This window comes from Ureibacillus galli (assembly GCF_014836845.1).
GTDB classification, from domain to species: domain Bacteria; phylum Bacillota; class Bacilli; order Bacillales_A; family Planococcaceae; genus Ureibacillus; species Ureibacillus galli.
In genome coordinates, this window is sequence record NZ_JACSQA010000019.1 from 1 (window position 1) to 57,437 (window position 57,437).

Annotated in this window: 65 protein-coding genes, 1 pseudogene, 1 riboswitch and 2 other annotated features (1 of these 69 running past the window's edge); of the genes and pseudogenes, 10 read left to right on the plus strand and 56 right to left on the minus strand. The window is 36.0% G+C overall.

The window, feature by feature from the left end:
- Positions 1-86: 86 nt before the first annotated feature.
- From H9636_RS12275 to H9636_RS12305, 7 genes are all read right to left on the minus strand, one after another.
- Entirely contained in the window at positions 87-569 is a 483-nt protein-coding gene (locus H9636_RS12275) for a tetratricopeptide repeat protein (protein WP_122970722.1), read from the minus strand.
- Positions 570-611: 42 nt separating this feature from the next.
- Positions 612-1,133 (minus strand): GNAT family N-acetyltransferase, encoded by a 522-nt coding sequence (locus H9636_RS12280; protein WP_191707874.1) that lies wholly within the window; start codon positions 1,131-1,133, stop codon positions 612-614.
- A 122-nt stretch (positions 1,134-1,255) separates the two neighbouring features.
- On the minus strand, positions 1,256-1,432 hold the full coding sequence (locus H9636_RS12285) for a hypothetical protein (protein ID WP_174232635.1): 177 nt from the start codon (positions 1,430-1,432) through the stop codon (positions 1,256-1,258).
- A gap of 53 nt (positions 1,433-1,485) precedes the next feature.
- Positions 1,486-2,160, minus strand: coding sequence for a DUF5700 domain-containing putative Zn-dependent protease (locus tag H9636_RS12290; protein ID WP_148037791.1), 675 nt, complete (start codon positions 2,158-2,160; stop codon positions 1,486-1,488).
- A 146-nt stretch (positions 2,161-2,306) separates the two neighbouring features.
- On the minus strand, positions 2,307-3,731 hold the full coding sequence (locus tag H9636_RS12295; protein WP_191707875.1) for an amidohydrolase: 1,425 nt from the start codon (positions 3,729-3,731) through the stop codon (positions 2,307-2,309).
- Positions 3,732-3,808: 77 nt separating this feature from the next.
- On the minus strand, positions 3,809-4,531 hold the full coding sequence (locus tag H9636_RS12300) for a small-conductance mechanosensitive channel (protein WP_122970726.1): 723 nt from the start codon (positions 4,529-4,531) through the stop codon (positions 3,809-3,811).
- A gap of 15 nt (positions 4,532-4,546) precedes the next feature.
- Positions 4,547-5,260: a DUF5058 family protein gene (locus H9636_RS12305; RefSeq protein ID WP_122970727.1), complete on the minus strand. Its 714-nt coding sequence runs from the start codon at positions 5,258-5,260 to the stop codon at positions 4,547-4,549.
- Between the two features lie 196 nt (positions 5,261-5,456).
- Here H9636_RS12305 and H9636_RS12310 point away from each other — a divergent pair, with 196 nt between their 5' ends.
- A complete protein-coding gene (locus H9636_RS12310) occupies positions 5,457-6,266 on the plus strand; it encodes a helix-turn-helix transcriptional regulator (protein ID WP_122970728.1) in 810 nt (269 codons plus the stop codon).
- 104 nt (positions 6,267-6,370) lie between these two features.
- Here the strand turns inward: H9636_RS12310 and H9636_RS12315 are convergent, their stop codons facing one another.
- The 26 genes from H9636_RS12315 to H9636_RS12435 all read right to left on the minus strand — a co-directional run bounded on the left by H9636_RS12315 (position 6,371) and on the right by H9636_RS12435 (position 25,848).
- Positions 6,371-7,495, minus strand: coding sequence for an NADH-dependent flavin oxidoreductase (locus H9636_RS12315; RefSeq protein ID WP_122970729.1), 1,125 nt, complete (start codon positions 7,493-7,495; stop codon positions 6,371-6,373).
- 73 nt (positions 7,496-7,568) lie between these two features.
- The gene (locus H9636_RS12320) at positions 7,569-7,832 is read right to left on the minus strand and encodes a metal-sensitive transcriptional regulator (RefSeq protein WP_122970730.1); all 264 of its coding nucleotides are present in this window, start codon (positions 7,830-7,832) and stop codon (positions 7,569-7,571) included.
- Between the two features lie 185 nt (positions 7,833-8,017).
- Complete coding sequence (locus H9636_RS12325) at positions 8,018-8,416, minus strand: hotdog fold thioesterase (protein ID WP_122970793.1); 399 nt, start codon at positions 8,414-8,416, stop codon at positions 8,018-8,020.
- A 68-nt stretch (positions 8,417-8,484) separates the two neighbouring features.
- Positions 8,485-9,477: an NADPH:quinone oxidoreductase family protein gene (locus H9636_RS12330; RefSeq protein WP_191707876.1), complete on the minus strand. Its 993-nt coding sequence runs from the start codon at positions 9,475-9,477 to the stop codon at positions 8,485-8,487.
- 185 nt (positions 9,478-9,662) lie between these two features.
- Positions 9,663-9,878, minus strand: a complete 216-nt coding sequence (locus H9636_RS12335; protein ID WP_122970732.1) for a hypothetical protein — start codon at positions 9,876-9,878, stop codon at positions 9,663-9,665.
- Positions 9,879-10,150: 272 nt separating this feature from the next.
- Positions 10,151-11,305, minus strand: a complete 1,155-nt coding sequence (locus tag H9636_RS12340) for an RHS repeat-associated core domain-containing protein (RefSeq protein ID WP_191707877.1) — start codon at positions 11,303-11,305, stop codon at positions 10,151-10,153.
- Between the two features lie 160 nt (positions 11,306-11,465).
- Complete coding sequence (locus H9636_RS19390; protein WP_191707878.1) at positions 11,466-11,705, minus strand: DUF6531 domain-containing protein; 240 nt, start codon at positions 11,703-11,705, stop codon at positions 11,466-11,468.
- Positions 11,705-11,971, minus strand: coding sequence for a hypothetical protein (locus H9636_RS12350; RefSeq protein WP_191707879.1), 267 nt, complete (start codon positions 11,969-11,971; stop codon positions 11,705-11,707). The genes H9636_RS19390 and H9636_RS12350 overlap by 1 nt, the downstream gene beginning before the upstream one ends.
- A 78-nt stretch (positions 11,972-12,049) precedes the next feature.
- Positions 12,050-12,142: riboswitch (cyclic di-GMP riboswitch) on the minus strand.
- Between the two features lie 394 nt (positions 12,143-12,536).
- Entirely contained in the window at positions 12,537-12,905 is a 369-nt protein-coding gene (locus tag H9636_RS12355; RefSeq protein ID WP_122970735.1) for a DUF1801 domain-containing protein, read from the minus strand.
- Between the two features lie 32 nt (positions 12,906-12,937).
- Entirely contained in the window at positions 12,938-13,438 is a 501-nt protein-coding gene (locus tag H9636_RS12360; protein WP_122970736.1) for a GNAT family N-acetyltransferase, read from the minus strand.
- Between the two features lie 124 nt (positions 13,439-13,562).
- Positions 13,563-14,066, minus strand: coding sequence for a GNAT family N-acetyltransferase (locus H9636_RS12365; protein WP_122970737.1), 504 nt, complete (start codon positions 14,064-14,066; stop codon positions 13,563-13,565).
- A 124-nt stretch (positions 14,067-14,190) separates the two neighbouring features.
- Complete coding sequence (locus tag H9636_RS12370; protein ID WP_122970738.1) at positions 14,191-14,469, minus strand: hypothetical protein; 279 nt, start codon at positions 14,467-14,469, stop codon at positions 14,191-14,193.
- A gap of 41 nt (positions 14,470-14,510) precedes the next feature.
- A complete protein-coding gene (locus H9636_RS12375) occupies positions 14,511-14,951 on the minus strand; it encodes an NUDIX hydrolase (RefSeq protein WP_122970739.1) in 441 nt (146 codons plus the stop codon).
- A complete protein-coding gene (locus H9636_RS19100) occupies positions 14,941-15,264 on the minus strand; it encodes a hypothetical protein (protein WP_225230204.1) in 324 nt (107 codons plus the stop codon). Before H9636_RS19100 ends, H9636_RS12375 begins: the two co-directional genes overlap by 11 nt.
- A 79-nt stretch (positions 15,265-15,343) precedes the next feature.
- The gene (locus H9636_RS19105; protein WP_225230205.1) at positions 15,344-15,529 is read right to left on the minus strand and encodes a hypothetical protein; all 186 of its coding nucleotides are present in this window, start codon (positions 15,527-15,529) and stop codon (positions 15,344-15,346) included.
- A 66-nt stretch (positions 15,530-15,595) separates the two neighbouring features.
- Positions 15,596-15,823 (minus strand): hypothetical protein, encoded by a 228-nt coding sequence (locus H9636_RS12385; RefSeq protein WP_122970740.1) that lies wholly within the window; start codon positions 15,821-15,823, stop codon positions 15,596-15,598.
- A gap of 134 nt (positions 15,824-15,957) precedes the next feature.
- Positions 15,958-16,317, minus strand: a complete 360-nt coding sequence (locus H9636_RS12390; protein ID WP_318241020.1) for a DUF4275 family protein — start codon at positions 16,315-16,317, stop codon at positions 15,958-15,960.
- Positions 16,318-16,504: 187 nt separating this feature from the next.
- A complete protein-coding gene (locus H9636_RS12395) occupies positions 16,505-17,275 on the minus strand; it encodes an IclR family transcriptional regulator (RefSeq protein ID WP_122970741.1) in 771 nt (256 codons plus the stop codon).
- A gap of 65 nt (positions 17,276-17,340) precedes the next feature.
- On the minus strand, positions 17,341-18,480 hold the full coding sequence (locus tag H9636_RS12400) for a CaiB/BaiF CoA transferase family protein (protein ID WP_122970742.1): 1,140 nt from the start codon (positions 18,478-18,480) through the stop codon (positions 17,341-17,343).
- Positions 18,481-18,492: 12 nt separating this feature from the next.
- Positions 18,493-20,448 (minus strand): TRAP transporter permease, encoded by a 1,956-nt coding sequence (locus H9636_RS12405; protein WP_191707880.1) that lies wholly within the window; start codon positions 20,446-20,448, stop codon positions 18,493-18,495.
- 11 nt (positions 20,449-20,459) lie between these two features.
- Positions 20,460-21,419: a TAXI family TRAP transporter solute-binding subunit gene (locus H9636_RS12410; RefSeq protein ID WP_191707881.1), complete on the minus strand. Its 960-nt coding sequence runs from the start codon at positions 21,417-21,419 to the stop codon at positions 20,460-20,462.
- 21 nt (positions 21,420-21,440) lie between these two features.
- Positions 21,441-22,247, minus strand: coding sequence for an enoyl-CoA hydratase/isomerase family protein (locus tag H9636_RS12415; protein WP_191707882.1), 807 nt, complete (start codon positions 22,245-22,247; stop codon positions 21,441-21,443).
- An 11-nt stretch (positions 22,248-22,258) separates the two neighbouring features.
- Positions 22,259-23,311: an acyl-CoA dehydrogenase family protein gene (locus H9636_RS12420; RefSeq protein ID WP_191707883.1), complete on the minus strand. Its 1,053-nt coding sequence runs from the start codon at positions 23,309-23,311 to the stop codon at positions 22,259-22,261.
- Positions 23,308-24,450 (minus strand): acyl-CoA dehydrogenase family protein, encoded by a 1,143-nt coding sequence (locus tag H9636_RS12425; protein ID WP_191707884.1) that lies wholly within the window; start codon positions 24,448-24,450, stop codon positions 23,308-23,310. Before H9636_RS12425 ends, H9636_RS12420 begins: the two co-directional genes overlap by 4 nt.
- Before the next feature lie 337 nt (positions 24,451-24,787).
- A complete protein-coding gene (locus H9636_RS12430; RefSeq protein ID WP_191707885.1) occupies positions 24,788-25,438 on the minus strand; it encodes a FusB/FusC family EF-G-binding protein in 651 nt (216 codons plus the stop codon).
- Between the two features lie 140 nt (positions 25,439-25,578).
- On the minus strand, positions 25,579-25,848 hold the full coding sequence (locus H9636_RS12435) for a CD3324 family protein (protein WP_191707886.1): 270 nt from the start codon (positions 25,846-25,848) through the stop codon (positions 25,579-25,581).
- A 448-nt stretch (positions 25,849-26,296) separates the two neighbouring features.
- Positions 26,297-26,536 (plus strand) — a binding site (T-box leader).
- Between the two features lie 54 nt (positions 26,537-26,590).
- Between H9636_RS12435 and ileS the strand changes: the two genes are divergently transcribed.
- Entirely contained in the window at positions 26,591-29,674 is a 3,084-nt protein-coding gene (ileS, locus tag H9636_RS12440) for an isoleucine--tRNA ligase (RefSeq protein WP_191707887.1), read from the plus strand.
- A 79-nt stretch (positions 29,675-29,753) separates the two neighbouring features.
- On the opposite strand, the gene H9636_RS12445 is transcribed toward ileS, so the two are convergent.
- The 4 genes from H9636_RS12445 to H9636_RS12460 form a co-directional block, all read right to left on the minus strand.
- Positions 29,754-29,942: a hypothetical protein gene (locus tag H9636_RS12445; RefSeq protein WP_191707888.1), complete on the minus strand. Its 189-nt coding sequence runs from the start codon at positions 29,940-29,942 to the stop codon at positions 29,754-29,756.
- 12 nt (positions 29,943-29,954) lie between these two features.
- Positions 29,955-31,148: a class I SAM-dependent rRNA methyltransferase gene (locus H9636_RS12450; RefSeq protein ID WP_191707889.1), complete on the minus strand. Its 1,194-nt coding sequence runs from the start codon at positions 31,146-31,148 to the stop codon at positions 29,955-29,957.
- A 152-nt stretch (positions 31,149-31,300) separates the two neighbouring features.
- Positions 31,301-31,633: a cupin domain-containing protein gene (locus tag H9636_RS12455; RefSeq protein ID WP_191707890.1), complete on the minus strand. Its 333-nt coding sequence runs from the start codon at positions 31,631-31,633 to the stop codon at positions 31,301-31,303.
- Positions 31,634-31,709: 76 nt separating this feature from the next.
- Positions 31,710-32,594: an AraC family transcriptional regulator gene (locus H9636_RS12460; protein ID WP_191707891.1), complete on the minus strand. Its 885-nt coding sequence runs from the start codon at positions 32,592-32,594 to the stop codon at positions 31,710-31,712.
- Positions 32,595-32,712: 118 nt separating this feature from the next.
- Between H9636_RS12460 and H9636_RS12465 the strand changes: the two genes are divergently transcribed.
- Together H9636_RS12465 and H9636_RS12470 are read left to right on the plus strand one after the other, a co-directional pair.
- The gene (locus H9636_RS12465) at positions 32,713-33,630 is read left to right on the plus strand and encodes an EamA family transporter (protein WP_191707892.1); all 918 of its coding nucleotides are present in this window, start codon (positions 32,713-32,715) and stop codon (positions 33,628-33,630) included.
- A gap of 156 nt (positions 33,631-33,786) precedes the next feature.
- A complete protein-coding gene (locus tag H9636_RS12470) occupies positions 33,787-34,218 on the plus strand; it encodes a GNAT family N-acetyltransferase (RefSeq protein WP_191707893.1) in 432 nt (143 codons plus the stop codon).
- Between the two features lie 154 nt (positions 34,219-34,372).
- On the opposite strand, the gene H9636_RS12475 is transcribed toward H9636_RS12470, so the two are convergent.
- Positions 34,373-34,588 (minus strand): YjcZ family sporulation protein, encoded by a 216-nt coding sequence (locus tag H9636_RS12475; protein ID WP_191707894.1) that lies wholly within the window; start codon positions 34,586-34,588, stop codon positions 34,373-34,375.
- 260 nt (positions 34,589-34,848) lie between these two features.
- Between H9636_RS12475 and H9636_RS12480 the strand changes: the two genes are divergently transcribed.
- On the plus strand, positions 34,849-35,025 hold the full coding sequence (locus H9636_RS12480) for a hypothetical protein (protein ID WP_191707895.1): 177 nt from the start codon (positions 34,849-34,851) through the stop codon (positions 35,023-35,025).
- Positions 35,026-35,121: 96 nt separating this feature from the next.
- Here the strand turns inward: H9636_RS12480 and tyrS are convergent, their stop codons facing one another.
- The 3 genes and pseudogenes from tyrS to H9636_RS12495 form a co-directional block, all read right to left on the minus strand.
- Complete coding sequence (tyrS, locus tag H9636_RS12485) at positions 35,122-36,336, minus strand: tyrosine--tRNA ligase (protein ID WP_191707896.1); 1,215 nt, start codon at positions 36,334-36,336, stop codon at positions 35,122-35,124.
- Positions 36,337-36,420: 84 nt separating this feature from the next.
- Positions 36,421-36,673, minus strand: a binding site (T-box leader).
- A 115-nt stretch (positions 36,674-36,788) separates the two neighbouring features.
- On the minus strand, positions 36,789-37,256 hold the full coding sequence (locus H9636_RS12490; RefSeq protein ID WP_191707897.1) for a GNAT family N-acetyltransferase: 468 nt from the start codon (positions 37,254-37,256) through the stop codon (positions 36,789-36,791).
- Between the two features lie 92 nt (positions 37,257-37,348).
- Positions 37,349-37,826, minus strand: a pseudogene (locus tag H9636_RS12495) (NUDIX hydrolase).
- A 385-nt stretch (positions 37,827-38,211) separates the two neighbouring features.
- Between H9636_RS12495 and H9636_RS12500 the strand changes: the two are divergent.
- On the plus strand, positions 38,212-39,423 hold the full coding sequence (locus tag H9636_RS12500; RefSeq protein WP_225230206.1) for a LysM peptidoglycan-binding and 3D domain-containing protein: 1,212 nt from the start codon (positions 38,212-38,214) through the stop codon (positions 39,421-39,423).
- Positions 39,424-39,559: 136 nt separating this feature from the next.
- On the opposite strand, the gene H9636_RS12505 is transcribed toward H9636_RS12500, so the two are convergent.
- The 3 genes from H9636_RS12505 to H9636_RS12515 all read right to left on the minus strand — a co-directional run bounded on the left by H9636_RS12505 (position 39,560) and on the right by H9636_RS12515 (position 40,774).
- Positions 39,560-39,892 (minus strand): MmcQ/YjbR family DNA-binding protein, encoded by a 333-nt coding sequence (locus H9636_RS12505; RefSeq protein ID WP_191707898.1) that lies wholly within the window; start codon positions 39,890-39,892, stop codon positions 39,560-39,562.
- A 123-nt stretch (positions 39,893-40,015) separates the two neighbouring features.
- A complete protein-coding gene (locus H9636_RS12510; protein WP_225230207.1) occupies positions 40,016-40,294 on the minus strand; it encodes a hypothetical protein in 279 nt (92 codons plus the stop codon).
- A 21-nt stretch (positions 40,295-40,315) separates the two neighbouring features.
- The gene (locus tag H9636_RS12515; protein WP_191707900.1) at positions 40,316-40,774 is read right to left on the minus strand and encodes a GNAT family N-acetyltransferase; all 459 of its coding nucleotides are present in this window, start codon (positions 40,772-40,774) and stop codon (positions 40,316-40,318) included.
- A gap of 312 nt (positions 40,775-41,086) precedes the next feature.
- Here H9636_RS12515 and H9636_RS12520 point away from each other — a divergent pair, with 312 nt between their 5' ends.
- Entirely contained in the window at positions 41,087-43,258 is a 2,172-nt protein-coding gene (locus tag H9636_RS12520) for a YhgE/Pip family protein (protein WP_404817749.1), read from the plus strand.
- Between the two features lie 92 nt (positions 43,259-43,350).
- Here H9636_RS12520 and H9636_RS12525 read toward each other — a convergent pair whose 3' ends face one another.
- Both H9636_RS12525 and H9636_RS19270 read right to left on the minus strand, forming a co-directional pair.
- A complete protein-coding gene (locus H9636_RS12525) occupies positions 43,351-44,133 on the minus strand; it encodes an alpha/beta fold hydrolase (protein WP_191707901.1) in 783 nt (260 codons plus the stop codon).
- A gap of 28 nt (positions 44,134-44,161) precedes the next feature.
- Positions 44,162-44,287: a hypothetical protein gene (locus H9636_RS19270; protein WP_263604247.1), complete on the minus strand. Its 126-nt coding sequence runs from the start codon at positions 44,285-44,287 to the stop codon at positions 44,162-44,164.
- Positions 44,288-44,465: 178 nt separating this feature from the next.
- Here H9636_RS19270 and H9636_RS12535 point away from each other — a divergent pair, with 178 nt between their 5' ends.
- A complete protein-coding gene (locus H9636_RS12535) occupies positions 44,466-45,614 on the plus strand; it encodes a DUF418 domain-containing protein (protein WP_191707903.1) in 1,149 nt (382 codons plus the stop codon).
- Between the two features lie 84 nt (positions 45,615-45,698).
- Here the strand turns inward: H9636_RS12535 and H9636_RS12540 are convergent, their stop codons facing one another.
- The 5 genes from H9636_RS12540 to H9636_RS12560 form a co-directional block, all read right to left on the minus strand.
- The gene (locus H9636_RS12540; protein ID WP_191707904.1) at positions 45,699-46,514 is read right to left on the minus strand and encodes an undecaprenyl-diphosphate phosphatase; all 816 of its coding nucleotides are present in this window, start codon (positions 46,512-46,514) and stop codon (positions 45,699-45,701) included.
- A 159-nt stretch (positions 46,515-46,673) separates the two neighbouring features.
- Positions 46,674-47,738 (minus strand): site-2 protease family protein, encoded by a 1,065-nt coding sequence (locus H9636_RS12545; protein WP_191707905.1) that lies wholly within the window; start codon positions 47,736-47,738, stop codon positions 46,674-46,676.
- Positions 47,739-47,901: 163 nt separating this feature from the next.
- Positions 47,902-48,657: a DUF7683 domain-containing protein gene (locus tag H9636_RS12550; RefSeq protein WP_451923566.1), complete on the minus strand. Its 756-nt coding sequence runs from the start codon at positions 48,655-48,657 to the stop codon at positions 47,902-47,904.
- Between the two features lie 112 nt (positions 48,658-48,769).
- Positions 48,770-49,201, minus strand: coding sequence for a hypothetical protein (locus H9636_RS12555; protein ID WP_191707907.1), 432 nt, complete (start codon positions 49,199-49,201; stop codon positions 48,770-48,772).
- A gap of 83 nt (positions 49,202-49,284) precedes the next feature.
- The gene (locus H9636_RS12560; RefSeq protein WP_191707908.1) at positions 49,285-49,734 is read right to left on the minus strand and encodes a GNAT family N-acetyltransferase; all 450 of its coding nucleotides are present in this window, start codon (positions 49,732-49,734) and stop codon (positions 49,285-49,287) included.
- A 183-nt stretch (positions 49,735-49,917) separates the two neighbouring features.
- Here H9636_RS12560 and H9636_RS12565 point away from each other — a divergent pair, with 183 nt between their 5' ends.
- Positions 49,918-50,679, plus strand: a complete 762-nt coding sequence (locus H9636_RS12565) for a GntR family transcriptional regulator (protein ID WP_191707909.1) — start codon at positions 49,918-49,920, stop codon at positions 50,677-50,679.
- 133 nt (positions 50,680-50,812) lie between these two features.
- On the opposite strand, the gene ttdB is transcribed toward H9636_RS12565, so the two are convergent.
- The gene (gene ttdB / locus H9636_RS12570; RefSeq protein ID WP_191707910.1) at positions 50,813-51,424 is read right to left on the minus strand and encodes a L(+)-tartrate dehydratase subunit beta; all 612 of its coding nucleotides are present in this window, start codon (positions 51,422-51,424) and stop codon (positions 50,813-50,815) included.
- On the minus strand, positions 51,421-52,332 hold the full coding sequence (ttdA, locus tag H9636_RS12575; protein ID WP_191707911.1) for a L(+)-tartrate dehydratase subunit alpha: 912 nt from the start codon (positions 52,330-52,332) through the stop codon (positions 51,421-51,423). The genes ttdB and ttdA overlap by 4 nt, the downstream gene beginning before the upstream one ends.
- A gap of 766 nt (positions 52,333-53,098) precedes the next feature.
- Between ttdA and H9636_RS12580 the strand changes: the two genes are divergently transcribed.
- Positions 53,099-54,463 carry a citrate:proton symporter gene (locus tag H9636_RS12580; protein ID WP_191707912.1) on the plus strand — a complete coding sequence of 455 codons (1,365 nt, stop codon included), beginning with the start codon at positions 53,099-53,101 and terminating at the stop codon, positions 54,461-54,463.
- Between the two features lie 140 nt (positions 54,464-54,603).
- Here the strand turns inward: H9636_RS12580 and H9636_RS12585 are convergent, their stop codons facing one another.
- From H9636_RS12585 to H9636_RS12595, 3 genes are all read right to left on the minus strand, one after another.
- Positions 54,604-55,050: a GyrI-like domain-containing protein gene (locus H9636_RS12585; RefSeq protein ID WP_191707913.1), complete on the minus strand. Its 447-nt coding sequence runs from the start codon at positions 55,048-55,050 to the stop codon at positions 54,604-54,606.
- A gap of 75 nt (positions 55,051-55,125) precedes the next feature.
- Positions 55,126-56,769 (minus strand): hypothetical protein, encoded by a 1,644-nt coding sequence (locus tag H9636_RS12590; protein ID WP_191707914.1) that lies wholly within the window; start codon positions 56,767-56,769, stop codon positions 55,126-55,128.
- 2 nt (positions 56,770-56,771) lie between these two features.
- Positions 56,772-57,437 carry the 3' portion of an ABC transporter ATP-binding protein gene (locus H9636_RS12595; protein ID WP_191707915.1) on the minus strand. It continues 114 nt past the right edge of the window, so only the last 666 of its 780 coding nucleotides appear in the window; its start codon lies off the right edge, out of view; the stop codon is at positions 56,772-56,774.

Consider the following 57,437-nt stretch of genomic DNA (forward strand, 5'->3'; position numbering starts at 1 on the left):
AAGCCGGTGAAATTTTACTTTTCGTAAAATTTCACCGGCTTTTTTTATTTAGAGGAGGGTTTTTGTCCCAGCCTCTTCATTCGTTACTACCACGTTTCATTTAGTTTATTGGCATAAAACCGAATTGCTTTTTCATAGTTTAATAGATCTTCATCCGTCGTTGTGTTAACTAAACAAAGAAGCAATACTTCCATAGCTTGCTGATATTCTTCTAGATTATATAAAGTCATTGAGTAGAAGACTTTTATTGCGTGATTGTTTGGGAATAATTTTAATCCTTTTTGAAAGGTTTCTTTTGATTTTTCATATTCTCCAATTGTTCGATATGTACTGCCTAACCCTATAAGGGCACCTTCCAATTCTTTTTTTGGTAAGCCTAATTTAATTGCTTTTTCATAATAGGGAACGGCTCTTGTTTCCTCTCCTAATACATCGAAACTCCACGCACATTGATAGTTAAGAGAAGCATGGTTAGGAAAGTTTTGTACAAGATCAATCAATATGTTATTCGATTCTTTAAGCTTTCCTTTTCCCCTTAAATCTAATGCTTTTTCTAATATTTGTTCCATTTTTCATCACCACCTTTTTCTCCACATTTCCCCAGTATTGTTTCATTCATTTAACAGAATTGCATCTAAACTTTCCCATCGATAAATTAACAATTCAAGTTCTTTCCCACCAATTTTGATCGTTTCTGATTTGAAAAGTTCAGCACCAAACGCTTCGTAAAAGTAGCGGGTTTTATTGTCTTCTAAAACTTCCACAAACACTGTGTCATAACCTAACTCTTGAAATTGCAAGAACAGTTGCTTCATTAACTTCTTCCCAATCCCTTGACCTTGGTATTCTTCTAAAAGATAGATAGACGTTAAATCCCCTGAATTTGGAATTAGGTTTTCTTTTCTTTTACTACAATCAGCAAACCCTACAATTTCTCCCGTTGGACTTTCAGCAACGAACACGTAATTTCCCGTTTGCGCAATATTTCGTTTCCACAATTCCGTTCTTTGCTCGTATGACAGTTTTGCTAAGAAACTATCCGGTATAATATTTTTATAAGTCGTTCTCCAAGAATCGACGTGTACTCTTGCAATTCCTTCTGCATCAGATATTGTTGCCCTTCGAATGTTCATTCTATCCTCCCCTTCATCTTCCTATATTTGTTAATGAATAGTATTCAATAAAAAAAGCATTTATCCTTCAACGGACGAACGCTTCATTTATTTCCTTATAAAGTTTTAATAATAGTGAATGTTTAATCATCTAAATCATTACTGAAAAAGGATTTTTGTTCTTCTTTCATTCCATGCTTTTTTTCTAAATACCGGCCAATAACGGAACTATCAATTCCTTTTCGAACAGCCGTTTCAATGATGATATAAAATATAATTAAACTAACGATGTATAAAATAATCGAGATAAAAATATTCACAAAGTTTCTTCCTTCCACAGACGTTTTAATTTCATTTTATATCGTTCAAGATTTTAATTTATAAAGTTTATTAAAACTTTCTCTATTTCATGAGAAAATTCTTCTTTTTTCCATAGCATAACCGCCTTATGCTCTCCAAACTTTTCGATTAAAAATTGAAGAATAGAGTAACCAATAAAATAAGCTAGACGAGTATAGCCGAAACGACTACCACCATTTATGGAAAACCATTCCATATATACCTCTTTTGATGATAAATGTTTTACATCCAATTGAAAAGCTTTAATAATTTCCTTTTTGTTGTTATTCGCAAATTGTAGCCACCCTTCCCTATCCTCTTCATATAGAAAATAAATTTCTTCATTTACATCTACAATTTGCTTAGAAAAGTAAGTTGCACAACCTTCTTGTAATAGCCATGTATAAGGATGTTCCCATTGCATATTAGCCCAATTTACCCCTGCTTGTTCTGAAAGAATATTGTGTAGAACGTGACCAAATTCGTGGGCAATGATTACCTTTAAATGGTGCTCTTTCGATGACAATTTTTCTAAACAGAAAGTGATGTCGGGGATGATTTGACGATGGGTAAAGGCATTCGATCCATGCAACCCTATAATTATATGGATATTTATATTAAATTCCACATCGTATTTCCTTTTGTATAAAGTGACAATTTGAGAGATTATTTGTTCAACTACCTCGTTGGACTTTCGAATATCATCCATCTTAGCAGGATACTTTAGAAGCGACAGCTCGATTCTTTTTTCAAAGTTATTTTTAATATGAGATTGAAAGTATTCGGTAAAATGGAAAGAACAATCTCTTAAAAAACAAGAGATTGTTCTTGAAAGCGATCCGAAGAATTTATTCTTTACACTAATGTCGATTCGGCTACTTTTGATGCAAATGGCGGTTTCACTTCCTCTGGGATTCCTGGAACGTATTTTTTCCCTCCCGTTTCCACAAAGAATTCTTGTCTCGCTTGGTCAATCAGTTCTTGATTTGTAAGCAAATCATATAGCGAAAGGGCCATTGTTTTAGCTGCTAAATGCATTCCTTTATAACCTATAGAAGAACCGTAGACAGCAGTTGCCTGCCAAGAATGGGCTTGTACGCCAACCGGTGCACAGGTCGTCATAACCTGTCCAACTGGCGTAATCCAGCTAACATCCCCAACATCGGTTGAACCTCCGATTGAAACACCCTTTAAATTTTTATAGTAGTCAAAGCTAGTTGGTAAAATGTCTTCAATATAAGTACCAAATTGTTTCTTTGACGTTTCAACGATTTTTTCATCCACTGTATTGACCAACTCTTTAGCAAATTCCAATTCACTTTCAGTAAAGAGAGGAGCTCCCACTAGTTTCATATTTTGAAGCATTAATTCATTTAACACATCATTCGGAAGCGTTTCGTAAGCAAAGGCTAGTATTTCAGAACGGACTTCCGTTTCGGTCATCATAGCCGCCCCTTTAGCAATCTTCTCTATTCGTTCAAGCATTTCATCTACTTGTTCCTTTGTTGCTGCCCGCAAATAGTACCATACACTCGCTCGATCTGGAACAACATTTGGAGCCATCCCTCCATTTGTAATGACATAATGAATTCGTGAACCATCAAGCATATGCTCTCGCATATAGTTCGCTCCAACGTTCATTAATTCCACTGCATCTAACGCACTTCTACCAGCATGGGGTGCTCCGGCTGCATGGGCAGTAATGCCTTTAAAATGAAATTTCACTGAAACCATCGCCGTCATACTCATATTTACTACAAAGTTAGATGTACCCGGATGCCATGTTAATGCGCAATCTAAATCATCAAACACCCCTTCTCGTGCCATAAACGTTTTCCCTGATAGCACTTCTTCTGCTGGACATCCATAATAACGAATCGTCCCCACTAATCCTTTGGCTTCCATAACTTCTTTCACTGCCATTACGGCCTCTACTCCCGCTGTTCCTAGTAAATTATGTCCACAGCCATGTCCGGGTCCATTTGCTACCACTTCCGTATGAACAGTACTTACCGTTTGTGATAACCCTGGTAATGCATCATATTCTCCTAAAATACCAATGATAGGATTACCAGAGCCATATTCTGCTACAAAAGCAGTGGAGGCACCGCCAATTTCCCTTGTAATCTTAAAACCTGCCTGTTCTAAAGTTAGCATTTGCAACTCACTTGCGTATTTTTCTTCATAGGCAATTTGGGGATTGTCCCAAATGTTTTGAGCCATTTCTGTAAAAACACTTTGATTATTTTTAATCCATTCTAAAATATTTTCTTTTGTCATTTTCAACAGCTCCTCTTTCTTTTTTATTTAATGAATATTGGAAATACGAAAACTATTAAAACAAACATAGAGATAAATTAAGCGACAGATTTTTTACGAGCTTTTACTTTTTCTAAATAAAGACAAATAGTAATGGTAATTGCAATACAGATAATTCCTCTGAAGAAAGGTATAATCGGGGTTAAATTTATAACGATGCCTGTTATGACAGCGATTAATCCATATAACGGGTTTTTAATAGCGAATTGAGCTAAAATACCTCCAAATATGGCCGGTACGACAAATTGAAAGGTAGCTTGTACAGATGAGGGTATAATCGAAATCAGGTAAGAGCCACTAGCAATAATTATGGCTATCACAACAATATTTACTAACGAAGCGGCTGCAATGGCTAATGCGGCTGTAATCTCTCCTTTTTTCGTTCCCGGCTCAGCTCCAATCGTATTTTGAGCGGCTGCAGCAGCGGGAAGACACATATTTGAAATATTGCCAGTTAAAAAGGCTAAGTAGGTACCTGAAACACCTAATGTTGGATAATAAGAAATTGGTTCAATTACCCATGCATATCCAACCATGGCTGCATAGGCTATAAATGCTGCAACAATCGGGCCCCATCCAGGGTGATAGCCGACAACAAATGAAAGGTAGAGCGGCAACAGAACACTTAAAATAATAACTGCCCACATTGTTAAGCGGCCCCAAAAATGAGATTTTTGATGGAATTGTTCCATCTCTAGACTTTCGACCTTTGGATTTGCGGCAATTTCCTCTGCTACTAAAGCTTTATTACTCATTTCCATCCACTTTCCCCCTACTTATATAATGAAGAATCCGACTGACAATGCTGCCAAAATTGAAAATCCTAATGACCATTCTTTTAACCAATTCAACTTAAACTTATTCGCAATAATCAGTAAAATGAACATGAACAAAGCTGCGGTAATAATAACAACAGCATTGGTAACTCCCTTCAATAACTCAGCACTTCCAAAGTTTCCAAAGACCCCCAGCATAGCAGCACTTGAAATAATTGCCATTAAGCTTCCTCGTTTACTTCCTTGTTGACTGGAGATTTTCTCCTGCATTTTACCTAAGGATTTCGTAAAGAAAACTGTTACTAATAACCATCCTAATCCACCTAAACACAATGTCCAAACGATTGTAGTATAGGCTTGTTCATTAAAACCATCAGAGCCAAGTTCTGTACCAAAGGCAGTAGCAGCTAAATTAGCACCCGCTGATTCAGTAGCTGAAGATCCAATGACAACAGACCTCATGAAAGTCACTGGGTTTCCGAGAAATGTCATTAAAGAAATGGCAATAATTAAGCTGGCCATCGCTGGACCGATTGCATTAATCGCCCCTACTTTAAGTGCGCTCTGGACTTCCTGCTTAGTCATTCCAACATTTTGACTTGTCCTAGTAGCAAGTCTTATAAATACAATCGCTTGAAAAATAACAATCCCTATAACAATTGCGGCAAATATCCAGACCGGATAGCTATTCGCTAATTGTAAAGCCTTTTCCACGTGACCCCTCCTTCATACTTAAACTTTTATAACCTTCTTCCTTTTGACCACATGTAATATCTCCTTTCATTATTTTGTATTTTAAGTTAACAGAATATTTTAAACATTGTAAAAATCGGAAATCCATGTTATATTTTCTAACAATACTAAAAGGTAATATAAAAATAATAGTAAAATTTTTATTTGGGGTGATTCTATGAAGTTAGTAAACAAGTTTAACCCTCTTCAACCTGAATGGAAAAAAAACATACAATCTTTGCAAATGTCGAAAACTTCTCCTCCATTTCAAAATTCCATAGCCTTTGTTTATCAGTTCAAAACGAAAGGAAATATTAACGAGAACATTCTTTTCCCGAGCATACCAAATGGTTGTATCGATCTCCTTTTTCATCTAGACGGCATACAGTCGCAATGTTTACTCGTTCCAAGTCCTAAAAAACGGACATTCCTTCCTTTCAGTGCATACTCTACATACTTTGGAATCCGTCTATTTCCTCTACAAAAATTATTTCCTTTCCAACTATCTTTAAAAGAGATTAATAGTGAAAAGGCTTTCTCGTTATTTGAAGTTGCCCCCTATCTACGCCCTCTTTATGAGTTACTTCTACAAAAGCATACTTTTATCGAACAAATGCAACTTCTTGAGTGTTACTTAAAACATCCTCGTAATTCACAACTTTATTCCACCATCGTTGCAAGTTGTATAAACAAAATCATCTTTCACCATGGTCATTTGCATGTGAAAGATTTAGAACAATTTACTGGCTACTCCGAACGATATTTACGTCTGTTGTTTCAAAAAGAGCTAGGCATTCCACCAAAAACATTCCTTCAACTTGTGAATTTTCAATATATAATCAACGACATTGTAAAAGGTGATTTTCATATAGAAAAACACCTAAATGAAAATCTCTATTATGATTCATCCCATTTCTATAAAACTTTTAAAAAGTTCACGAATATGACGCCAGGGGAGTATCGGAAAATATTAGTTGATGAGGTTTAAACTAAATGTGGAAATGTTAGTTGTTTACCTAAAAGTGAAAATCAAAAAAGCTCCATAAAAAAATCAGACCTCTACTTATTGTAGAGATCTGATTAATCGTTCGTTTATGCAATTGGGAACCAACCTGGAACATTTAAAATTCGATGCCATAATGGATCAGGTACGACAAGTTGTTCTTGATTGTTTTTATCAATTTTCGTTACAATTTCATCTTCTCTTCCTTCGGCAACTTTTTGCACCCAATCTGGGTCAATAATCAGTTCTCTGCCTATAGCGATAAGAGGAACGCCTGTTTCAAAGGCTTTTCGTGCATCTTCTGCAGTATGAATCGAACCTACACCAATTAAAGGAACTCGATTATCGATTTTTTCAAGTAAATAATCGATACGCGTTTTCGTTAAATCTTCTACCCCTCTTCTTGGCGTTGAGAAGAATTCCGATAAAGAAACATGTAAATAATCAAGACCTTTATTAGCTAAAGCATCTACCAACGCTAATGTATCGGCCATTGTAATGCCTGGTGTTTCCGGTTCTTCTGGTGAAAAACGATAACCAACGATAAACGGTGACGTTGCATGTTTTTCCACTACACTTTTCACCTTATCCACAATCGCTAATGGAAATGTCATACGTTTTTCTAAACTGCCTCCAAAGCGGTCTTCTCGACGATTACTATGGGGTGAGAAGAATTGTTGAATTAAATAGCCGTTTGCTCCGTGAATTTCTACACCATCAAATCCAGCTTCAATCGCTCGACGTGTTGTTTCACCAAAGGCTTCAATAATTTCTTCGATTTCCGTTTCTGTTAAAGCTCTTGGTGAAATGGCTCCTGGCTGTTCAGCTGGCACATCGCTAGCACTAACAATCTCTCCATTCGGTACTAATTCTGGAGGGCATAATCGACCACCATGGAAAATTTGTAATACCGCCTTTGCTCCTTCTGCTTTAATCGCTGAAGCAAGTTGTTTGAAACTCGGAATCATTTCATCTCGATCGCCAGCAAATTCACCGTCAAATCCTTTTCCATTCGGTGTGACATATGTACAAGCAGTAATAACCATACCAACACCATTTGAACGACGAACATAGTAGTTAACCTCTGCTTCGGATACAGTTCCATCCGGATTTGCTGAGTAATTCGTCATTGGTGCCATGACGATACGATTTTTTAATTCCACACCATTAGGTAAAGTATAAGACGTAAATAAATCTTGGTACTTACTATTCATAGTAATGTTCCTCCCATAAACTATATTTTATAAAAGCTATCTAAGCTTCATAAGCATGATAAAAAATTATATATTATCGACTTTTAACAAACAAATTAACTGCCTCTTGAACGGAGTCTTGCAATTTTTCTTCGTCACCATTAGCTTGCTGGATACAATCCATTAAGTTATAGCTTACGATTAAACCAATTGTGCGATCCACCCCAGAACGTACTGCTGAAAGTTGTGTAATGATTTCCTTACAATCTTTCCCCTCTTCCATCATTTTCAAAACGCCCCGAAGTTGCCCTTCAATCCGCTTTACCCGATTTTTCAATTTATCTTCGTAGGAATTCAACTGTATCCCTCCCTCTAATGATAACTTTTAGCCACATGGTATACCCCGATAGGTACTTTGTCAAATAAATCCACTTATTCATATATGAATACTTCTATTCCTTTTTTGTCCCAACGAAATCTATTCTTAACACGAATAAAAAGCGTTAATCCTTTTTTCAAAGATTAACGCTTAAGTCATCATGATTATTTTTTGCTAACAACCGCCATCGTACAACGAGACACACAAATTAGTTTCTCATCTTCATCGACAATTTTAATGTCCCAAACCATCGTTGTCCGTCCTTTATGTAAAGGAGTTGCAATCGCCTTGACAACGCCGTCTTTTTTACTGCGGATATGGTTGGCATTGATCTCCATTCCAACAGGATTGTACTTTGTTAAATCAACATTTATAGCCGTAGCAATACTTGCAGCCGTTTCTGCTAAAGCAACGGATGCGCCTCCATGCAAAATCCCTGCAGGTTGTCTCGTTTTTGGCCCGACTGGCATTGTCATAACGACCCGATCTAATGATAATTCTTCATATTGAATATCAAGAGCTTCGATAAGCGTATTCAATGCTTGAGATTGAATTCGCTCCATATACGCATGTTCATCTTTCACACCATACAAATCCAACACTTCTTGAGAAACAATCATGTTCCAACCTCCTAAATTAATTTTACAAGGATTCTTCCTCTTGCTTGAGCTTTTAACAATGTTGGCAAGACTTCTGGAAGTTGGGCAAGAGATACTTCTTGTTGAATAAATTCTTCTAAACTCTCAGATTGGTAAACATTCGCTAAACGCTCCCACACTTTTAGACGTGTTTCCATATCACAATATACGGAATCAATCCCTAATAAATTCACACCTCGAAGAATGAATGGATAAACCGTAGTTGGAACATTTCCTCCTGCCGTTAAGCCACTAACTGCGACTGACCCACCGTATTGAATTTGGCTAAGTAACGCAGCTAATGGTTCTCCACCAACAGGGTCAACTGCGGCAGCCCATTTTTGTTTACCTAGCGCTCGAATTTTACCGTCATATACTTCTTCCCGTGGAACAATAGAAGTAGCGCCGAGACTAGTTAAATAGTCTTGTTCAGATGCTTTCCCTGTACTTGCTTCTACTTCAAAGCCAAGTTTAGAAAGAATCGAAATGGCAAAACTACCAACACCACCAGTTGCTCCCGTCACTAACACTTTTCCTTTTTCAGGAGAAACACCGTTATCTTGTAGTCGCTGTACGGACAAGGCTGCCGTAAATCCTGCTGTACCGATAATCATTGCTTTTTTTAAAGTTAACCCATCTGGAAGAGGCACAACCCATTTAGCTGGAATACGGGCATATTCGCTATAACCTCCAAAATGGGATACCCCGATTTCATAGCTTGTCGCTATAACCTCGTCCCCTTCTTTAAAACGGGGATCTTCTGAAGAAACGACAACTCCTGCTAAATCAATTCCTGGTACAAACGGATAGTTTTTAACAATGTTCCCATTTGGGATTGAGGCTAGACTATCTTTATAGTTCACTCCAGAATAGTGAACTTGAATTAACACTTCCCCTTCTGGTAAATTGTTTATTGTTAGTTTTTGAACATCTACAGAAAATTGTTCTTCTTGTTTATTTACGACAAGCGCATCAAATGTTTGCATATGTAAATACCCCTTTCAATACAACTTTATTAGGCAAAGACTAAATAACCATTTCACCTTTTACAAATTCCACTTTCAGTGGCAAGACTCCTTCTTAACGAACAGTTAAGCTAAGTTATGCTTCTATGGGAGATGAAATATCAAGCCTATTATTATATTATACTTTAAATTAACAAGGACTACCGTTAATCATGTTCTATTACTTTTATAGCCAGTTCAATTGGAAGTAGCACCTTTCTCAGAATAGGTATATTGATTTGGACTCTTTCTGCCGTTTTAAATTGCTCCATTATGTGCCTTTTTACGGCTGATACATATCGCTCAGGTAAAATCGGCTTGCCTGGAAGTATACTTGCATTTGGTGGTGCTCCGTATTTGGCAATTTCTTGTTGGGTTTGCATAGCAATCTCTACAGCACTTATTTGTTTTGTCCAAGAGAGGGTATCTGTTACCTGGAACGTTTGATCTTCTTGTGATGTTACTCTCTCAATATCATTTGTAATTAGGTAATGCTTATATTCATATACCCATGTCGTTGTTCGATCTTGATAATACGTTTGCAGATAGTATCGTTCAAATTGCGTAGTATCTGCAAGTGTTGTTTCACCATAACTTACAGTTGGTGCTTCATATTTTGGAAACCATCCATCATATGTGTTGTCGCTTACTTGTACTACATTCGATTCATAATTCCGTACCCATTCCGGAATAAGCCTTCTGGATATAAGTTTTCCGCCACATGTCCTGTTGGATCCCAGTAGTTTACCGGATTGTTCATGACATAAGAATAACGGTTCAATGATTGGGTTTGCATCATATTACCAGGATACGTATCTTCCGACATGAAGCGACCTATGGATGGGTCGTACCAACGGGCATTCATGTTCACTAATCCGGTTTTCCCATCGTAAGACATTCCCGTAAAGCTATTGAAGTTATACGGTGTTGTCGTACCTGTATAAATTCCACCAAAGGCATCATATCGATACTCTTCAATCATATCTCCGTAACGATCTGTTACAGCGGAAACGTTACGTATACCATCATACTGATAGTATAACAAACCACCCGTTGTTTTTAGGTCCGGATTATGGGATGGATTAGATAACCCGTGCATCCCAAACATTTTTCGGGAAACCGTTTGATTGTCTGGTCCTTGATAGTACTCAGCATAAGGAGAACCACTTTCACTGTATTCTTTATGAAGAACGTTTGATAATCCTTCATATAAATAGGTCGTTTCCTTATGATAAATGTGGTCCATACTGTTTTGACCATTTTCTTCTAACCATTTTTTATATAACCCAAGTTTTTTTCCTTGCCCCGGGTTATTAAATGGACCATTTCCATTACCTGGATTACCTAGATTGCAATTGTTACTATTTTTATTGTTGTTTTTGTTCGCATTTTCGTTTCGTTTTTCTTCGCCTTTTCCGTTATTACCTTTGTTGTTATTGCTAGCTACTTTGTTCCCATCATAATCTTTCCATGACATTTCCTCACGGTATATTTGACGACCTAGTCCATCATAGGAATAGCTAGTATAACTTTCATCTTCAAATTCGGCTAAAGTTAGTTGATTTGCACCATTGTACGTATATTGAACAGTTTTTCCTTCCGATGTTTTGGATATTACATTGCCGTTATCATCATATTGATAATCGGTATTACCATCAGAAAGAAGTTGATTCATCACGTTGTACGTATAATAGATCGTTCCTTGGTCATTTTTCATACTTAATCGATTGCCTGCTGCATCGTACGTATATTGAACGTTGTTTTGAGCAGGTATTACTTGTAAGGGTATCTCCGTTTTCAGTTGTTTCATAATGCCCTTTATCAAGCTCGTAGTTTGTCATTTTATCGTTATCATATTCTGTGATATAAGCTTCTGGGTCATCTTTAATAAATTCATAGCTTTGCGTACTTCCATCTAAAGGTGACTCTCCGATCGAAAACTCCGTGTACATTTGTAATCGAGAGTCTAATTAGATGTTCCAACCTTTTCCAAAATAGCCTAATTCACTATCGTTGCTTGAATAGTTTCTTGTAAGATTCAAGGAAAGAGTCACTTGAGGGACATTTATATCTACTTCTTCCAGTTCTAGATAGCCATTTTCAACATTTACTGGTGGTTCTTCCTTTGTTTCCGCTGAAATAGGTTCTTCGGATATAGCTCTTGGTTGTGACGGGTTGAGATTTGAATTTTCAGTTAAATTTCCCGACACTAAGTTTGAAGCCCTTGCGTAACACTATTCGCTTCACTATTATTTCCTATTGTTTGATTGGACGTGGCGCTTGTCAATGTATTGGCCATAGTATCATTAGTCGTATTTTGTTCAGAGACTAAATCTAGCAAACTATTCGGATTTGTGAATAACTCATTGCTATTACGGCTATCATTTTTTTCCTTTGTCGGGAACACAAAATATGCTCCAACACTACTGAATGCGAGTAAAAAAGATAGTAAAACTAAAAAAGCCTTTTTTTTCAAAAAAAATAAACCCCTTCCATTACTAAGCGAAAAAAGACAGTACAAAACAAGCTACCAGTAAGAGGAGTTTATCGATATTACGGTAACTCAGCCACCTTGATAGGATTTTTTACCCACTTTAGAACTGTAGCTTTGCGTCCCCACCTTTCGATAGGTTTGCCCCTTGCGCCTTAAAATTAAGTATTTTTTACTACAATGCTAAATTGACCAAAAGTAATAAACCTTTTTTCACAAAATTAGTAATATTTACTCATGTCTAATATAACTGATTTTAAACATTTTTTTACATATTTTGCGATGTAAAATTTTGAATTAGGAGTTTAATAGCAATAAAAAAAGCAATCACCATTACTGATTGCTTCTAATCCAAAATTATTATTTTATTAAGCCCACCTTAAGGGATAAGAATCAGTTGTAAATGAGGATGATTGACCACTGTTTCATGAAATTTTTCATCTATTCCATATAACGTTTTGAAGGAATGTTAGCATTGACTACACTGCACAAGTATTCGCTTGGTCAAATAAAAAACGATAATCTAATTAAGATTATCGCCTTACTTATCCTATTTCTCATTTATTGCAACGGCTGCCTGAATAAAGGAAGTAAAAAGATCCGGTTGAATGTCTTCCATTTTTTTAATTTGTATATGCCTCATAGTTTTACCTGAACCTTGTAGTAAGTGATGGACATCCATTTCTTCAAGCTCAATTCCTTGATGGAAACCGAGGTTCACATGTTTTTTCGCCGTTTGTAAATAACATACTAATCCATTGTTTGAATAGTTCGGCATGGACCATTTGTACTCTTCCTTCAGTTTCGGTGACGCATCTAAAATTAGTTTTCTTAAAACGAGGGTCATTTCTTGAATGTTTTCGGGTAGCCCCTCTAACCATTCGTCCACTTCCTTCATTGTTCTTTCTCTATAAGTCATTGTGAATCTCCTTTTTATATGGAAAGGTATCCTTAGGATAAGGAATATAAATAAACATCTTGCCCTTTTAAAACAATTTCCTTTTCTAATGTCATTCCAATCTTTTCTGCAACCTTTTTGGATGCCGTATTAGCAGGTTGAATAAGGGCAATAAACCTTTCTAGTTTTAATTGCGCTTTACCATAATCCAATAACGTTTTAGCTGCTTCAGTTGCGTAGCCTTTTCCCCAATATCGTTTGGCAATCCAATAGCCGATTTCGATCTCTTCTTTGCCGTCTATCGTTTGGGGTACTAATCCAGCATGCCCAATTAAGCTGTTATCCTCTTTATTGACTAACACCATTAAGCCATAATATTCACCGAATTCATATGTTCGATAAATCCAATTTAAGAACTCTTGCCCACCTTCTTTATCTCTTACGTTCCCATTTCCAATGTAGCGAACAACATCCGGGTCAGATAATAATGACATGAGAAAATCAAAATCCTCGTTCGTATACCTGCGGAATCGTAATCTATCGGAAGTAATCAATGTTATCCCCCTTAACTAAAACTAAATTGTGATAAAACCTTTTCTCCCTTTACAACCGAAAATCCTTCATCTTAAAAGAAAAAGGAATTCATGCTTTAAATTCCTTTTTGTTGAATCAATTGATTTACGATACTTTTTTACCTAATATAATTAAATCTCTTTTGATACCGTCTAAAGTAGCAACCTCTGGTAATAACGCCCACTTTTCAAAACCAAAACTAGTAAATAGGCGGAGGCTTGGTTCATTGTGACCGAAAATAAATCCTAGTATCGTCTCCACTCCATAATTTGGAGCGGATTCAATTACTTTCGTTAACACTTTTTTCCCGAGACCATGCCCTCTAAAATTTTCATCTAAATAAATACTTACTTCTACCGTTGCACTATAGGCGGGTCTTCCATAAAAATCTTGAAGGCTAACCCATCCACAAATTTGACCATCTAGCTCTACTACCCATAACGGTCTTTTTGATGGTGAATGTTCGTGGAACCACTTTAATCGATCTTCGACTGTTACAGGTTCTGTATCTGCCGTTACCATTCTACCAGGAATGGTAGAGTTATATATTTCAACAATTCTCGGTAAATCTTCTAGTGTTGCGTCTCGAAAAGCTATTTCTTGTGACATCCAACCACTCCTTTTTAGCCAAGTTTTATTTTCATGTTAATGCTCATTATCTCCAAATACAATAGAAAGTTTTTGCTCACCATCTCTATAAAAAAAACGCCTCTACAAATGGTAGAAACGCCTCTTAAAATTTTGGTCGTTCTCTTTTAAAAATTCCATAATACAGTAAAATAAATCCGATGACCATAAGGAAGACAAATCCATAGACCATCACCGTCATTCCGACGAAGCCGTCCCCTTTATTCATACCGAATAATATCCCTAATATCCATGATAATAACGGTGCGACAAAGACGATGGTTGTAATACCCCAAACAGTAAATTTTCGTTTTGCCGATTTATTCCGACTGAAATATACAGCCAAAATAATTGCTAATACTAAAATACAAATGGCAATAAGCAACTAAAAACGCGCTCCTTTAACATGTCTTGATGACTAAGTTTTTATAACCATTCCAATTGTATCGCTTTTTTATAAGCTAAATCTAGTATTTGAATTCGTTTCTCAAAGTTCGTTTCAAGCTTTGTAATCATTTGTTTTGCCGTGTTAAAGTTCAATAGAACATATCCTGTTTTTTCATTTTCAAATGTATAAGGCAAAAATTGTTGTACTTTTACCAAATACCAAATCGTATATGTGTCAGTCGATTCCCAGTACCATGAGGCAAAAGGAATTTTTTCATTTGATATCGTCATCCCTACTTCTTCCATCGCTTCTCGCTCCAACGCTTCTTCAAAGCTTTCGTTCCCTTCTATTCTTCCACCGATTGTTGTGAGAATCTGTTCTTCCTTGTCCCAAGCCATTACAACTAACCCATCATCTGTTATCGGAACACAATGTACGCCCGCAATCGGTTTATCGTTAGGCAACTCTTCAATGGCCATCTACATTGGCAGAGACCTCCTCCTGATTCCACGAAATGATTTCTACATTCGTCACATCTATTTCCCCTAAACTTAATACATGGGGAATGAAGTGAAACATTCCAAAAGGTTTTCCATTCTTTTTTCCAGCATTATAATATTCCACTGTTTCAGAAGGAATTTTTCTCATTTCTTTATATTCGGCAATATCGAGCAGCAGGAAGTCCTGTTCATCAAATTCTTCTGCTGGCCCTTTAAAATTTTCCTTAGAGTAGAGATAGAGAGCATTTTGATTCGGTTGGAGTCGTTCCACTGGAATTTTGAAGAAAAGCAAATTTTCCTTTTTCTTGATTTCTAACTTAGTGAGTGCATCATACACATGAAAAGGATGCATAGGTAGGAAATGAAGCACATCATTCCATAAAGCAATGTAATTTAGGAACTTGTCTTTTGAGTAGATTTGGTCGGTCAGGATGGTCAAAATATTTTTTTGTATATTGCTCATACAAGTGGGGATAAGTTGTTCCTAACACATTTAATGGAATCAGTCGATCTCCTTGCATATCTTTTGGAACCATATGGTAAACATATTGGGACATACTAGCACCTCCAAAAATGGTAACGCCTTTATTTGATACAATTAAAATGCCGAGCCTTCTAGCTTATTACACCCATGTTTTCTTTTTGATAAACCACATTAATATAGTTAAAATAAGTAATATAATTGGCGTAATCCCTACAAATTTCCAAACATCATTCGCACCCGAAAAATAGTAAGCAATTGGTAAGAAAGTGATTGTGCTAATTAATAGAAGTATCCAAGACTTTTTTTCGATTCCTAATATTAAAGTAACCATTGAAATAAATAGTGAAAGTTGCCATAAAAGTACCAATTTACCCCCTCCATCTATCCAAAATTCCCCTTAACTTTACTTTAATATTCTACAAACATTTCCAAAAAGCCTTGTTTCCCCATGAAATTGATAGAAGAACATAAAGAAGGCTCTCCCCTAAAGTAAGAGAACCTTCATATTTTCGAAATGAAATAAGGTCCGCATAGTTCTTCATGGGTCATCATGAATGTCCAATTTCGTTCCCAATCCATTACGTAAATATCGCCGTAGTCCATATGGTATTGGTCATACGGTAAATCTTGAATAAGTAGACCTTTCCCGTTTTCTACTAAATAAGATTCATCTACAAATTGATAAAAGATTGTACATTTCCTTTTAGCTTCTTTATTAAAAAGTTTAATAGCCTCTTCTTTCATTGCACAATCAACAGCTTCCCAGCTACATAAATGCCATAAGAAACTATTTAAATGAATCTCTTCCTTTTCTTCCTTTGATAAATGGTTGGCAAATTCATTTTCCCATGTCTTGCGCAATATGGACCCCATTTTGGAAGTTCTAAAACTTTTAATTCTTGTTTAAAATGCATATTTTTTAATTCTCCTAAAATCTAATTCACACTACGATTTTACACTGAGTTGTTCAATGGTGTTGAAAAAATTCATTAGAAAAAGCTCGGCATTCGACTTGCCAAGCTTTTTTCAAAACAGTAAAAAATTCCACTTATGAAAGATGCTTTTCAATCTCCCTTTTTGCATTGAAAAGGAAGTCTCTATACATTTCTGTATCCTCATTGTTAAATCGAACATCCGGAACAATAATGGCAATAGATGCGATTGGTCTACTATGAGAAATAATAGGGACACTTACAGAACAAGCCCCTATAATTCGTTCACTTTCAGTTTGGACATAGCCTAGCTTACGAATTGTTACTAAGTCCTCTAAAAGTTTATCGCGATTCGTTATTGTATTATCGGTAATCGGAACCCTTTTTACCCGATTCAAATAATCATCGATTTCATGTTGGGGTAGATAGGCAAGAATGGCCTTTGCTGAAGCCCCAGCATATAAAGGGGATGTATCTCCAACATGGTTTCTCGCTGTTAATTGATGAATACTCTCGTAATTCAAAATGCATCTTCGCTGATCCCCGTCTAGAATGCTCATAGAAACACTTTCGCCTATTTTTTCACTTAATGATTTTAAAATAGGTTCTGCTATAGCGAGAATAGTAGATTCCTGCTCGACTAATTTTCCTAAATAAAATAGAGATAAGCCAAGCTGATATTGTTTGGTTTTTTCATCTTTTATGAGAAACCCTTCATGTACGAGTGTCGCTACAAATCGTTGTAAGCTTGAGAGGCCAATACCTGTTTTTTTATGAAGATCCGTTAATGATAGCTTTGGTTCTTCCCTTGTAAAGGCTCTTAAAATAAGGACCGTTTTTTGAACTGTATTCATTAAATAATTTCTTTCAAAAGTCGTTTGATCCATAAAAGCTCCCCCTTGCACAACCATCATAACAAAACCTATTCCCCATTGTTAAGTGAATTCAAACATTACACTTTCAAAGAATTTAAATATTCCGACGTATGTTCTCCTAATAGTGGAGGAGCTTGATCATAGGAAATGTTTAAACTTGAATGTTGTAATGGATTTTTAACGAATTTCACCTTTCCGTATACCGGATGTTCCAATTCTCCGATTAAGTTCCTTGCTTTTACTTGAGGCTGTTCCAAAGCTTCTTCTATTGTATTAACTCGACCACCAGGAATTTTATGTTGTTGCAATAAGCTTAACCATTCATCCCTCGACTTTGAAACAGTAATTTCTTGTAGAAGTTCCGTCAACTCTTGTTCATTTTGTTTTCTTAATGTATTTGTTTTAAAACGTGGATCTTCTGCCCATTCTTTACGACCGATCATATGACAAAACTTTTTAAATTGGGCATCTGTACCGATACAAAACATTAACGGTCCATCCGCGCAAGGGAATACTTGATATGGTGCAACATTGTTATGTTTATTGCCTAATCGTTTTGAAACAAAATGGGCATTTAAATAAGCACTGGATACATTGGCAAGGCTACTTAATTGAACATCAAGGAGAGCCAAATCAATAAACTGGCCTACATTTGTTTGATCCCGTAAGCGTAACGCTGCTAAAATCCCTATCGCTACATAATTAGAAGTTAAAATATCTGATATAGGTACACCGACTTTTGTCGCTTCCCCTTCCGCATCCCCGGTTACATCCATTAAACCACTCATTGCTTGAATTACTGGATCGAAGCCCGGCTCATTCGCAAGGGGGCCAGTTTGACCAAAACCCGTTACAGCACAATAAATAATTCGAGGGTTCACTTTCTTTAATACTTCGTAACTTAACCCCATTCGTGCCATATCGCCCGTTTTAAAATTTTCTAATACGACATCCGCATCTGCAACGAAAGATAAAAATTTCTCTTTATCTTCTTGTTTTTTTAAATTTAATACAATTGATTTTTTATTTCGATTGGCACAAAGATAGTACGTACTTTGGTCATTCACAAATGGCCCCCAATCCCGCATGCTATCTGAACCATCGGGATGTTCAATTCGGATGACCTCTGCCCCTAAATCTGCCAATAACATAGACCCGGCAGGTGCCGCATAAACCCTTGATAAATCTAACACACGAATTCCGTCTAATGGGCGCATACTTCACCCTCCTTACTCTTCAATTAATGTCGTAACAGGGTTCGCCTTTTCCTTCATTAGAAGTTGGGTAGCTACGATACAGCCTACAGCGACTAAAGCAATGATATTGACGAGTAATGTTGTATCCATCAAACTAATCCCTGCTACGATAAGTAACACTCTTTCGATTAAAAATGTTTTTCTAAACATAAAGCCTTTAAGTCCCGCCGCTAGCACGACTCCACCAACTATTGCTGTAATAGCTGCAAATAAATATTCGGTTACTGTACCACCCGTTAATAATAATGTTGGATTGAATATAAAGAAGAACGGAACGATAAATCCGATTAACCCTAACCGAACAGATTCAACGGACACTTTATTCGCCGATTCCCCTGCAATTCCCGCTGCTGCATAGGATGCTAATGCAACTGGAGGCGTAATACTTGATAGGGCTGCGAAATAGAAGGCAAACATATGGGCAGCAATTGGCGCTACACCTAGTTTCGTTAAAATAGGAACAGAAATCGTCGCAACGATAATATAGGCCGCTGTTGCTGGTACCCCCATACCTAAGACGATACTAATAAATGCTGTCAGTAACGCAGCTAGAAGCACGCTTTCACCTGCAAACCCTAGAATATTATTACCTATTATTAAGCCGGCACTTGTTAACGTAATCGTCGCAATAACAACCCCTACAATGGCGCAGGCAATCCCAACATTAATAACACCTTTTACCCCTTCAACAATCGAATCTAGTACGAGTTGGAAACTCATACGTGTACTTTTTCGAATGGCTGCAGCTGGAACGACAGAAAGCAACGAAAAGATTGCCGCGTACAAAGGAGAAAATCCTGCAAATAACATCACTAGGAGAATGAGTAAAGGGATAAAAAGATGACCGCCTTCTTTTAACACCTTTTTTGCTTCAGGTAAATTTTCTTTGGAAATCCCTGATAAGCCCATCTTCTTCGCTTCAAAATGGACGATCATAAACAACGTTAAATAATAGAGGATAGCTGGGATGATGGCCGCCAGTAAAACAACGGAATACGGTACCCCGAGATATTCCGCCATAATAAAGGCAGCTGCCCCCATAACAGGTGGGGCAATTAAACCTCCTGTTGATGCAACAGCTTCCACCGCCCCGGCAAATTTCTTTGAATAGCCCGCCTTTTTCATCATTGGAATCGTAACCGTACCTGTTGTTACGACGTTACTCACCGCACTACCACTAACGGTTGCCATTAAAGCGCTTGCAAAAACGGCCACCTTCGCAGGACCTCCTGCTGTTCTACCAGCAACGGTCAAAGCTAAATCATTGATGAAATCGGAAAAGCCGCTATTTTTCAGGAAAGCACCGAACAATACAAAAACAAAGATGTATGTGGCTGAAACGCCTAATGCTGTTCCAAATACCCCTTGACCTCCCCAATACATAATATTAATGACACGCTCTAAACTAAATCCGTAGTGCCCTAATATACCGGGTATATAGGCTCCGAAAAAATTGTACGCCAGGAAAAATAGGGCTATAAGCGTCAGTCCCTTTCCTACAACACGGCGGCTTGCTTCAAATAATAGAAGTAACGCGATCCCACCGATATAAATATCCAATGTGGAATTTTCCCCACCACTTCGTACAAAAGCATCATAAGTAAACAAGAAATAGAAAATTACTACAATGGATAAACCAATACATAGAAGGTCAAAGATTGTCGGCAACTTTCGCGAGCCTACACTCTTTTTTGTAGCTGGATAAAAGACAAAACTAAATAATAGAAGAAAACCTAAATGCCAAGCCCGAAACTTCACTGCATCCATAACACCGAAACTACTCATATATAATTGGAATAGCGTCCAAATGATTGCGAGTATCATGATACCCTTTCCAAATATACCGATATACTTTCGTGAGTTTAAATTTTTCTCCTCCAAATCCATTAACTCTTGCATATCATGATTTGTTAGATCCTTCGTAGTCATTTGAATCCCCCCTATTCCAATACGCCAATTTCTTTATAGTATTTTTCAGCCCCTGGATGAAGCGGTACTCCCGCAGTCCCTTCAATCGCTTTCTGAGGATCGAACTGATTAGCAATGCTATAGGATTCTTTTAGTTCATCTACATTTTCCCATAGCAGCTTTGTTAGTCGATAGGCAGCATCCTCTGAAACACTTTCGTCAATTACAATCGTGCTATATTGACCAACCGTAGTAATCGGTTCTGGCTGTTTATCGTACGTATTCGCTTCGATGACATACTTAAAGTTCCAAGGATATTCTTTTACCAATTGATCGATGGCATCGGGTGAAAAACTGAGCACCTTCGAATCAATCGTTGAAATTAATTCAGTCGTGGCTGCTGCAGGCACCCCCGAATAAATATTTACCCCATCGACTTGACCGTTTCTGATTAAATCCGTTGCTTCCGTAAACCCTACATAATTGGCGTTCACATCATCAATGCTTACGCCATGGGCTTCTAAAACAAGCTTCGATTCTAGTTCAGTAGAACTACCAGCAGCTCCAAATACAAAACTTTTCCCCTTCAAATCTTCAATGGATTGAATATCTTCATTATCAACTACTACAATATGACTGACGTTGGGATAAAGATTGCCTAAAATACGAACTCCATCATATTGTTTCCCTTTAAAAGAACCTTCCCCGTTATAGGCATCATAAGCAATATTCACTGTAGTGAAGGCTAAATTGGCTTCCCCTTTGCTCATTAAATTTAAATTTTCCACACTGCCATTCGATGCTTGGGAAGCAACAAGCTGTTCCATCTCTTTTGTCCATAATGTTGAAAGACCTGCCCCTAAAGAATAAAAGACCCCTGTTGTTGTACCTGTAGTGAAAATAAGCGGCTCCCCATACCGTTCCACATTACTCTGACACCCCATTAAAAGACCTAGACATAACAGTACCGTTACGAAAAGGTTACGTTTCATCCCCATTTCCCCTTTGACTGCTTATTTAAAGACAGCTTTGCGTTTTTCCAACACTGCATTAACCCCTTCTTTATGATCTGGTAATTCCGTTACGATTCCCATTTTAGAAGAAATATAGTCTAATGAAGATCGTAGACTCATCGTCTGGCTTTGATAAACTGCCCGTTTAATGATTCGAATCGCTTCTTGCGGACCTTTACTTAACTTTTCTACATAAGATTGCACAAATGTGTCCAGTTCCCCATCTGGTACAACAAAAGTAACCAATCCTTTTTCTTTCGCTTCCTCCGCCGTTAGGACTCGCGCCGTCCATAACATATCCAATGCCTGATCGATTCCGACTAGTTTCGGTAAAAAGTAAGCACCCCCATCTCCTGGCACAATCCCTACATTAATATAACTTTCGGCAAACTTAGCAGACTCCGCAGCGATACGAATGTCACACATTAACGCCATATCCAAGCCAGCTCCCATAGCATAACCGTGCATTTGGCAGATGACCGGTTTATCAATTTCTTCTAAAAGCAATGGAATCCGTTGTATTTTTTTCCAAAGGGAATTCTTTCGAGCAAGGGCTGTAGAAGTCGTATCTTCTTTACTTTCATAGAACCCTTTACCGGCAACCATCGCTTTAACATCCCCGCCAGCACAAAAGGATTTCCCGTTCCCCTTCAGCAGTACAACACGAATTTCATCCCGATCCCTTATTTCTTCTAATGCCGCTATCCAACTTAAAATCATTTCTTCACTGAACGCATTGTAACTTTCAGGTCGATTCAATGTAATCGTGGCAATAGAGTCCTTCACTTCAAATAATAAATCCGGCATATTCATCCCCCTTAAATATGTTCCATATGTTTTTTCGTTGTTAACTGTTCCCAAATGTTTGCTGACGATTGTAACCATCTATTCGCCAGTTCCTTTTTCCAAAAACGCCCTGTATAATCTTCATCACGCCATGCCCATAATCGGCGTGTATAGTGATGTAATCGATGTTCATGGGTAACACCTAACGCTGCATGTACTTGGTGGGCTGAAGTAGCAACGATACGACTGGAATCTTCTATTTTTAATCTGGCAAAGGCTACTTCATCATGGACTTCCCCTTGTTGTAAACGAGCGATGACGTTTTCCATAGCAGCTGCCGTTAATGCCTGTTCCCCAGCTAAAGTAGCTAAATGTTGCTGTACTAATTGGAATCGGTGAATCGGACGACCAAATTGTTCCCGCTCTTTACTAAATTGGACTGATAATTCAAATGCACGATCTATCGCACCAGTCATTTTACAAATGGTAGCAATGGTCTGTAAATTTTGGAGGAATACTAATTGTTCTTGTGAAATGGGCTGACAAGTTACAACCGCTGCGTCGGTAAAGGAAACATGGTCACGCGGTTCTGCTGCAACGTTCGTTTCATGTTTCATTTGAGCATCCTTTAAATCTAGTAATACAATAAACTCTTTTCCTTGGTCAGTAGCTAAAGTTACAAGTTTCTTCGCATATCTCGCCCACGGAACATAGTGTAGGGCTCCAGAAACTTTTGCATTTACGATGGCTAAAGGGTTTGCGTGTAAGTGGACTGTCGTTAATTCTTTCATTGGGTGAATATTGGCATTTTCCAATACGACATTGGCAAAAGTATGCTCAACATAAGGGATAGGAGCTGCATATTTCCCCATTAATCGGTATAAATGAAATAGATCTTCATAATCTCCTCCAGCTCCGCCATGTTCTTCTCGAACAGCTACTTGTTGCAGCTCATTTTCAAACATAATGTCCCATATATGTTGAGGCCACGTATTTTCTTCTAACAGATCAACCGTTTCCTTTTCGACTTTATCATTGAATATTTTTTCAACAACATCGACAATCATGTCTTTCATTTCGCTCATCCTGCAATCACTCCTTTCGCGATAATGCCGTATAGTACTTCTGATGTTCCACCACGGATTGTAAAGCCTGGTGCATGAAGAATAGACTCTGCTAGGAATCTATTCATCTTCTGTTCTGCTTGTAGTTGTGGATAAACATCCAGCAATAGACGAACGACTTCAGGAACTTTTTGTTCAAATTTCGTTCCAATACTTTTAACAAGTGCTGCAGGTACCATTACTTCCCCGCCTTCTTCAAGCACTTTCGCTACTCCGATAGATAAATTACGCAAGCTCCATAATTCAGCTACTAGTTTTGAAGCTTCCGCTAAACCTTCTAGATTGTGCTGTCGTTTTAATTCTTCAATCGCTTCATTTAATAGCGGGAAGGTACTTAATATCCGTTCTGGGCCACTTCGTTCATATGCTAGTTCAGCTAAACCTTGTGCCCATCCATTTCCTAACGTTCCGACAACCATTTCATCCGGCACAAACACGTTATCAAAAAATACATCATTAAAATGATGTTCCCCAGTCAAATAACGAATAGGTGAAATTGTCACTCCTTCAGAATTTAAATCGATAATTAATTGGCTAAGACCGGAATGCTTCTTCTCAGAAACAGGTTCTGTACGAACGAGGGTCACCATATAGTGGGCATGTTGGGCATTACTGCTCCATGTCTTGGCACCATTAACAACCCAGCCACCTTCTACCTTTTCAGCTTTTGTTTTCACAGATGCTAAATCAGAACCACTATTCGGTTCACTAAGCCCAATCGCAAAGAAGCATTCCCCTTTTACAATTTTAGGCAAGAAGAAATTTCTTTGTTCTTCAGTACCGAATCGTAATAAAAGTGGACCCGTTTGGCGATCTGCAAACCAATGGGCTGCAACAGGAGCTCCAAAGGCTAAAAACTCTTCCGTTAAGATATAGCGATCAATCGAACTACGCTCCCCACCCCCATATTTTTTAGGCCACGTCATGCCGATCCAGCCTTTTTCTGCCACTAGCTTCGAAAAATTGGCATCACAGCCACTTAACCAGGAATCGCATTTCGTTTGAAATGTCCCCTTACTCAACTCCTCTTGTAGGAAAGCACGAACCTCTTCCCGAAACATCTCCTGCTCTTTTGTAAATTGAACCGTTGGTAATTTCAAAACAACACACCCCTTTACGCATTTGCGGTAACTGTTACTATATATTAATATTTTATATTTTCTGAATATTATAGTCAAACCGTTTTTTAACAAATAAATTGATTAAAGTAGCATCTTTAATGTAATATGAAGGATTTTTATGTCGAATGAATAAGCAGTTTAATATTTAGATATAATTGTTCCACTCATTATGTTCAAAACTAATACAAACATTGGCGAGATAAATCAATGTAAAAATTAAAATATACTTATATTAAAAAAATGAGAAAAATTTTTATTAACAAATTAAAAAAATGATGCCTGCATTAACAGACATCATTTCAGATTGTGAAAATAGTTATATTCCTAGTGAGTCTTTTAAAAAATCCTCTAAATAGTCTACGTTCGTAATTTTTTTATTGCATTCATTGCTATCAGCACAAATATAGTTGCCAATAGATCGATAATAATCTGGATTTTTAGTTTTCTTCGTTTTCGTTACCGTAGAAATTTGGGAAACTTCACCAAAACAATTACAGAAGGAACAAAGATTTTTTTTAGTAGTCGATGAAAATTCGCATTCAATACCAACCATTTTTCCTTCTAACTCATAGATGATTATTTTCCTATTGGATCTTAGGTCTTTCCAGCTTAAATAAGTCAGATGATGATGATCAATATTGGATAAATCCGGCAACTTTAATTTTTTTTGTTTTGGGAACATTTTTTTCAATTGTTGCTCCGTCATTGTTGGGAATGAAAGTAAATATCCAGAAAGATGCTGAATGTATTGTTCATATTCCATTTCTGTTTTCAGTTTGGAAATGTCGAGCATTTCATACTGTGCCTCGGATAAATTCGGAAATAAATCGATAATTTTAGCATTCGCTAGGTCGATTACAGTAGCTAATACATTTTTTGGAACGTTCTTGTTCCTGCTGTCCTTAATGAAAGCAATTTGTTTTTTTATAAAGTTTAACTGTTCATTTTTAATAAATTTTTCAGTCATATTGTATTTCTCCAATCACTTATGCTATCTTTCCATTTATTTTAAACAGAAGCGCAAAGTAGTTATATGGAAAAAATCATTTAGAAACGTTTTTTACATAAAAGGGCACTGATGAATTACTTTTCACCAGTGCCCTTCATTTACTTTTTATGTGAATACACAATTTTTTTAATCGTTTCAATCGAAAGATAATATTCTTCAGCCAATTGTTGAATACTACTGCCACTAATAAAAGCATGTCGAATAGCGGCGTTACGGCGATCAAGTAACCGCCTTCCTCCACTTCGAGCTCCCCATTTCTCATACTCCGTTTCTTGCTTTGGAATATAAATGGTTTCCCCTTGGACATATTTTTGAATTTCGTTAATGAGCTTTTCAGGTAAAATTTTGTTTGCGTTCGTATACTTCAATGTCGCTCGCCCCTTATTTCAATTTTGGAAAAATAAGGTGCAAAGCCAGCATATTAGAAAAGCTTATAAAGCGATAAAATTAAATGTTTCGCCCCATGCAAAGTATCGCCTTTCCAATAGTAGGCTTTGCATGAGTAGAAGAAGTACTAGAAAATCTTTTATGATTCTCCATCAGTAAGCACCCCCTTTAATTCATTATATCCGAAGCTACCCCATTATTGAATTGTTTTCCTTACATGCTAGTGATTCGTGGCAATAACTTTAACATCATACTATAGCATAGTCGCCAATTATTAACTTACGATGAGTCGCACGTAAGGTGTTACAATGATTTTTAATAAAGTACCCTTCCCCTTCAAATTTTGTTGTGGAAATTTTTAATTAGGACAACTTTTTTATAATTGACACTGTTCAAACAATTTGTTACGCTATGTTGCAATAAAAGCATACAAATTCGTTGAAGAGAAAGAGTAGTGTTTCGTCTTGTTCCCCAGAGAGCTGACATTTTGGTGAAAGTCAGTGTGCAAGTGTTACATGAATATCCTCTCTGAGAAGGTTGACTGAAGATTGATGGTAAGTTAACCCGGGCGTCTACCGTTAAAAGGAACACGTATGATTGTACGTTGCTAAGTGCTATTGGATCGTTCAATAGAATTAGGGTGGTATCGCGGTTAACCCCGTCCCTTACTTGGGACGGGGTTTTTTGTATGCCTTTTATACAATTCGTATAGGAGGAACTCAAATGAAACATGAAAAAGAAACAACTGTCCAACGTGAACAAAGAATTCGGCAGTTATGGAAAGCGAATGAAACCTTTGAACAATCAGTAACAAAGCGTCAAAATAATGCACCTTTTGTATTTTACGAGGGACCACCGACTGCCAATGGTTTACCCCATGTTGGTCATGCGTTAGGGAGAACAATTAAAGATGTTGTTGCCCGGTATAAAACGATGCAAGGCTTTCAAGTAGAACGGAAAGCAGGATGGGATACCCACGGACTACCTGTTGAGCTTGGTGTAGAGAAACAATTAGGCATTTCAGGAAAGCAAGAAATTGAAAACTATGGTGTCGAAGCTTTTATAAATAAATGCAAGGAAAGCGTCTTTACCTATGAAAAAATATGGCGTTCCTTTACAGAGGAACTGGGCTATTGGGTCGATATGGACCATCCCTATTTAACATTAAGTAACGATTATATTGAAAGTGTATGGAATATTTTAAGTAAAGTTCATCGAGATAAATTGTTATATAAAGGGCATCGAGTTTCACCTTACTGCCCTAGCTGTCAAACATCGCTAAGCTCCCATGAAGTGGCACAAGGTTATAAAGATGTAAAAGATTTGTCCGCTACTGTGAAGTTCAAACGCCAAGATGCGGAAGAATATTTCCTTGGATGGACGACAACTCCTTGGACATTGCCTGCCAATGTCGCCCTTGCAGTAAATCCGAACTTAACCTATGTACGGGCTGAACTAGAAGGAAGTGTCTATATTGTCGCAAAATCGTTAGTCTCCAAAGTTTTAGGAGAAAATGCAGTCGTCCTAAGCGAACATTTGGGAAAAGACTTTGAAGGAGTTTCCTATCTCCCTCCTTTCCAATATGTAGACGTACAAAAAGGACATGTGATTGTATTAGCGGATTTTGTAACAGAAACGAGCGGTACAGGAATTGTTCATATGGCTCCCGCGTATGGCGAAGATGATTACCGAACGGTACAGCAAAATGGACTGTCCTTTGTCAATGTCGTTGATCAGCGAGGATGTTATACAGAAGAAGTAGAAGGTTTGGCCGGGCAGTTTGTAAAAGACTGTGACGTCGAGATAATTAAACGACTAGCTAATTCGGGATTATTATTCCATAAAGAAAAATATGATCATAGTTACCCCCATTGCTGGCGATGTGATTCTCCGTTACTTTACTACGCGACAGACAGCTGGTTCATTAAAATGACTGCTTTAAAAGAGGCGCTATTAAATAATAACGAATCGGTGAATTGGTACCCCGATCATATTAAACATGGGCGTTTCGGACACTTTTTAGAAAATGTCGTAGATTGGAATGTTAGTCGTAACCGTTATTGGGGGACACCATTAAATGTTTGGATTTGTGCCTGTGGACATGAGGAAGCACCAGAAAGTATTGAGGCACTGGGGAAGATCGCCGCGAGTCCACTGCCTAAGCATTTAGAATTGCATAAACCTTACATCGATGACATTACTTGTGTTTGTCCAAAATGCCGCGGAACAATGTACCGTACACCTGAAGTAATCGATGTTTGGTTTGATAGTGGTTCTATGCCCTTTGCCCAACATCATTATCCGTTTAAACAGAAACGGTTCCATCAACAATTTCCTGCCGATGTTGTTATCGAAGGGATCGATCAAACTCGTGGATTCTTTTATAGCTTACTAGCTGTTTCCACCCTTTATACTAGGAAGGCACCCTATAAAAATGTCCTTTCCCTAGGTCATGTATTAGATGAACATGGGCAAAAAATGTCTAAAAGTAAAGGAAATGCTTTAGATCCATTAGAACTCATGCAACAGTACGGGGCCGATGCTTTAAGATGGGCGTTATTAGTCGATAGTTCTCCATGGAATCCAAAACGATTTTCAACGAAAGTTGTTCAGGAAGCGAAATCAAAACTGATTGACACATTCGAAAACACTTTCAATTTTTACGCTCTATATGCCGATATTGATCAATTTACCTTTGATCCCTCCCTTCCTGGTAAGCTATCAAAAATGGACCAATGGGTTCTATCGCGGATGCATAGTGTAATTAAAAAAGTGACCGACTTTATGGATACGTATCAGTTTACGCAAGCTACTCGAGAAATCGCTGCCTTTATTGAACAAGTGAGTAACTGGTACGTCCGTCGCTCTAGACAACGTTTTTGGGCATCCGGATTTTCTGATGATAAACGGGCTGCCTTTAATACGTTACATGAAGTTTTAAGTAATGTATGTAAACTACTCGCACCTTTTACTCCTTTTGTAGCAGAAGACATTTATTTAAAACTACATCAGGAAAGTGTCCACTTACAGGACTATCCGACATCCATGAGTAATCTGATAGAAGAAAAATTAGAGGCGGAAATGGATCACATATTGAAAATCGTAGAATTAGGTCGCAGCATTCGAAATACCCAGCATTTAAAAGTGAAACAACCGTTAAGTGAAATGGTCATTTGTTTAGAAGGGCTACAGGGGCAATTTGAGGAGTATAACGATATTATCCAAGAAGAACTAAATGTTAAACAGATAAAGTGGGTAACCGACTTAAAGGATATGGAACAGTTAGTCTTTAAATTAAATTTTAAAACAGCTGGTGCTGCCTTTGGAAAACAAGTTCATGTCGTAAAAAAACATATCGAGAAATTATCTGATGAAGAAAAACAGTTGCTTGTAACAGATGGTAAAATCCTCATTTCTTTAGAAAGCGGGTCGTTAGAATTAAGTAAAGAACATGTTTTAATGGAATCCCATGTAGAAGCGGGATACGCTTTGGCAGAAGATGGACCATACAAAGTGCTCTTAAATACTACATTAACACCAGATTTATTAGAAGAAGGCGCAATACGTGATTTTATTCGCTTCATCCAAGATACTCGTAAAAAATATCATTACCCTATCGAGAAATATATTGACCTATTTCTTTGTACGAATGAAGAAAATAAAGCCTTGATTCAACGTTATGAAGAATTAATCAAATCCAACGTGCTTGTTAAGCATATTCAGTTCGCAAACAATGTAACAAGTGATTTGAACGTTTCTTACAAATTAAATGCTCACGACATCCTTTTAAAACTTGTATTAAAATAAATAAACAACACCCCTCTTATTTGAAATTATCCTAAAAAACCCCCTGTCTCATTGTTTACCTGAAACAGGGGGGTTTTTATTATTGCATACGTTCTAATTCTTGATATTCTTTCATATATGGACCATTATCAGCGACCATTGAGTGAAATAGCGTTTTAATTGCTAAGTTTTTCTCTAAACCCATTTCTACTTTAATTTTCTTTAACTCATCATGCAATTCCCGGTGCTGGTTTATTAATTTCGTCATGGCTTTTTTATTATATTTCACAATTTCACATCCCTAATTCATTACTTTTATAATGACGACTTTTAAATAATTAAATTCAGGAAAGTTATGTGGTACCGTAAAATCTTCCGGTAACTGATACTCTTCTAAAATTTTGTAGTGGGTATTTTTTTCCTTGAATGCTTGGTCAATAAATGATTTAAACTTTTTCATATTAAAGCTTGCGTTATTCGTTGATGCAATAATCGTACCGCCTTCATTTGTAATTTCCAACGCATCTTGTAACAGCTTCGGATAATCCTTTGCCGTACTGAACGTCATTTTTTTCGTACGGGCAAAACTAGGTGGATCTAAAACAACAACATCGAATTTCAACTGATGACGTGCTGCATAACTAAAGTAATCAAAGACATTCATGACTTTAATGTCCTGGGATTCATGATTAATATCATTCACCTGGAATTGCTCAATCGTTTTTGGTAAGCTACGTTTCGCCAAGTCTACACTTGTTGTTCCTAACGAACCACCAAGAGCAGCGGCTACAGAAAAGGCACCCGTATAAGAAAAAGTATTTAGCACGGTTTTCCCATTAGAGTGATCATGCAAAGCTTTTCGAACATTCCGCTGATCTAAGAAAATTCCTGTCATGGCACCATCATTTAAATCTACCGCATACTTCATCTTATTTTCCAAAATAATTAATGGAAATTCACCTTTTTCCCCTGACACGTAATCATCTTGTCTGACATATTGCCCATTAGTATGAAAACGTAATTTTTCATAGACTCCGCGCGTATTGACTACTTCATCAAGTGCTTGATAGATGTCTTCTCTGAATGAATAAATCCCTTCACTATACCAGCTCACCATATAGAATCCGTTGAAGAAATCGATTGTTAGACCACCTATTCCATCCCCTTCACCGTTAAAAACACGGAAAGCAGTTGTATCTTCTGACGTAAATAGATTTGCCCGTTTAGCTGCCGCTTCACTTATTTTTTTGGCAAAGAACTTCTTATTGATTTGTTCTTTTTCTTTTCGAGTTAAGACCCAGCCAATGCCTTTATTTTGCATTCCGTAATACCCTGTTGCAATATAGCCACCATTTTTATCGACTAAGTGTAATAAGCTTCCTTCTTCAATTGTAACTTGGGAAGGTTCTATCGCATCTTTTAAAATTAAAGGATAACCATTTGTAATATCTTTAATTGCTTTAGATTGTAATCGTACTTCTCTTAACTGTCTCATTTCGTCATCCTTTATATGTTTAATCTATACATTATGCCACTTTTCATCCTAATAAGCGAAAAAAGAGTGGTAACATTTTAAAATAAGTTACCAACTCTCTTTTAATTTATACGACTTTGCTTAAGCATTGCCCTATTCGAATGTAACAGTACTCACGAAATTCCGTCTATATCGTTTTCTTTCTTCTCAAAACAGAGATTAACCGTTCTACCGTTCGATCGTGTTCGATGTTGGGTAAATGCCGGTACATTGAAAATTTCACCCGGAAGTAGTTGAATTGTCCTATCATTTTCCAGATCAATTAACAGTTCTCCTTCTAGTACCATAAATAATTCATCTGTATCATGTTCGTGCCAATGAAATTCTCCATCTATAACGGCAATTCGTAAAACATGATCGTTCATTTCAGACACAATGAAATTCTTGTACTCATTAATATCAGACACTAAATTCAATAAATTAATTTTTTCTAATTGACTGTTCATTCCCATTTTCCCCCTTGTTATAAAAATGAAGTTCTTAAATTGTATCACTTTTAAAAAGTATATAACGAGTTCATAGCTAATTCGTTTTCATCTTCTTATAGGCTAGCGGTGTGATTTGCATAGATTTTTTAAATTGTTCAATAAAGTAGCTTGTACTATTGAACCCTACTAGGTAGGCCACATCAGTAACAGCGAGGTTGGACTGTTGAAGAAAAATTAAGCTTTTCTGGATCCGATAATCAGTTACGTAACTTAAAGGCGTTTTCTTTAAAAAACGTTTAAAATAGCGGCAACATTCAGAGCGACTTAAATGACCAGCTTGCGCAATATCTTCTAATAAAATTTTCTCTGCGTAATGTTGGTGAATCCAATTGAGCATTTCCTTCATCCGCTGATTTTTTAACGTTTCCTTCTGTTCATATTCCAAAGGCACACCATTTTTAATTAAACTTTTCCATAAGCGAGTTAATTGAAGACTAATCTCTATTTCATAGTAGGGTTCCTTTTCATTAATACACCGCGAAATTTCCTTCATTGATTGGAAAATTTGATTTGCCCATAATGTCTCTGAAGATAACAATAAATACGGAATATTTGTTGCTTGAATATACGGGTCTACAAAAGTAGCATAAAGTTCATGGGACAAAACGAAACTTGGTGAAACGTTTAAACAAATATAAACGCAGCCTGTACCATTTTGATCTTTTGCCATGTGTAAACAACCACTATTAATAAAAATCCCTTCCCCTTCCCGGACAATGATTTTCTCCTCATTTATTTGAAACATTGCTTCTCCTTTTACAACGAGAACAAATTGAAACTCTTCATGCCAGTGAAGTGGGATAAATCCATTAATATTATCTTTAATCGTCGTTTCATAACATGCAATCGGTAAGACGACGGTACGGTGTTCGGTTAATTCTTGTAAACTTTCGTCCACAGTAAAATCTTTTATTTGCACCTTATCACCTCAATATCCTTATATTTTTAAGTTCAATCTATGTATTTCTTCGTAGATTTTTTCATTAATATATAAAATGTTATCACACTATTTTTATATTTAAAGGTGGCAATGATAGATGAATCGAAAAAAAGGAATTGTTCTTGTACTAATTGGAGCAATCTTTTGGGGGATTGGCGGGACAGTTTCCAAAAAGCTTTTCCAACAATACGCTATTGATGTAGATTGGCTTGTAACAACTCGATTGCTAATAGCTGGTGTTTTACTGTTATCAGTACAGTATTTTACAAAGGACCGATCCCAAATATTTGGTGTATGGAAGACTCGGAGGATCGCTGTTCCATTAATTATTTTCGGGTTACTTGGAATGCTTGGCGTTCAATATACATACATGGCATCAATCGAACATGGTAATGCGGCTGTTGCAACTTTATTACAATATTTAGCACCCGTCATGATTATTATTTATTTACTACTTCGTAAACAAAGTGTTTTGACACGTGCAGATATGCTAACTGTTTCTTTAGCACTTTTCGGTAGTTTTTTCTTATTAACAAATGGCTCTCTTTCCCAATTATCCGTCCCTCCCCTTGCAATTACGTGGGGAATATTATCTGGAGTTGCTCTAGCATTTTATACGTTATATGCGATTCCTTTACTAAAACAGTTTGATTCCCTCGTCATTGTTGGATGGGCAATGATTATTGGAGGTTTTGCTTTAAGTTTTATTCATCCTCCTTGGCGAGTTGACATGAGCAGCTTTACTTTAGAAACTTACTTCTATTTAATTTTCGTTATTATTTTTGGAACAATGATTGCTTTTTGGTTTTATATTGAAAGTTTGCAAAGTTTAGCTCCTAAAGAATCTAGCCTTTTAGGTAGTGTAGAACCGTTAGCAGCTGTTTTAACAACCGTCTTTTGGTTAAAGGAACCTTTTGGGTTTTATCAATGGCTCGGGACTCTGTTCATTATGATGATGATTGTTATGCTTGCTTTAAATAAAGGAAAATCTTCAGATAATCTCGAGGCCAAATAAATGTATTTAAAAGGACAGCACCGATAAACACGGTATTGTCCTTTTACGTTTTCATACCCATCTAAAAAGTTCAGGGGATTTTGTTGAATTTACAACAAAATTCATTCAATATAGATTGTATTAATACTTGTTTATGAAGAAAGGGTTGAAAAAGAAATGAAATCAAAAAAAATTATGACTGAAGAGGATTTATCAATTGCCTTTGAAATTAGAAAAGAAGTATTCGTCAAAGAACAAGGGGTACCTCTATCAGAAGAGTTTGACGAATTTGATACATTGGATGCTCCATGCAAACACATATTAGTCTATTATAATGAGCAACCTGTTGGAACTGGCCGAGTTCGCTTCGTTGATAGTTATGGGAAGTTGGAGCGAATTTGCATTTTAGAACCTTATCGTAAATATGGTTTAGGAAAAGTCATAGTGAAAGTGTTAGAAGAAATTGCAGAAGAAAATGGTGTCGACAAAGTGAAGTTACATGGTCAAACTCATGCAGAAGGTTTTTATCATAAGCTTGGTTATGAAACAGCCTCTGATGTCTTTATGGAAGATGGCATTCCCCATGTCCTTATGACAAAAAAATTCTAATGTTGGAATTTAAAAAACAAAAAAGACACCTAATTACTAGGTGTCTTATATTGAGTGCTTTATAAAGGAAAATACATTTTTTAAGAAGGGATTTGTTGAATAGGTATTTTGAGATGGCAGTCAATTTACCTATTTCGTCATTCATATGGAAAAATTAGCAATCATCATGTTTCTTTTTAGTAAAGTGAGCACCTACAATGATTAATAGGATAAATAGAACAACGATTAACACAAATTCTTTTTTATTGCCGTTACCTTCGTATGCTCCTCCTACATTACCGTAATCGTTACAGTAATCATAAGCTCCACCTACATTGCCATAATCGTTACAGTAATCATAAGCTCCTCCTACGTTATTACCACAACCCATATCATTCACCTCCTTTACCACCATATTTTATGGTTCGTTATGAAGGTGATAGTGTACAAAAGTGGAGTTCCAAAAATTTTTTATTTATTATTTTGCTTAGAATCAATTCTACTTTTAAATGTAAACCCCACGAAGATGATTTCGTATGAATCCATTTTTTAAATTATTTCCTTATCCCAGTAAAATCGTTTGTTTTGTAAAATGTGATATGTATAAGTTCATCTACTCCAGCAAAAACTTTTGTAAAGGAGTGATACGACTTGGAAAAGAAGGATAATTACCCTACAACGGCACCAAAAAAGAAGGAAATTACGATTGAAACGAATTCCAATTTAGAAAATGCCATTGAAAACTCGGTAAATAAGCATAAAGAGTATGAGGCTGTGAATATTTCAATCGGTGCGGACGAAATTAAACAACAAAATGAAAATTTGTAATATACTTCATTAATTTTTAAAAAAATCTGGCTACTCTTACGGATTTAGTGTACTCACTTTTTCGTAAGAGTGGCACAGATTTTTTTTAATTCATCGTTATTTTACGAAACGAAGAAATCGTTTTTTCCCAATTTGTAATACTTCCCCATTCATTAATACTCGATCTAATTCATCTTCACTCATTTTTTCTTTATTCAATTGAACACCGTTTTGTTTCATTAGCCGCAAAAATTCACTTTTACTTTTCACAAAACCTTTTTCAATTAATTGAGGAATGATATCTTTAACGGTTTCTGCACCTATTTCGATTAGTAGTTCTGGGATATTTTCAGGTATTTCTTTTTTGCTAAAAGCTGCTTCAAAATAGGCTATTGCTCTTTTCGTCTCTTCTTCACCCCAATACAAGCTCGTAATAATTTTTGCTAATTTTAGTTTTACATCCTTTGGATTAGCACCCTTTTCTAGTAGGAGCTTTATTTTTTCAATTTCATCTGGATGTTCGTCTGTCGCTAATTCAAAGTATTTTATAATCAATTGATCAGGGACCTCCATTACCTTTTTAAACATTACTTCAGCCGGTTCACTGACACCAATGTAATTCCCCAGACTTTTACTCATCTTTTCTACTCCGTCTAGCCCTTCAAGGAGTGGCATAAAAAGGGCGACTTGCTTTTCGAGTCCCCAATGTTTTTGAAGGGTGCGACCCATTAAAACGTTAAAGGTTTGATCGGTACCTCCTAATTCAATATCCGCTTGAATTTCAACGGAATCATACGCTTGCATTAAAGGGTAAAAAAATTCGTGAATGCCAATTGGCACTTGATTGTTATAACGTTTTTGAAAATCATCCCGTTCTAAAATTCTCGCAACCGAAGTTGTTGCTGCTAATTGAAGAACTTCTTCAAAGGTTAACTTTGAAAGCCATCCACTATTAAAACGGACCGTTGTTTTGTTTGAATCTAGCACTTTAAAGATTTGCTCACAGTATGTTTGGGCATTAATTTGAACCTGCTCATCACTTAGAGCTACGCGTCCTTTTGCTTTGCCTGTCGGATCACCAATTCGACCTGTAAAATCACCAATAATAATGACCACTTGGTGTCCTAAATCTTGCATTTGTTTTATTTTTCTTAAGACAACGGCATGGCCTAAATGAATATCCGGTGCAGAAGGATCCAGTCCTAATTTAATCGTAAGCGGAGTCTTCGTTTGATAGGACTTTTCTAGTTTTCCTAATAACTCCTCTTTATTGACTACTTCATGAACACCTTTCATAATGATCTTCATTTGTTCTTCAGGTTTTACTAACATACGAACATCTCCTTGGAATATTATTTCTAATATTGCAAGTTCTATAAGAAACAAAGGATAAAAAAAACGCCCTTTTGGATTAACCAAAAGGACGATTCATCTCGTGTTACCACCTTTAATTCATAAGCAACTCACATTGCTTATCTTCATAAGTACAGTCTTTTGACGATACTTTCGCACATGATGACGGGTGCTAAGCCGGCGTAGCCTACTAAGAAAATCCTATTCGGTACACAGCTCCAAGATGTATTCACAATCGTTCAACATGCCCCTCTCATCAACCGGTCGCTTTCTGTCTGTTTACATGATTGCTACTAATTCTTTTCATAGCCTTTGTTCTTATACTCCGAAATGTTGAAAACAAATCTTCGTTATGCATATATTAATTGTTCTTTATTTTATCCATTCATTTCAATTTGTCAACATGAAAAATTTTATCTTTTTTAATGACACTAATTAATCATTTTTATCATATTAATACCAGCGATTTCAAAACCGAGTTCTTCATATAGTTTCCTCGCTCCTGTATTACTACCGAAAACGTGTAATTTAAAGTAAGTAATGCCCTGCTGAAGTATCCATTCCTCCATAGTTGTCATTACCTTTGTGCCAAAGCCCATTCCTCTAAATTGTTCAAAAAGATAAATTTCATAAAGGAAGGCACTTTTCTTTTCCTTCTCCACCTTTATCCAAACATATCCAATCGTCTGATCATCGTTCACAATATGGAATAAATAATGATCAGGAGTTTCTATTCCTTTAGAAAGTAAATTATGTAGTAATCTATGTGCTTTGGAAATTGGTTGTTCATTTACTTCCTCATGCACATTTTGTGATAATACTTCCGCATATCTAACCACTTTATTTTCGAAGTATTGTGTAAATTCTTCCTTTGACATTGGCTTTAATAGTATCTCCATTGAACTCTCCCTTTTTGCGATGAACTCTTTGCAATCATTACCCTTACTTATTAATTTACGAAAGTGAATGGAATTCGTTGCATATCTGTTTATTAGTAATAATTTTTGATTTCCTTTTTATATGTACTACTTAAATAGTCATTTAATATTGGTAAATCAGGAGGACTAATTTTTGGGGGAAGCTCATGATACTTAAAAAAACTTTAATTCCCGAACTTCACTTACTTCTCTCGTTAATACACCATCATAATCAATACATATATAGGCTGCTACGACATTATAGACTTCGTCACCGTGAGGATATTTATAGTAAAAATCATCTCCAGAGTATACATTGAATAACTTTAATTGATTTGCAATTAGTCCCGTTTCCTCAAATAACTCCCTTTTTGCCACTTATTCTAACGTTTCACCGATTTCCAATGAACCTCCTGCTAATCCCCAACAGTGATTGTCATTGCGAAGTTGCAATAATATCTCTACTTTTTCATTCACTACAATGACACAAGCCCCGACCATTATAATGGGACGACTTCCTACTAGTTTTCTTAAATCTGTTATGTAGCCCATATGTACCTCCAATTATCGTAAATGATTGTTAAGGTAATATTTCTCAACTGACTTACTTGGGATATATTGATAACTTTAGTTTACCACAATCCTTATTTGTAAATAAAAGGCATAAAGTATGGATGTAACTTTGTACAAGGATAATAATTTTTTTCTTTATCATGCCAAAATCTACTAAGTTATATTACGAAAGTAAAATGAGGTTGGAGCGGTATAAACTGGCTCTTTTCTCTTAAAGTGGCTATCACTCCTATATTATCAATTAATAATATTGCAATATAAATGCCATAGACGTAAACGAATTAACACCTCCCTGTGCTTTTTGTCAGAAAAATCTATGTTAGGATTATTAAAAATTAGCAACAAGAATATGGAGGATACATCAATGCTTAAAAAAATGATGTCAATTGTACCTGTTGCAGCACTTTCCTTAACTGTAGGTGCTACTGCACAGGCTGCAACGATTACAGTGCAAAAGGGAGATACCCTTTGGGATTTAGCCCAAGAAAACAATACTACAGTAGAAACGATTCAATCAGTAAATCATCTTACTACCGACCTTATTTATCCTGGAGACTTCCTAACGATTCCAAGACAAAATGAATATGGTGTTAAATCTGGTGATACATTATGGGACATTGCTCGGAATCATGGGGTAACGGTTTCTCAAATTAAAGATTGGAATCAATTACATAGTGATCTTATTCATCCCGGAGATATCCTAACAATCGCCCAAGAATACTTCGTTAAAAACGGTGACACATTATGGGAGATTGCACAAAATTATGGGGTAACCGTTTCTCAAATTAAAGAATGGAACGAATTACATACGGATATGATTCACCCTGGTTTAAATCTAGTTATCTTTAAAGGTGGAGAAAGTCATCATTCATCTGCACAAGTACAACAGGAAAGTGCAGTGGAGAAACAATCTCCAGTACCAGCTGCAGAAGTAACAATAGAAAAGACTCCTGAGGCAACAACTCCTTCAACGAAGGAAGAAGTAACAACAAGTGGAGAATCTCCTGCAGAAAATACAGCGAAAGAATCGACTCCTGTAACTAAAGAGGAAGCTCCTGTCGAAAGCACAACGGAGGAATCGGCTCCTGTAACTAAAGAGGAAGCCCCTGTTGAAAGCACAACGGAAGAATCGGCTCCTGTATCTAAAGAGGAAACTCCAGTCGAAAGCACAACGGAAGAATCGACTCCTGTAGCTAAAGAGGAAACTCCAGTCGAAAGTACAACGGAGGAAACAGCACCTGTAACGAAGGAGGAAACTCCAACAAAGAGCTCAACTGAAGAAGCTCAAAAAGAATTTATAATGGAAGCAACTGCTTATACAGCAACATGCGAAGGATGTTCAGGCATTACTTCTACAGGAATTAACCTGATAGAAAACCCTGATGCTAAAGTGATCTCAGTTGACCCAACTGTTATTCCCCTTGGAACGAAAGTTTATGTAGAAGGATATGGGGAAGCAATCGCTGGAGATACAGGCGGTGGCATTAAAGGTAATCGAATTGATATCTTTATTCCTGATAAACAAGATGCAATCGACTATGGGGTACAAACTGTAAAAGTAAAAATTTTAGACTAGTATTTACAGACTATAATAAGATTTTCAAAGCAAAAAGGAAAAGTTTCGATTCCTTTTTGCTTTATTTTGTATATGAAACAATACGTAGAAGCTTCCCACTTTTTATCCAAAGTAAATTTTGAACACAATATAACGATTACTTTGTTTTCGTTAAGTGGTAGCTCTCATTTATCATTTTATAAACTTCTTCATCTGGTATGGTACCATCAAGAATAATAGAGTTCCAATGGTCTTTATTGAGATGAAATGCTGGAACTACTGACTTATAAACTTGTCTCCATAATTCTAACATCCCATGTTCGCACTTTACATTTATCCAAATATGTTCCTCTTTCTCAAAAATCCATGCAAACACTTTTTTATTTTTTTTATGACGCATTAATGTCCAATTTTTATCACGAAACGGATAATCTTCATATGTATTGCCTAACTTTAAGCAATAATCTATCACATCTTTTCTAGTTTTCATGGTTACCTCCCCTGCGATTTTTTTATAAAATATGTTAATCGTTTTCATAATAAAAGGCTATTAATCCTTTGATTAAAGCCCTTCTTTTCGATTTATATGAGTTAGTATAATTAAAAAATATTTCTACGGCTTTATGTCTTCTACTGACTTCAATTCCATTTCTATATTCATCTTTTCTTTTCGTTTCAAATATTCTTCTTTTGATAACGGGTCATAGTTTACTTCGGATATAGTTGGCTCAATAACAAATTGCCCATCATCACGATAATTTATTGAATATGTACTAGGATTCGTTCTTCCAAATTCTAAATTTGAGTTGATAGGAATTTCATAATCTGTCGCTCCATTACATCCACTTAATAGAACTACTAGCAATATCATAATCATCTTAGTTAATTTCATAACGTTCAATTCCTTTACTTCCTATTTTCTCGTCTCTTTTTCATAAAGCTTCATATCATCACCACTTACTCCGTACACTACCCCACTATTTCTCCATCCATATTGCTCGTAGTAATTTTCTAAATCTGTTGATAAATAAAGTTTCTGATATCCCTTTTGTGCAGCTTGTTCCAAACTATGTTGAAGTAATGTAGAGCCTATTTTTCTACCCCTATATTCTTCTTTCACGTAAAGGCAAGCGAGCCATGGGCATAAGTCCTGACGACTATTTAAATCATTTCTTAATAATGCATAAGTTCCAATTATATCGCCATTTTCGATGGCTACATAAAACCTGGGAATATCGGAACAAGTCGTACAAGAATGAATCATCGCGTCTTCGTAAAATTTGAAGTTGTGATTGTTTCCCCATTGTTTCCAAAATACATGAACTGCCTTTTCAAAAAGCTCATTTCTATCCTTCAGTTCTATAATTTCCATATAACCTCTACTCCCTATATTTTACATTTTATAACAAAGTTTGTTTCCATGTTGAAACTTTTTCATCCGAAACCCTTTCGAATTCCTTTTTTACTAAGTTCAACAAAAATAGCCCCAATCCTTCTCGTTTTATTTCCTTTTGGCTACCTTAATAGTTTCAAATTCCAACTTTAAACAATAAATCCTTCTTTTAAGTACTACTTGATGATAGAATTGTTGGGCAGCGTTATACTTTTAGCTTGAATTATTTTAATAGATTTTACATAATTTAAGGGATTTTTCACATAATCAAATAAATAAGAGAAGATTAGGATGAGTCGTATGTGGAGTATTTTCAAAAAGGATATTAAAAGCATTGTTACTAACTGGGTAGCAGCGATACTTATCGGAGGTTTAATGCTTTTACCTTCTTTATATGCCTGGTTTAATATTAAAGCATCTTGGGATCCTTATAGTCAAACGGATCAGTTACCGGTAGCAGTAGTAAACGAAGATACAGGAGCTACGGTTCGTGATATAGAGTTGAACATTGGGGATGAAGTTGTCAAAGAACTAAAAGACAATAAAGATATGGATTGGCATTTTGTTAACCGGAAAGAAGCGATGGATAAAGTCGAGTATGGGGATTATTTTGCTGTTATCATCATTCCCGAAAACTTCTCTAAAAAGCTAGGTACCGTTATTGAAGACCGCCCTGAAAAGGCGAAGGTCGAGTATTATGTTAATGAAAAAATTAACGCGATAGCACCTAAAATTACCGCATCTGGTGCTGGCGGGATCGTTGATAAGATTACAAGTAACTTTATTTCAACCGTAAACGGTACGATATTTGAAAAGTTTAATGAATTAGGACTAGAGATTGAAAAAGATCTACCCGACATTAAAAAATTTGAAGAGTATGTTTTCCAAATGGAAGAAAAATTACCTGAAATCCATACTTTATTAACGGATTCCTTAGCAGATGCAGAAAATGCAAAAGGAATGATTGATAAGGCGCAAGCGCTCGTTCCTGATGCAAAACGAGTAACAGGTGAAGGATTACAAACAATAGATGAAACAACAGCGTTTTTAAATAAAGCTGAGAATCGACTAAATGAGATTGCACCTGAAGTTCAGAAAAATTTAGAGCAAGTACAACGTATGGCGACGGAAGTAAACGATTTTATTAGTACCGTGCAATCTTCCGATATTAACTTGAACCAAGGGAAAGAAATTAGTGATCAAATTAATGGGCAAATAACGAGTTCCATTGAGAATATAGAAGCAATCGAGGGTGCCCTAAACCAACTTCAAGAGCAAAATAATAATGAAGATGGTTCTAATACAAATCAAGAACAAATTAATCAGGCACTAGAACAATTAGCCTTGTTGAAAAGTGAACTACAGAAAATACAAGAAAGTGGACAAAGGATTACGACATTTCTTTCAGATAAACAGCAAGAATTGGATGATTTAATCGGACAAATTCAAACGATGGCCGCCACAACGGCAAATGAAATTGATGCCTTTGTAAAACTATATAATGAAGAAATCGAGCCAACAGTCAAACAAGAAGTAGCCAATGCGAAGAAAACATTAAATGATGCTAGAGGAATCTTAAGTGAAATCCAAAAGACGATTCCAGAAGTAGAAAAAATTCTTGCGAACACAGAGGGTAACTTAGGTGAAGGCGAGGAAACACTTAAAAAGATTTTAGGCGAATACCCTTATGTGAACGATAAAATAAACCAATTAGCTGATCGAATTCGAGAAATTCAAGGTGAAACAGATATCAATGAAATCATTGAGTTACTGCAAAATGATCCAGAAGCTGAAAAGGGATTCTTTGAAGAACCTGTTCTACTTAACAAAAACAGCTTATTCCCAATTCCAAACTACGGTACAGGGATGACGCCTTTTTATACTGTACTTGCTATATGGGTAGGTGCTCTGTTATTAATTTCCCTGTTAGCTACAGGTGTCCATAACTCGATTGATTACACTGAAAAACAAATTTACTTCGGTAAACTTTTCACCTTTATGAGCATTGGCTTTGTTCAAGCTTTAATCGTGACATCCGGAGATATGTTTATTTTAGGTGTGGATATTGCTGAACCTGCATGGTTTATCTTATTTGGTCTGATCATCAGTTTAGTATTTATATCCATTGTTTATACATTGGTTTCAGTGTTTGGGGATGTCGGAAAGGCATTGGCCATTGTCTTTCTCGTATTACAAATTGCTGGTTCTGGGGGAACGTACCCAGTCGCATTACTCCCTGAATTCTTCCAAACGATTCACCCGTTCTTACCATTCTCTTATGCGGTTGATCTAATGAGAGAAGCTGTAGGCGGTATTGTTTGGGAAAGAGTATATCATGACCTAATGTTTTTAATTTTATTCGGTATTATTGCATTGTTAATTGGAACTTTCCTTAAAGCTCCATTAAGTAAGAAAACAAATGCTTTAATGAAAAAATCAAAAGAGTCTGGATTATTCCATTAATTTCTTATATATCTTTTAAAAAGTGTCCATCTAATGGACACTTTTTTGTATTGAAAAAAGTCCCCATCCTACTGGATTCCAAAGCATCTAAATTAACCTATAAATTCCTTTAGCACTTGATTAAACTTTACCCGCTCTTCCCAGAACGGACCATGACCACTAAAATGAAACGGAACCAAATGGGAATTTCTTATTTTTCCATTGAGTTCTAAAGCTTGTGCATAAGGAATCACTTTATCATGAACACCGTGTACGATTAAAGTTGGAGCAAGTATTTGGGGCAAATCTTCATAAAGTTTACTATCCCTTAATGTCATAATGATAGCAGCCGTGGACCACCCTGCTGCTTGTAATCCTAAATGGAAAAACCAATCAGAAAAAGGCTTTGTTATATATTGAAAGAAAAAAGTTTCACTCACATTCCGAATCATCTTAGGACGGTCGTTTAGAGCTTCTTCCAATAATTGATGGGCTGTTTCTGGAGTAAAACCGACTGGAGCTGCTGCGTCTACAAGAACTAGTTTCGATACACCGAACCCTTTATATCTCGACATGTAGCGAATGGCAATCGCTCCTCCTGTCGAGTGGCCAACAAGGGTAAAATGATTTAATTGAAGTTTTTCCACTATCGCATAAATATCATCTGCCAATCGATTATAATGGTAGCCTTCCATTGGTTTATCAGATTTTCCAAATCCTCTCCAGTCAATCCCAATACACCGGTAACCCATTGCAGGAAGAACATCCAACTGATATTCAAACTGATCATGGCTTAACGGCCAGCCGTGTAAAAAAACAATTGTCTTACTGCCCTTCGGATTTAAATCTTCCACATATAAATTCACGCCTGGTTCAACACAAACGTAGTACCCCATACCGTTCCTCCTCATTAATAAAAACACATTATCCTAAAATATTCACTCTAGCCCATATAGGTGAATACCTCTGAATTGGCCATTCATGGTTTGAAATTACCCACGGATTAACAATTCCTTTTGTTAAGAAACCGTATTTTTTAAGTAAAACCATGTTTTCTCCCTCTTTAACGATGCACCCTTGCACTTGTTTTGCTTCCTTTCCTATCATTTTGTTCACTCATAGAGTAAGCTACTTTACCATAAAATCTAGTAACTATTATTTTTCCAATCGTTTTTTCGAAAGATGTTTGGATGATGCAATTTCCCTCGTTTAAGGAGGCAATATCATAATGAATGAAGCCCAAACAAGTCGCATTCGTTTATTGGATATCTTTAGAGGAATCGCGATATTGGGAACGTTAGGCGTTAATATTTGGATTTTTGCTCATTTAGGGGATATAAACTATATTTTCACCTTCCAAAATAATGAATGGTGGAATTCCTTTGATACATTTTTACGCACATTCTCCTTAGCATTGTTTAACGGGAAGTTTCTTGGACTATTAGCGATACTATTTGGAGTTGGATTACAGTTAAAATATAATCAATCTCTGCGTAAAGGTAGTGCGTGGCCGGGAGTTTATTTATGGATTTGTTTCATTTTATTGTTTGAAGGATTTTTGAATTTTACCTTCGTTATGGAATATGACATTTTAATGAGTTATGCTTTGACAGCTATTATCGTCGCTTTCATCGTAAAATTAGGGGATAAAGCTATTAAATGGGCAACAATTAGTTTTGGCAGTTTAAATTTCCTTCTCTATTTAACTGTCACTATACTCATTTTCACGCTGAATCGTCAGGGTGGGGATGTTTCATTAGATTTAAATGTAACCCAACTATATCAACATGGTAGTTGGTGGGAACAGGTTACTTATCGGTTATCGAATTTTTGGGCGTTACGAATTGAAATGGTGTTAAGCTTTTGCTCTAATATTTTCCTCTTTTTAATTGGGGTATTGTTAATGCGTAAAGGTGCCTTTTCCCCAAGTGAAGAAGGGAAAAAAATTCGAAAAACCATGCTTAAATACGGATTATTGATTGGGATTCCATTAAATTTTTTAATTTTTATACCAGGTGGAGTTTTCGACCTTATCATTCGTTATGTATTTTCTCCGATACTTTCCATTGGATATATTGGATTGTTCGCTTGGCTTGTAGAAAAGAGAGCAGATTTCCGGTTATGGAAATGGATCGAGAATACAGGGAAAGTATCCCTTAGCTGTTATTTGTTCCAAAATATATTATGTACAGCCCTTTTCTATGGTTGGGGAGCTAACTTAGGGGGAAAAATGAATTCTTTGGGGATTCTTATCACTTTACTAATAATTAGCATCATTCAAGTCATTCTTGCGTCTCTTTGGCTGCGTTATGCAAAGCTCGGTCCGATGGAAACTGCACGAAAAGCAGTTTTAAGGTTAATTACACATAAGCGATAATTCCTTTTAGAAGATGAAAAAGGAAAAACCAAACTTCTCCATTGAGAAGTTTGGTTTTATTAGTGCTATCTCATATACATTTATTTAGAAGAAGATGAACAGTAATGTCCCCACGATGAAACAATAATATGAAAAGTAAACTAATTTCCCATTTTTCATAATCCCCATAAACCATCTCATCGCAAAATAGGTCATTAATACGGTTGCAATAAACGCTGATAAATATGGAATTGCTAAGTCTGATTTATTCGGTTCATTTAAAAAGTCTGAAAAACCTAGAATAACCCCACCAAGGCTTACGGGGATATATAACATAAAGGCAAAGCGAAGAGCAGTATCTTGTTTCATTCCAACTGCCATTGCTGAAATAATCGTTGCACCTGAACGGCTAATTCCTGGGGTTAATGCGACAGCTTGACCTAAGCCAACAATGAATGCATCCTTTGTAGATATATCTCGCTCGCCTTTTGTTCCCTTTACATTCCGAATGAACCATAACGCAATTCCTGTTACGAAAAGCATAGCTGCAATCGTTGTCATACTAACATTTTCTGCAATATAGTCATTCAATAGTATCCCGAGAACCCCTGCTGGAATCGTACCGATGACGATAAAACAAACAAAACGAAAATCACTTTTATAGCGATGACTTTTCGTTTTCAAATAATGGATTGAATTGCTAATCAGTCTAACAATATCTTGCCTGTAAATATATAAGATCGCTAAGAGTGATGCCGTGTTTGTAAGAATCGCAAAAGTAAATCCTTGTTCACCAAGACCTAAAATTTCACTAGCAATCATCACATGTCCGCTCGATGATACAGGAATAGGTTCTGTAAAACCTTGTACTAATCCAATAATGATCATCTTAATGGTATAGATTATTTCTGATTCGCCCATGTTATCCCCCTTTTTATAACTAATCTATTTTTATAGAAACGAAATAGCATGGGAATTGTTTCCTATTTATAATAATATCCTCTTAAATGACCATCATTGACTTATTTCAACCAAAAAAGCTTCATCCCTATTGGAACAAAGCTCTTAGTTATATGTATTTCATACTTTTACGAATTCTTCTAGTCCCATCACTTTTTTTAGGTAATTTGTTAACTGCTCTTCCGCATAGAAAAATCCGAATAGCCGTTTACCCTTTTGAATTTCCTTCATAACTTCGGATAATTTTCGTACTGCTTCCTGTTGATTCCCTTTTAATATTGCAAGAATTGCTTCACTTCGTTTAAAACTAATAGGTTCCATCGGGTTCATAAATTGATGGAACTGCATTATCCTTTCTTCATTATCATTCTTCTGAACAATAAAATCAATTTGTTGAATGTGTTGAATAAAGTACAACGCGAATTTATTTTCCTTTGTGACAGGTATTTGCTTAAAAGGTTCGATTAGTTCGGAAGCTTTCTCATAGCCCTCTTTTAGTATAGTATAATAAAAAAGAATGTACGCAACTGTTGCATTGTCGACTGTTGGTGGTAATGTTTTAGCCTGTTCAATTAACTCTTCTGACCATTCCATTGGATGTTTTGGTGAATTCATTTCTTTGAGTAATAGAAGGGAAACTAAAAATTGTTCTGTTTCTTTTCCCCCTCTTGATAATTCCATTAATACACGACCGTCTGACTTTAACGCACCTTTATAAGGCAAAATCGTAGCAATAAAAATAATCAAATTTAAAATGGAAAAGTATATAATGAATTGAATATCAAATATCTTCCCTACAATAAAACTGGCGATTGCAGTTACGATGGAAAAGAGTGGGCCTCCTGCAACGAATCGTTTATGTTGTTTAGCGATAGAAGTTAAATCGCTTGATAATGGCGTACAACTTGCTACGCCACCGAATAAAAACCAACTATCATTCCATTTCATATGTATACGCTCTGTATTTTCAATAGTTATTGGACCAACCGTTAAATAATTAAATCGGTAACCAGCCCCTACTCCAAGTAACACATGGCCCAATTCATGGATAAATAAAGTAAAGAATAATAGAACTAAATTGATACCGATTAAATTGGCCATATCAGCGAGATTCGTAAAGTTAAACAACCCAATTATAATCGCTGCAATTAGTGTAACCCCTATAGGCTTTGTTATAAAACCCATCCACTCTCCCCTCTCATTTTATGAATATAATATTCATACGTATAAAACGAATGAATGTTTCAAGAATAGGAAAATGCTAAGTTAGTTCATAAAAAAAGTATTAATACTCCAAATAGTGAAAGAAAAAAATATAATATACTAAAAATATTGCTATGTAATCCAATCAATCTCCGCAATATAAATAGTATTCGTATTTCGAAAAGTCCATTTTATGGTTGATAAACTGTTGAAAAAAATCTTTATTGTCATGTTTAATCGTAAAGGAGCCAATCACCGGATGTTCTTCTGATAGATGGAGAGCTTTTTGAAGTTCAGATAATGGCACATTTTGCAATCTTTCTTCCCCTACAATCACTTCTTCATTTTTAGCTGCCCATTCCACATACCGAATAACCTTTTCTTCAACAAGATAATATGGAGATGGGTACTCTTCTACAAAAAGTTTATTGTTCTGAGCAAATTTGATTGCATTGTTACATGGTTGGTTCGAACCAATATACATATAATAATCCCAACCGAAATGCACAAAAAATTGCCCCATTGAAACGAAGTGACAATGAATATAATCCCGTAACACCATTTTGCAAACGGTAGGTATATCTTTTTCATGTATAACGGCATCCTCAACAATCGGTAAATAAAATGCTTCTTCATAAAGAAGAGAAGATTTATCAGAAAGAAATTCATGATGTATTTGTAACTGAATTATCCTTAAAGATGTTAATTGACTTTCTTTTAAAAATTCCATTACAGCATGAACATAAGCCTTTTCTACTTCCAGATATTCATTTAGAGTTAATTCCTTTCCGTTAAATGTTTGGCCTATATCTGAAGAGCTTATCCACTCATCTTTCATATAAACTCCATCCTGATCTCTAAACGCAGGGTTATATTTTGTAATACGCCATTGGTATTTCATATTCACTTTTAGACCTCCCTTCTTTATAGCGATTCCTAATTCCTTTCTAGTTACTCCTTCGTTTATTAATTCAACAAAAAAGAGCATTAATCCTTTAGGATCAATGCATCGATTACCAATCGGGTCCGTCATTACGATCAGCTACTTTAAGACTGAACGAATCCGCATCAAAGTTATTTTTTTCGATTAACTCATAAAAAATAGATTTAATGGTTTCTTGATCCGATTCGGTTACTTCCTTATTGGAAACAATATATTTTACTTGAATATCTTCGCTTGAAAATACCGCGAGCATCGTGCTAAATTCATACCCTTTTTCTACTAACCGATTACTTACTTGTTCTAACAAACCATCTTCTTCTTGAAGTAAACTTTGAATCTCTTCTGCTTCCTTTTGTTTTTTGTCGTTTTCAGCTAGTAATTTAGGGCTTGTCTCAGAAACTTCCGACGTTTCTCCTTTTGACAAAGAGTTATTCGTAAAGAGAAAGGTAATAAAGGATAACAAAACAAAGGTTCCAAGGAAAACGATTTTCCCCTTTTTCATCACCACACACTCCTTTTACTCAAGTATATGACGATAAAAAAGGGTTAAACACTATTTTCTTAAATAGTAGATTAGGAAAAGAGTTATCTATTCTTTTCAAAATAGGTTAAGGATAATTGTTCATTTACTATTACTTCTTGTACAATTTCAAAACCATTCTTTTTATAAAAGCGAATGGCAGGTGTATTTTTAGATCCTGTTGCGACTTTCATCGTTTTTTCTTTTAGATGGCTTTCTAAATAATGTAAAAGGGTTTGGGCAATTCCCTTTCGGAAATGGTTAGGATGAACGATTAACCGATGAATATCCACTTCCCCCTCCTCAACCTTTAAGGAGATAGCGCCACAAAGTTCCTCATTTAAATAATAACCATAGAAAGTTTCCCCACACTGTTGTAACGTTTCCACCGTATCTTTTAACGGCGGAATGTCGTCATAACCGATTATGTCAGCCTCAACTTGATACGATGGTAATTGAATGTTTAAAACGTCTTCTGCTATGTTTCTTATCGTAATATCGATTTTTTTAATCAAGGATATCCCTCATTCTCGTTTTCTTTACTTAAAATTGCGTAAGTTATTAATTTCAACACGAAAAGATTTTATCCTTCATATTCTTTCTCTTTTACACCAATTGAGGGTGGGATGAATTATCTGTTATAATTTTCTTGTAAAGTTATATAAAATCTGATATTCGCCGGGATGAGTGATAGTGAAATGAGTAATCAAAATACACCTGATTCTAATTTTAAAAAACTAGATGAGTCTGAGCTAGCGTTAGCGGTTCGATCCTTTTTATCTACTTTAGATGTAAATGGAGAAACACGTTTACCACAACGAGCATATTTAGCTATTCGACACGCAATCCGCCACCTACAATTGCTACCTGGACAAACGGTGTTAGAGAGGGAAATGGCCGAATTCCTCGACATGAGCAGGACACCTGTACGTGAATCGCTCGTTCGTTTAGAAACGGAAGGATGGGTACGCCTCATACCACGCCGGGGATTTATTGTTGCCCCCCTTGTTGCAGATGAGCTTCAACAAATCTATGAAGTAGTAGAAGCATTAGATGGTGTAGCTGGTAGACTTGCCACAGGTCGTGCTAGCCAAGAAGAAATAACTCAACTTGAACATCTAATCGTGGAACAAGAAAAGGCACTAGAACTTAATGATCTATTTACCTGGACCGAACTGGATGATCAGTTTCACAATTACATTGTGGATTTATCTCAAAATTCACGTCTTCGATCGATTGTTGATAGCCAGTCTGATCAATTATATCGAGCAAGATTATATACAATTAAATTTCGACCAAAACCTGAACACTCAGTAACGGAACATAAAGCTATTTTAGCTGCTATGCGAGCAGGAGATTCTGAAGCAGTAAGAACATTGTTACAGTCCCATCGCTATAGAGCACGCAACGAAATTTTAGAGACCCTTCAGTCGATGCCTCTCCCTCCATTTACAGATTAAACTAAATTATAAAGGCTGTGAGATTTCATAGAAATATCCACAGCCTTTTTTGTAACGATACTTATTATCACATTGAGCAATACCCGTTATTATCTCCAGCGATCCTTGTTGATGACTCTATCTAATACTAAAATTACTTAATAAACCGTACTTGCTCACTAATAAGCTTATATTGTTCTTCTTTCTTTTTATTAAACTCAACTTTATTTTCCTCGAAAATGTTATTACCTTCTGCATCAATAGAAACAATTAGCGGACCAAATTCTTTTACTTCACATACCCAAAGAGATTCTGGCATTCCAAGATCTTTCCAATGCACTTCTTTAATTTCTTCAACTTTCGTTGCCGCATAAACTGCATTCCCCGCTGGAAATACAAGGTGTAAAGCTTTATGCTTTTTGCAACCTTCTTCCGTATTTTTCCCCATTCCGCCTTTTCCAACAACAAGCTTCACACCTGTTTCCTCGATAAATTCTTTTTCGAATTTTTCCATTCTCATACTTGTTGTAGGACCAATGGAAACAATCTCGTATTTTTCATTACCAAGGTCTCTAACAATTGGTCCAGCGTGGAAAATTGCTTTTCCTTTTAGATCAACGGGTAATGGAATTTTTTCTTCTATTAGTCTTCTATGTGCAACATCCCTACAAGTAACTAATGTTCCGGTTAGGTAAATAATATCGCCAATTTTGATATCTTTAAGATCTTCATCTTTAATGGGTGTTGTCAACACTTTCTTACTCATAATGTTACCCCCTTGTGTGTACTAATTTCATAATTCAAATTACTATCAAAGGTAATTTTCCCCCTTCTATGGGACCAGCAACCTGTATTTACTGCGACTCCTATTGTAGAAGGATGTCTAGCTGTATTAACAACATTTACTCCCATAACAGACTTAGATCCTTTTAAACCTTGAGGACCTAATCCAATCGCATTGATTCCATCTTCTAATAGCTTTTCCATCTTTGCAGCATTTTCATTTTCATTTACACTTCCAACAGGTCTCATAAGAGCTAGCTTTGAGTTTAAAGCAGCAGTTTCAACTGAAGTTCCAACTCCAACACCTACAAGTAGAGGAGGACACGCATTTAATCCATAACTTGTCATACGGTCTAAAACGAATTTAACAACGCCCTCATATCCCTCGCCCGGCATTAAAACCGTTGCGACTCCAGGAAGCGTACATCCCCCACCTGCCATATAAGTATAAATCTCTACTTTATCACTATCTTCTTCTATTTCCCAAAAGATACTAGGAGTACCATTTCCAATATTTTTTCCTGTGTTATATTCATCAAATGTCTCTACAGAATTGTGACGTAAGGGAGTCTCTTTAGTAGATTTAAAGGTACTCTCTCTTAAAATGTTATCTAATTGCCCTATTAATGGGAAGTGCTGTCCACATTTCACAAAGAATTGGAGAACTCCCGTATCTTGGCAAGACGGTCTCTTTAACTCAGATGCTAGTTTTTGATTTTCGAACATTGTTTTATAGATAATTTTTGCAAGGCGGTTATCTTCTTCTTCACTTAGCTCCTTTAATTTATTCTCCACATCGTCAGGAAGCTTGTAACTAACAATCGAAATAAATTTTGACATCAACTCAATCATTCTTTCTTTTTGTTGTGTCTTATCCTGAATAACATTCATAGTATCTCTCCTTTTTTTCTTTAATTTTTTGTAACAATAAAATACGTTTGTAAAACCAAATACTTGGACTTTGAAAGAAATCGTTTTCAAAAGGTTCTGAACAACCTTCTTTTCGATTTCCTCCAATTAGGAAGATTGTTAAAATCCAGTTGTAAATAGATCTCCCTAATGCAATTTCTTATGACTAATTATTAAATAACGTATACATTAAAGTCAATAGGCTTAAGTTATTTTATTAATACATTTCTATACCAATATAAGCGATATCGCTCTTGAGTGTTGATTTTAGTGGTATTTCTTATAAAGAAAACCACTTGAATTATAAATATCCTCTCCGAAATAATGGAATATTCTAAACATTTTATTGACATTAATGTATTCATTAAAATACAATTTAATCATCGGTACCCTACTGATTTCTTATTTACATTAATTTGAGTATAAAGGAGTGATATTATTGAATGCGCTTTCAAATCGTAAGTAGGAAATGCAAACGTTAAAAAGAATCATATTTGAGTAACGCTAACACCTTAGCAATAGGTAATTGAATAATTGTACGGTAAAAACATTTTTGTATGCGTTTCCATTATAGTTTTCATTATCACTCTAGAAAACAATAGATTAGAAGTCTTTTATAAATGAAATTATTAAAAGCCAATTTTTTCGTGCACACAAGCAAATGAATAATAAAATTTATAAATTCAATTTTTATCTACAGGATGAATAAAGTCGGATAAATTATTTCATATTTTTGGGAGGTGTTTGTATGTTAACATTTTTAGCATTATCCATGATTATTGTATTCATAGTCCTATTATCAAAAAATAAATTATCTGTTTTTTCGGCGTTAACAATTGTTCCCTTCGTATTCGGAGCTATCGCAGTTTTTGTAACAGGGGCATCCTTTGTAGATCTCTTCGAATGGATTAAAGGGGGAATTTTGTTTAGTGTAGACGAAGAAACTGGAAAGGTTTCTATGGGCGTTATTTCGCCTGCCATCGTCATCCTATTTGCAGTGTTATATTTCGGAATAATGCTTAACGTCGGATTGTTTGATCCTTTGTGCGAATTTTTTATTAAAAGAGCAAAAGGAGATCCATTGAAAGTTACAATGGCAACCGTCTTAACTGCCACTGTAGTTACTTTAAACGGTGATACGACTACAACGATTATTATTTGTGTTGCAGCTTTCCTTCATCTATACAAGCAAATGAAAATTAAGCTTATTTATTTAGCTGTTATTATCGTAACTCCTATCGGAATTTTTAATCAGTTACCATGGGGAGGACCAACAATCGCCGCAGCAACAGCGATGAATGTAAGCATTAGCGAATTGTTTGCGGATTTATTACCAGGGATGCTAGTTGCTGAAGTATTTGCAATTTGTATGGCTTATTTTATCGGGTTGAAAGAACGAAAACGTTTAAATTTTGATCCTAAAACCGCTAAAGATATTTCTCCTGAGCAAATGGAAACTATGTTAAATGCTATTCGCCTTAAAGATCCTGAATTAAAAAGACCAAAACTATTTGTTTTTAATTTAATATTAACACTTGCCATTTTAGTGATGCTTGTTATGGATATTGCCCATGGTGGTGTTCTATTCGGTATTGGGGCTGCAGTCGCTTTAACGGTAAACTATAAATCTGCCAATCTTATTAATGAAAGACTTGATGATTTAGCTGCAGATGCTTTAGCACCCGCTTTAGCAACTTTAGCTGCCGGAGTTTTTTCTGGCATTTTAACTGGTAGTGGTATGTCAACAGCTTTAGCAACTTCTATTACAGCTATCATTCCCGAATCATTAGGGGCAAATATGGCACCAATTTACGCTTTAATTGCAGCACCGGCTATTACCTTTCTACCTCAAGACGCTTTTTATTTTGGAATTGCTGGGGTTATGGCAGATGTAATGGGGCAATACGGAATATCTGCTAGTGAAGCAGCAGTCGCTTCTATGGTAGGTCAAGCATTTCGTTTAATTTCTCCTGTTATTCCAGCACTGTATATGTTAGTAGATTCTACAGAGACAAACTTCGTAGATTTCCAATTGAAGTATGTTATTTATGCTTGGCCGATTATCCTTATATATCTAACTGTTTATACAATAACCGGAGCATTACCAATTTAGAAGTGAAATACTTAAATCCCACTTTCCCCTTTACACCTTGCCAATTGTCGGCAAGGTTTTTCATATTTTATTTTTTGAACTAAAATAAAAAAAGCATTAATCATTCTAGATCAATGCTCCAATAAACAAGCGTTTCCTATTTAAACATAGATCGGCAAATAGACTTCTACTTCTTCTCCACCATTGGTTGTTGGATGATAGGTTTCAATAATATCAGATGTTAAATCTCTTTGATATCCATGTTCATTTGCCCATTCCAGCAAATGTTGATGAAGGATATCAAGCTTTTGGATATCTCCCCTTGTCGATACATAGTCTTGTTCTCTTTCAATATATTCCATTCCAATAGGAACTTCTTTTACCGATTCATTCACGAGTAGCCCTACAAAATAATGCCCTTCCAAATGGTCAGCATCTCTTTTTGGTTCAAATATGCCTATCTCGATATTGGAAGTATTCTGTATTTCCTTTTTTCGAGTTAATAATTGCTGAGCAAGTTTTGGAACTTCTTTTCCATAATCATCGAAAAAGCCGAATCCCTTCAAACCTACAGCTCTAAAAATCTTCCTTTCCTTATAACAGCCCACTCAAATCCCTCCTAGAAGTACTTTTTATACTAATTCTCTCTCACTGATCTAATCCCTTAATTTCCACCTACTAATTCACCCTTCAATGTTTTCCCACGATATGTTGAAGGCGGCTTTCCAAAGTAACGCAAGACCAACTATAGCAATCACCAAATACAAATAAATTCCGAAATGAATTAAAGTGCTAATATAATGCAGCCCTGCAAATACCGCCACAATGACCATCAATCCTAGCAAAATAGCTGTTTTATTGTTTTGATTATAGTAATCAAATGACTCTGAAAATGGGATTGTTTTCGGTAACATCATAAAACAAAGTACAGCGTAAATACACGCATTGATAAAGACTACGAGAAGATCAGGTAAAATTCTTACGCCAAATATCCAAATGAAAAGAACACTTAAAAATAAGTAAACAGGTAAATATAATTTAAAAAGAAATGCCTTTATGACAGCGCTAAACATCGGCTTTAATTGTTGAATAGGGGCTGCTTTATAAATCCATGCCCCTTTATATTTTCCCGAGAACTTCAACAGTACGATAATTGTTGGGATAATAATTAAACTAAAATAAATGGAAAAATAAGAATTACCCTTTGATAACTGCTCAAAATCGTTATTTATCCCATTTATAAAGAAAAGAAATGGAATGACAATAGAAAATCCTAAGGACGGGTAAACTTTCAATTTAAAATCCCGCTCATTTTTCATCATTAAACTGGCAAATCGGAAAAAGCTTCTTTCCTCTTTAGTTGGGCATAAGACTTTAAGGATGAACCGATTAATCATACTTTGTTTTCTTTCCTTCGCTTTCCCATGGTAAGTAAGCTTTTGAAGATTTTGTTCAAAAGTAGGATTTAATTTTATATAAACCCAGATCGAAATAAGTGGTATCAGCACACTTAAAACCGTAAGTAATATGAATAGCGGTTGAATGTTACCATTCATCACTAATTCTGTATTTGCCCCGTACCACATTGGAAAGATAAATAGTTGCCACCATTTTGCTTGAAAAGTAATAGTAAAGTTGAACAAATCGAAGGAGCGAATTAGTAATTGATAGCCAACCATAATACCAAGGGACAGTCCAATTTGAACATAGTTAATAATATCCTTTAATTTTTCACCATCAAAAAATTGTAATATAAACATATAAATAAATGCGGTCAATATAACAATCAACAAGTCAATGAATATGATATTGACGAATGAAAGGATAAAAAATAAAAAACCGTGACGAATGAATCCTACTATTAAAGGAATTCCTGCAAGCGCTATTGTTAAAAAAGATAAGTAAATGAAAACATGCACCATTTTCGCAGTACTGATTGTCCTTCGATCTACTGGCTTCGGGTACAAAATGTTACGATCACGGATATCTAGTAATACGGAAGAAAAATCAGAGATTAATGATGTCATAATAAATATCGTAAATATCCCATAAAAGATACTCATTTGAAAAAGATAATGATTGCCCAAAAGGATAAATGGAATTAAAAATAAGCCAAAAAATACGTAAATCCATAACGATTTAATATATTGGTTGGTCGTTTCCTTTACTTGTTTCCCCGAATTTTGAGAGAAAATCGTCGGTACACGTCTACCGTCCATTGTTAATTTGACTTGTAAAATTCTTCTCATCACTTTGTAATCAACACCAAGATTACTAAAAACCTTTTCAAAACGATCCAATATTTTCAGTGTACGATAGTCCTGCATTTTCACATCTCCCCTACTACCGAAACGAATCTTGTCCCAAGTTCTTTATGCTCATTAAATCCTGTTAGTTCGTTGAAAATTTGTTCAAGGGAGCCTTCTGTATTTTGTTCCTTTAATTCGTCAAACGTACCGTCTGCTACTACTTTGCCGTCCATCAGGAGAATGATCCGACTACTGATTTTTTCAACCACATCCATAATGTGGGAAGAATAAAAAATTGTCTTTCCCTGTGCAGCTAGTTGGGTCATAATCTCTTTAAAAATCATTACACTATTTGCATCCAAGCCGTTAATCGGTTCATCAAAAAATATTAGTTCAGGATTATGTAATAAGCTGGAAATGATTAAAAGTTTTTGGCGCATTCCTTTTGAATAAGATGCGATACGAGAATGGTAAACTTCGCCAATACCAAATAACTCCATTAAACTTTTTGCTTTATAGTCGGCCAAATCAAAATCAAGACCATACATTTCGCCTATAAAAGTTAAATATTCATGTCCTGTTAAATTGTCATATACTTCCGCGATTTCGGGTACATATCCAATTTTCCTTTTATATGTTATATCCCCGTTCGAAATATCATGGCCGAAGATTTTCACTTCACCTCTATAGTCACTTTCGATACCAAGCATAATTTTAATTGTCGTACTTTTCCCAGCTCCATTTGC

Bases quoted from the DNA above. Each gene is read 5' to 3' on its own strand.
- H9636_RS12520 (WP_404817749.1), top strand. From the start codon at position 41,087: ATGAGTCGTATGTGGAGTATTTTCAAAAAGGATATTAAAAGCATTGTT.
- H9636_RS12590 (WP_191707914.1), bottom strand. From the start codon at position 56,769: ATGCAGGACTATCGTACACTGAAAATATTGGATCGTTTTGAAAAGGTT.
- H9636_RS12310 (WP_122970728.1), top strand. From the start codon at position 5,457: ATGAAGTTAGTAAACAAGTTTAACCCTCTTCAACCTGAATGGAAAAAA.
- H9636_RS19105 (WP_225230205.1), bottom strand. From the start codon at position 15,529: ATGTCCCAATATGTTTACCATATGGTTCCAAAAGATATGCAAGGAGAT.
- H9636_RS12330 (WP_191707876.1), bottom strand. From the start codon at position 9,477: ATGCAAACATTTGATGCGCTTGTCGTAAATAAACAAGAAGAACAATTT.
- H9636_RS12335 (WP_122970732.1), bottom strand. From the start codon at position 9,878: ATGCAAACCCAACAAGAAATTGCCAAATACGGAGCACCACCAAATGCA.
- H9636_RS12315 (WP_122970729.1), bottom strand. From the start codon at position 7,495: ATGAATAGTAAGTACCAAGATTTATTTACGTCTTATACTTTACCTAAT.
- H9636_RS12340 (WP_191707877.1), bottom strand. From the start codon at position 11,305: ATGAAACAACTGAAAACGGAGATACCCTTACAAGTAATACCTGCTCAA.
- H9636_RS12290 (WP_148037791.1), bottom strand. From the start codon at position 2,160: ATGGATGATATTCGAAAGTCCAACGAGGTAGTTGAACAAATAATCTCT.
- H9636_RS19270 (WP_263604247.1), bottom strand. From the start codon at position 44,287: ATGGTTTTACTTAAAAAATACGGTTTCTTAACAAAAGGAATTGTTAAT.
- H9636_RS12300 (WP_122970726.1), bottom strand. From the start codon at position 4,531: ATGGAAATGAGTAATAAAGCTTTAGTAGCAGAGGAAATTGCCGCAAAT.
- H9636_RS12395 (WP_122970741.1), bottom strand. From the start codon at position 17,275: ATGGATCAAACGACTTTTGAAAGAAATTATTTAATGAATACAGTTCAA.
- H9636_RS12490 (WP_191707897.1), bottom strand. From the start codon at position 37,256: ATGGAGATACTATTAAAGCCAATGTCAAAGGAAGAATTTACACAATAC.
- H9636_RS12415 (WP_191707882.1), bottom strand. From the start codon at position 22,247: ATGCCGGATTTATTATTTGAAGTGAAGGACTCTATTGCCACGATTACA.
- H9636_RS12405 (WP_191707880.1), bottom strand. From the start codon at position 20,448: ATGACTACGAAGGATCTAACAAATCATGATATGCAAGAGTTAATGGAT.
- H9636_RS12545 (WP_191707905.1), bottom strand. From the start codon at position 47,738: ATGGGTTTTATAACAAAGCCTATAGGGGTTACACTAATTGCAGCGATT.
- H9636_RS12475 (WP_191707894.1), bottom strand. From the start codon at position 34,588: ATGGGTTGTGGTAATAACGTAGGAGGAGCTTATGATTACTGTAACGAT.
- H9636_RS12410 (WP_191707881.1), bottom strand. From the start codon at position 21,419: ATGAAACGTAACCTTTTCGTAACGGTACTGTTATGTCTAGGTCTTTTA.
- H9636_RS12430 (WP_191707885.1), bottom strand. From the start codon at position 25,438: ATGACTGAAAAATTTATTAAAAATGAACAGTTAAACTTTATAAAAAAA.
- H9636_RS12580 (WP_191707912.1), top strand. From the start codon at position 53,099: ATGTTAACATTTTTAGCATTATCCATGATTATTGTATTCATAGTCCTA.
- H9636_RS12375 (WP_122970739.1), bottom strand. From the start codon at position 14,951: ATGGCCATTGAAGAGTTGCCTAACGATAAACCGATTGCGGGCGTACAT.
- H9636_RS12510 (WP_225230207.1), bottom strand. From the start codon at position 40,294: ATGAAATTAACTAAGATGATTATGATATTGCTAGTAGTTCTATTAAGT.
- ttdA (WP_191707911.1), bottom strand. From the start codon at position 52,332: ATGAATGTTATTCAGGATAAGACACAACAAAAAGAAAGAATGATTGAG.
- H9636_RS12325 (WP_122970793.1), bottom strand. From the start codon at position 8,416: ATGGAGCGAATTCAATCTCAAGCATTGAATACGCTTATCGAAGCTCTT.
- H9636_RS12455 (WP_191707890.1), bottom strand. From the start codon at position 31,633: ATGAACAGTCAATTAGAAAAAATTAATTTATTGAATTTAGTGTCTGAT.
- H9636_RS12540 (WP_191707904.1), bottom strand. From the start codon at position 46,514: ATGGGCGAATCAGAAATAATCTATACCATTAAGATGATCATTATTGGA.
- H9636_RS12450 (WP_191707889.1), bottom strand. From the start codon at position 31,148: ATGAGACAGTTAAGAGAAGTACGATTACAATCTAAAGCAATTAAAGAT.
- H9636_RS12550 (WP_451923566.1), bottom strand. From the start codon at position 48,657: ATGAAATACCAATGGCGTATTACAAAATATAACCCTGCGTTTAGAGAT.
- ileS (WP_191707887.1), top strand. From the start codon at position 26,591: ATGAAACATGAAAAAGAAACAACTGTCCAACGTGAACAAAGAATTCGG.
- H9636_RS12355 (WP_122970735.1), bottom strand. From the start codon at position 12,905: ATGACTTATAGAGAAAGAACAATGAAGGAAGTGGACGAATGGTTAGAG.
- H9636_RS12465 (WP_191707892.1), top strand. From the start codon at position 32,713: ATGAATCGAAAAAAAGGAATTGTTCTTGTACTAATTGGAGCAATCTTT.
- H9636_RS12555 (WP_191707907.1), bottom strand. From the start codon at position 49,201: ATGAAAAAGGGGAAAATCGTTTTCCTTGGAACCTTTGTTTTGTTATCC.
- H9636_RS12515 (WP_191707900.1), bottom strand. From the start codon at position 40,774: ATGGAAATTATAGAACTGAAGGATAGAAATGAGCTTTTTGAAAAGGCA.
- H9636_RS12400 (WP_122970742.1), bottom strand. From the start codon at position 18,480: ATGCGCCCATTAGACGGAATTCGTGTGTTAGATTTATCAAGGGTTTAT.
- H9636_RS12420 (WP_191707883.1), bottom strand. From the start codon at position 23,311: ATGAGCGAAATGAAAGACATGATTGTCGATGTTGTTGAAAAAATATTC.
- H9636_RS12505 (WP_191707898.1), bottom strand. From the start codon at position 39,892: ATGAAAACTAGAAAAGATGTGATAGATTATTGCTTAAAGTTAGGCAAT.
- H9636_RS12365 (WP_122970737.1), bottom strand. From the start codon at position 14,066: ATGTCACAAGAAATAGCTTTTCGAGACGCAACACTAGAAGATTTACCG.
- H9636_RS12535 (WP_191707903.1), top strand. From the start codon at position 44,466: ATGAATGAAGCCCAAACAAGTCGCATTCGTTTATTGGATATCTTTAGA.
- H9636_RS12275 (WP_122970722.1), bottom strand. From the start codon at position 569: ATGGAACAAATATTAGAAAAAGCATTAGATTTAAGGGGAAAAGGAAAG.
- tyrS (WP_191707896.1), bottom strand. From the start codon at position 36,336: ATGTTAGTAAAACCTGAAGAACAAATGAAGATCATTATGAAAGGTGTT.
- H9636_RS12525 (WP_191707901.1), bottom strand. From the start codon at position 44,133: ATGGGGTACTACGTTTGTGTTGAACCAGGCGTGAATTTATATGTGGAA.
- H9636_RS12295 (WP_191707875.1), bottom strand. From the start codon at position 3,731: ATGACAAAAGAAAATATTTTAGAATGGATTAAAAATAATCAAAGTGTT.
- H9636_RS12470 (WP_191707893.1), top strand. From the start codon at position 33,787: ATGAAATCAAAAAAAATTATGACTGAAGAGGATTTATCAATTGCCTTT.
- H9636_RS12565 (WP_191707909.1), top strand. From the start codon at position 49,918: ATGAGTAATCAAAATACACCTGATTCTAATTTTAAAAAACTAGATGAG.
- ttdB (WP_191707910.1), bottom strand. From the start codon at position 51,424: ATGAGTAAGAAAGTGTTGACAACACCCATTAAAGATGAAGATCTTAAA.
- H9636_RS12500 (WP_225230206.1), top strand. From the start codon at position 38,212: ATGCTTAAAAAAATGATGTCAATTGTACCTGTTGCAGCACTTTCCTTA.
- H9636_RS12280 (WP_191707874.1), bottom strand. From the start codon at position 1,133: ATGAACATTCGAAGGGCAACAATATCTGATGCAGAAGGAATTGCAAGA.